At 70.8% G+C, this 56,592-nt stretch carries 51 protein-coding genes (2 of these 51 cut by a window edge); 29 read left to right on the top strand and 22 right to left on the bottom strand.

What is annotated here, in order from left to right:
• The 3 genes from lysA to argH all read right to left on the bottom strand — a co-directional run.
• Window positions 1-1,119, bottom strand: partial view of a diaminopimelate decarboxylase gene (gene lysA, locus K244_RS0116515; protein ID WP_020187394.1) — the 5' portion only. It extends 153 nt beyond the left edge of the window; the window shows 1,119 of its 1,272 coding nt (coding positions 1-1,119); its start codon is at window positions 1,117-1,119; its stop codon lies off the left edge, out of view.
• A 33-nt stretch (window positions 1,120-1,152) separates the two neighbouring features.
• Entirely contained in the window at window positions 1,153-1,350 is a 198-nt protein-coding gene (locus tag K244_RS0116510) for a lipoprotein (RefSeq protein ID WP_020187393.1), read from the bottom strand.
• A gap of 265 nt (window positions 1,351-1,615) precedes the next feature.
• Window positions 1,616-3,034, bottom strand: a complete 1,419-nt coding sequence (argH, locus tag K244_RS0116505) for an argininosuccinate lyase (protein ID WP_020187392.1) — start codon at window positions 3,032-3,034, stop codon at window positions 1,616-1,618.
• A 72-nt stretch (window positions 3,035-3,106) separates the two neighbouring features.
• Between argH and K244_RS0116500 the strand changes: the two genes are divergently transcribed.
• The gene (locus K244_RS0116500) at window positions 3,107-3,754 is read left to right on the top strand and encodes a TlpA disulfide reductase family protein (RefSeq protein WP_020187391.1); all 648 of its coding nucleotides are present in this window, start codon (window positions 3,107-3,109) and stop codon (window positions 3,752-3,754) included.
• 54 nt (window positions 3,755-3,808) lie between these two features.
• Here the strand turns inward: K244_RS0116500 and K244_RS0116495 are convergent, their stop codons facing one another.
• The 3 genes from K244_RS0116495 to K244_RS0116485 form a co-directional block, all read right to left on the bottom strand.
• Window positions 3,809-4,303, bottom strand: a complete 495-nt coding sequence (locus K244_RS0116495; protein ID WP_020187390.1) for a hypothetical protein — start codon at window positions 4,301-4,303, stop codon at window positions 3,809-3,811.
• Window positions 4,304-4,370: 67 nt separating this feature from the next.
• A complete protein-coding gene (locus K244_RS0116490; RefSeq protein ID WP_020187389.1) occupies window positions 4,371-4,994 on the bottom strand; it encodes a 2-hydroxychromene-2-carboxylate isomerase in 624 nt (207 codons plus the stop codon).
• Between the two features lie 63 nt (window positions 4,995-5,057).
• A complete protein-coding gene (locus K244_RS0116485; RefSeq protein WP_020187388.1) occupies window positions 5,058-6,959 on the bottom strand; it encodes a sigma-54-dependent Fis family transcriptional regulator in 1,902 nt (633 codons plus the stop codon).
• A 259-nt stretch (window positions 6,960-7,218) separates the two neighbouring features.
• Here K244_RS0116485 and adh point away from each other — a divergent pair, with 259 nt between their 5' ends.
• Window positions 7,219-8,739 carry an aldehyde dehydrogenase gene (adh, locus tag K244_RS0116480; protein ID WP_020187387.1) on the top strand — a complete coding sequence of 507 codons (1,521 nt, stop codon included), beginning with the start codon at window positions 7,219-7,221 and terminating at the stop codon, window positions 8,737-8,739.
• A gap of 105 nt (window positions 8,740-8,844) precedes the next feature.
• A complete protein-coding gene (locus K244_RS0116475; protein WP_020187386.1) occupies window positions 8,845-9,171 on the top strand; it encodes a hypothetical protein in 327 nt (108 codons plus the stop codon).
• Window positions 9,172-9,294: 123 nt separating this feature from the next.
• On the opposite strand, the gene K244_RS0116470 is transcribed toward K244_RS0116475, so the two are convergent.
• Window positions 9,295-10,188 carry a LysR family transcriptional regulator gene (locus K244_RS0116470; protein WP_020187385.1) on the bottom strand — a complete coding sequence of 298 codons (894 nt, stop codon included), beginning with the start codon at window positions 10,186-10,188 and terminating at the stop codon, window positions 9,295-9,297.
• A 98-nt stretch (window positions 10,189-10,286) separates the two neighbouring features.
• Here K244_RS0116470 and K244_RS0116465 point away from each other — a divergent pair, with 98 nt between their 5' ends.
• The 10 genes from K244_RS0116465 to K244_RS0116420 all read left to right on the top strand — a co-directional run bounded on the left by K244_RS0116465 (window position 10,287) and on the right by K244_RS0116420 (window position 19,255).
• Entirely contained in the window at window positions 10,287-11,279 is a 993-nt protein-coding gene (locus K244_RS0116465) for an aldo/keto reductase (RefSeq protein ID WP_020187384.1), read from the top strand.
• A 295-nt stretch (window positions 11,280-11,574) separates the two neighbouring features.
• Window positions 11,575-11,964, top strand: a complete 390-nt coding sequence (locus K244_RS0116460) for a DUF779 domain-containing protein (RefSeq protein WP_020187383.1) — start codon at window positions 11,575-11,577, stop codon at window positions 11,962-11,964.
• A gap of 92 nt (window positions 11,965-12,056) precedes the next feature.
• On the top strand, window positions 12,057-12,851 hold the full coding sequence (locus K244_RS0116455) for an SDR family oxidoreductase (protein ID WP_020187382.1): 795 nt from the start codon (window positions 12,057-12,059) through the stop codon (window positions 12,849-12,851).
• Between the two features lie 116 nt (window positions 12,852-12,967).
• Entirely contained in the window at window positions 12,968-13,570 is a 603-nt protein-coding gene (locus K244_RS0116450) for a malonic semialdehyde reductase (RefSeq protein ID WP_245259784.1), read from the top strand.
• A 13-nt stretch (window positions 13,571-13,583) separates the two neighbouring features.
• Complete coding sequence (tsaB, locus tag K244_RS0116445) at window positions 13,584-14,264, top strand: tRNA (adenosine(37)-N6)-threonylcarbamoyltransferase complex dimerization subunit type 1 TsaB (protein ID WP_020187380.1); 681 nt, start codon at window positions 13,584-13,586, stop codon at window positions 14,262-14,264.
• Between the two features lie 7 nt (window positions 14,265-14,271).
• Window positions 14,272-14,772, top strand: coding sequence for a GNAT family N-acetyltransferase (locus tag K244_RS0116440; RefSeq protein ID WP_020187379.1), 501 nt, complete (start codon window positions 14,272-14,274; stop codon window positions 14,770-14,772).
• Window positions 14,773-14,904: 132 nt separating this feature from the next.
• Entirely contained in the window at window positions 14,905-15,285 is a 381-nt protein-coding gene (locus K244_RS0116435) for a Fur family transcriptional regulator (protein WP_081761566.1), read from the top strand.
• A 2-nt stretch (window positions 15,286-15,287) separates the two neighbouring features.
• On the top strand, window positions 15,288-16,154 hold the full coding sequence (locus K244_RS0116430) for a lysophospholipid acyltransferase family protein (protein WP_020187377.1): 867 nt from the start codon (window positions 15,288-15,290) through the stop codon (window positions 16,152-16,154).
• A gap of 4 nt (window positions 16,155-16,158) precedes the next feature.
• Window positions 16,159-16,866: a sulfate transporter family protein gene (locus K244_RS0116425; RefSeq protein ID WP_020187376.1), complete on the top strand. Its 708-nt coding sequence runs from the start codon at window positions 16,159-16,161 to the stop codon at window positions 16,864-16,866.
• A gap of 97 nt (window positions 16,867-16,963) precedes the next feature.
• The gene (locus K244_RS0116420; RefSeq protein WP_020187375.1) at window positions 16,964-19,255 is read left to right on the top strand and encodes a PBP1A family penicillin-binding protein; all 2,292 of its coding nucleotides are present in this window, start codon (window positions 16,964-16,966) and stop codon (window positions 19,253-19,255) included.
• Window positions 19,256-19,283: 28 nt separating this feature from the next.
• On the opposite strand, the gene K244_RS0116415 is transcribed toward K244_RS0116420, so the two are convergent.
• The 7 genes from K244_RS0116415 to K244_RS0116385 form a co-directional block, all read right to left on the bottom strand.
• A complete protein-coding gene (locus K244_RS0116415) occupies window positions 19,284-19,604 on the bottom strand; it encodes a heavy metal-binding domain-containing protein (RefSeq protein ID WP_020187374.1) in 321 nt (106 codons plus the stop codon).
• A 123-nt stretch (window positions 19,605-19,727) separates the two neighbouring features.
• Complete coding sequence (locus tag K244_RS0116410; RefSeq protein ID WP_020187373.1) at window positions 19,728-20,501, bottom strand: SGNH/GDSL hydrolase family protein; 774 nt, start codon at window positions 20,499-20,501, stop codon at window positions 19,728-19,730.
• Window positions 20,502-20,658: 157 nt separating this feature from the next.
• Window positions 20,659-22,245, bottom strand: a complete 1,587-nt coding sequence (purH, locus tag K244_RS0116405) for a bifunctional phosphoribosylaminoimidazolecarboxamide formyltransferase/IMP cyclohydrolase (RefSeq protein WP_020187372.1) — start codon at window positions 22,243-22,245, stop codon at window positions 20,659-20,661.
• Between the two features lie 98 nt (window positions 22,246-22,343).
• The gene (locus K244_RS0116400; RefSeq protein WP_020187371.1) at window positions 22,344-23,495 is read right to left on the bottom strand and encodes a hypothetical protein; all 1,152 of its coding nucleotides are present in this window, start codon (window positions 23,493-23,495) and stop codon (window positions 22,344-22,346) included.
• 5 nt (window positions 23,496-23,500) lie between these two features.
• On the bottom strand, window positions 23,501-24,895 hold the full coding sequence (locus tag K244_RS0116395; RefSeq protein WP_020187370.1) for an aminotransferase class I/II-fold pyridoxal phosphate-dependent enzyme: 1,395 nt from the start codon (window positions 24,893-24,895) through the stop codon (window positions 23,501-23,503).
• The gene (locus K244_RS0116390; protein ID WP_024816558.1) at window positions 24,892-32,439 is read right to left on the bottom strand and encodes a type I polyketide synthase; all 7,548 of its coding nucleotides are present in this window, start codon (window positions 32,437-32,439) and stop codon (window positions 24,892-24,894) included. The genes K244_RS0116395 and K244_RS0116390 overlap by 4 nt, the downstream gene beginning before the upstream one ends.
• A gap of 504 nt (window positions 32,440-32,943) precedes the next feature.
• On the bottom strand, window positions 32,944-33,297 hold the full coding sequence (locus K244_RS0116385) for a hypothetical protein (RefSeq protein ID WP_036306937.1): 354 nt from the start codon (window positions 33,295-33,297) through the stop codon (window positions 32,944-32,946).
• A 226-nt stretch (window positions 33,298-33,523) separates the two neighbouring features.
• On the opposite strand from K244_RS0116385, the gene K244_RS0116380 reads away from it, so the two are divergent.
• A complete protein-coding gene (locus tag K244_RS0116380) occupies window positions 33,524-34,483 on the top strand; it encodes a DMT family transporter (RefSeq protein ID WP_020187367.1) in 960 nt (319 codons plus the stop codon).
• 73 nt (window positions 34,484-34,556) lie between these two features.
• Here K244_RS0116380 and K244_RS0116375 read toward each other — a convergent pair whose 3' ends face one another.
• The 3 genes from K244_RS0116375 to K244_RS0116365 form a co-directional block, all read right to left on the bottom strand.
• Entirely contained in the window at window positions 34,557-36,230 is a 1,674-nt protein-coding gene (locus K244_RS0116375; protein ID WP_020187366.1) for a formate--tetrahydrofolate ligase, read from the bottom strand.
• A 146-nt stretch (window positions 36,231-36,376) separates the two neighbouring features.
• Entirely contained in the window at window positions 36,377-36,571 is a 195-nt protein-coding gene (locus tag K244_RS23675; RefSeq protein WP_155931782.1) for a hypothetical protein, read from the bottom strand.
• Window positions 36,572-36,663: 92 nt separating this feature from the next.
• Window positions 36,664-37,128, bottom strand: coding sequence for a pilus assembly protein N-terminal domain-containing protein (locus tag K244_RS0116365; protein WP_020187364.1), 465 nt, complete (start codon window positions 37,126-37,128; stop codon window positions 36,664-36,666).
• Window positions 37,129-37,532: 404 nt separating this feature from the next.
• Between K244_RS0116365 and K244_RS0116360 the strand changes: the two genes are divergently transcribed.
• The 11 genes from K244_RS0116360 to K244_RS0116310 all read left to right on the top strand — a co-directional run bounded on the left by K244_RS0116360 (window position 37,533) and on the right by K244_RS0116310 (window position 48,497).
• On the top strand, window positions 37,533-37,700 hold the full coding sequence (locus K244_RS0116360; protein ID WP_081761565.1) for a Flp family type IVb pilin: 168 nt from the start codon (window positions 37,533-37,535) through the stop codon (window positions 37,698-37,700).
• Window positions 37,701-38,058: 358 nt separating this feature from the next.
• Complete coding sequence (locus K244_RS0116355) at window positions 38,059-38,559, top strand: prepilin peptidase (RefSeq protein WP_020187362.1); 501 nt, start codon at window positions 38,059-38,061, stop codon at window positions 38,557-38,559.
• A gap of 142 nt (window positions 38,560-38,701) precedes the next feature.
• The gene (gene cpaB, locus K244_RS0116350) at window positions 38,702-39,493 is read left to right on the top strand and encodes a Flp pilus assembly protein CpaB (protein WP_024816556.1); all 792 of its coding nucleotides are present in this window, start codon (window positions 38,702-38,704) and stop codon (window positions 39,491-39,493) included.
• A gap of 92 nt (window positions 39,494-39,585) precedes the next feature.
• Window positions 39,586-41,034 (top strand): type II and III secretion system protein family protein, encoded by a 1,449-nt coding sequence (locus tag K244_RS0116345; RefSeq protein ID WP_020187360.1) that lies wholly within the window; start codon window positions 39,586-39,588, stop codon window positions 41,032-41,034.
• Window positions 41,035-41,062: 28 nt separating this feature from the next.
• Window positions 41,063-41,800, top strand: coding sequence for a CpaD family pilus assembly protein (locus tag K244_RS0116340; protein WP_020187359.1), 738 nt, complete (start codon window positions 41,063-41,065; stop codon window positions 41,798-41,800).
• Window positions 41,800-43,077 carry a CpaE family protein gene (locus tag K244_RS0116335; RefSeq protein ID WP_051460150.1) on the top strand — a complete coding sequence of 426 codons (1,278 nt, stop codon included), beginning with the start codon at window positions 41,800-41,802 and terminating at the stop codon, window positions 43,075-43,077. The genes K244_RS0116340 and K244_RS0116335 overlap by 1 nt, the downstream gene beginning before the upstream one ends.
• Before the next feature lie 31 nt (window positions 43,078-43,108).
• Complete coding sequence (locus K244_RS0116330) at window positions 43,109-44,584, top strand: CpaF family protein (RefSeq protein ID WP_020187357.1); 1,476 nt, start codon at window positions 43,109-43,111, stop codon at window positions 44,582-44,584.
• 25 nt (window positions 44,585-44,609) lie between these two features.
• Window positions 44,610-45,590, top strand: coding sequence for a type II secretion system F family protein (locus tag K244_RS0116325; RefSeq protein ID WP_036306932.1), 981 nt, complete (start codon window positions 44,610-44,612; stop codon window positions 45,588-45,590).
• Window positions 45,591-45,647: 57 nt separating this feature from the next.
• Window positions 45,648-46,580, top strand: coding sequence for a type II secretion system F family protein (locus tag K244_RS0116320; protein WP_051460149.1), 933 nt, complete (start codon window positions 45,648-45,650; stop codon window positions 46,578-46,580).
• A gap of 98 nt (window positions 46,581-46,678) precedes the next feature.
• On the top strand, window positions 46,679-47,845 hold the full coding sequence (locus tag K244_RS0116315) for a homoserine O-acetyltransferase (RefSeq protein ID WP_020187354.1): 1,167 nt from the start codon (window positions 46,679-46,681) through the stop codon (window positions 47,843-47,845).
• Between the two features lie 64 nt (window positions 47,846-47,909).
• The gene (locus tag K244_RS0116310; RefSeq protein WP_020187353.1) at window positions 47,910-48,497 is read left to right on the top strand and encodes a septation protein A; all 588 of its coding nucleotides are present in this window, start codon (window positions 47,910-47,912) and stop codon (window positions 48,495-48,497) included.
• Between the two features lie 47 nt (window positions 48,498-48,544).
• Here the strand turns inward: K244_RS0116310 and mdoH are convergent, their stop codons facing one another.
• The gene (mdoH, locus tag K244_RS0116305) at window positions 48,545-50,473 is read right to left on the bottom strand and encodes a glucans biosynthesis glucosyltransferase MdoH (RefSeq protein WP_024816555.1); all 1,929 of its coding nucleotides are present in this window, start codon (window positions 50,471-50,473) and stop codon (window positions 48,545-48,547) included.
• A 244-nt stretch (window positions 50,474-50,717) separates the two neighbouring features.
• Here mdoH and K244_RS0116300 point away from each other — a divergent pair, with 244 nt between their 5' ends.
• The 4 genes from K244_RS0116300 to K244_RS0116285 are packed head-to-tail and all read left to right on the top strand — an operon-like array spanning window position 50,718 to window position 53,904.
• Complete coding sequence (locus K244_RS0116300; protein WP_346430352.1) at window positions 50,718-51,599, top strand: zinc-binding alcohol dehydrogenase; 882 nt, start codon at window positions 50,718-50,720, stop codon at window positions 51,597-51,599.
• 22 nt (window positions 51,600-51,621) lie between these two features.
• Complete coding sequence (locus K244_RS0116295; RefSeq protein WP_020187349.1) at window positions 51,622-52,023, top strand: 6-carboxytetrahydropterin synthase; 402 nt, start codon at window positions 51,622-51,624, stop codon at window positions 52,021-52,023.
• Window positions 52,016-53,062, top strand: a complete 1,047-nt coding sequence (locus K244_RS0116290; protein ID WP_020187348.1) for a glycosyltransferase family 4 protein — start codon at window positions 52,016-52,018, stop codon at window positions 53,060-53,062. Before K244_RS0116295 ends, K244_RS0116290 begins: the two co-directional genes overlap by 8 nt.
• Window positions 53,059-53,904 carry a class I SAM-dependent methyltransferase gene (locus tag K244_RS0116285; RefSeq protein WP_020187347.1) on the top strand — a complete coding sequence of 282 codons (846 nt, stop codon included), beginning with the start codon at window positions 53,059-53,061 and terminating at the stop codon, window positions 53,902-53,904. Before K244_RS0116290 ends, K244_RS0116285 begins: the two co-directional genes overlap by 4 nt.
• A gap of 174 nt (window positions 53,905-54,078) precedes the next feature.
• Here the strand turns inward: K244_RS0116285 and K244_RS0116280 are convergent, their stop codons facing one another.
• The 4 genes from K244_RS0116280 to K244_RS0116265 all read right to left on the bottom strand — a co-directional run.
• Entirely contained in the window at window positions 54,079-54,681 is a 603-nt protein-coding gene (locus K244_RS0116280) for a LemA family protein (protein WP_020187346.1), read from the bottom strand.
• A gap of 113 nt (window positions 54,682-54,794) precedes the next feature.
• Window positions 54,795-54,989: a hypothetical protein gene (locus tag K244_RS0116275; protein ID WP_020187345.1), complete on the bottom strand. Its 195-nt coding sequence runs from the start codon at window positions 54,987-54,989 to the stop codon at window positions 54,795-54,797.
• An 81-nt stretch (window positions 54,990-55,070) separates the two neighbouring features.
• On the bottom strand, window positions 55,071-55,952 hold the full coding sequence (locus tag K244_RS0116270) for a 3-hydroxybutyryl-CoA dehydrogenase (protein ID WP_020187344.1): 882 nt from the start codon (window positions 55,950-55,952) through the stop codon (window positions 55,071-55,073).
• Window positions 55,953-56,100: 148 nt separating this feature from the next.
• A protein-coding gene (locus K244_RS0116265; protein ID WP_020187343.1) for an FAD-binding protein crosses the window boundary here: on the bottom strand, window positions 56,101-56,592 show its 3' portion. The gene runs 450 nt beyond the window's last position; 492 of the gene's 942 nt are visible here — the last part of the coding sequence; its start codon lies beyond the right edge, outside the window; the stop codon is at window positions 56,101-56,103.

The following is a 56,592-nucleotide window of genomic DNA, read 5'->3' as shown; positions in this document are numbered from 1 at the left end:
CCCGGCGGACATGATCGCCAGCAGGTCGCCGGCCGCAGGCCGCGCCATGTCGCGGCCGAGCGCCATGTAGTCGCCGGTCTCGCAGACCGGCCCCACGACGTCGGCCTTCACCCGGGGCGCGTCCGGATCGGGGCGGACGACCGGCCAGATCTCGTGATGAGCGTCGTAGAGCGTCGGGCGGATCAGGTCGTTCATGCCGGCGTCGACGATCACGAAGGGCTTCGCGGCCCCTTCCTTCACATAGATCACGCGGGTCAGCAGCACGCCGGCGTTGCCGACGATCAGCCGGCCCGGCTCGAAGATCAGCTTGGCCTCGAGGCCCTCGGTCAGGCGCTTCACCACGCCGGCGTAGGCGTCGGGGTGCGGCGGCGGCTCGTTGTCGTCACGGTAGGGAATGCCGAGCCCGCCGCCAAGGTCGACGTGGTCGATGCTGTGGCCGTCGGCGCGCAGCTCGCCGACGAAGGCCACAAGCCGCGAGATCGCGCTGTCGAAGGGGTCGAGCGCGGTGATCTGGCTGCCGATGTGCATGTCGACGCCCGCGACCGCGATCCCCGGGAGCCGCGCGGCCTCGGCGTAGACCCGCCGGGCCTCGGCGATCGGCACGCCGAACTTGGTTTCGGAGGAGCCGGTCGAGATCTTGGCGTGGCTCTTAGCGTCCACGTCGGGGTTCACCCGCAGCGCGATATGGGCGGTCGCGCCCTTCTGCACGGCGACCTGCGACAGCAGGCGCAGTTCCGGCTCGCTCTCCACGTTGAAGGCGAGGATCTTCGCGTCCAGCGCCGCCGACAGCTCCTCAGCGGTCTTTCCGACGCCCGAGAAGGTGATGCGCTCGCCGGGCACGCCGGCCGCGAGCGCGCGGGCGAGCTCGCCGCCCGAGACCACGTCCATCCCCACGCCGAGGCGGGCGAGCGTCGCCAGAACCGCCTGGTTCGAGTTCGCCTTGAGCGCGTAGCAGACGAGATGGTCGACGCCCTCGAACGCGGCCGAGAACACCCGGACGTGCCGCGTCAGCGTGGCCGTCGAATAGACGTAGACCGGCGTTCCGACCTCCGCGGCGATGCGGGCGAGCGGCACGTCCTCCGCATGGAGGGCGTCCTCGGCGTAAGCGAAATGATGCATTGGATCCGTCCGGCGCCGTTCAGGCCGCGCGTGTCAGTTCAGCAGGCCGTCGAGCACGAAGGGCCGAGACGGCTTGACGATCTTCTGCTCGGTCGTGCCGTCCGGTTTGGTGACCGTGGTCTTCGGCGCGTCCGGCGGCGGCTCGAGCGGACCCTTGCGCCCGCAGCCGCCGAGCGCGACGGCGGCGACGAGCAGGGCCAGGGCGGCGGCGGAGCGGATCGGGCTCGTCACGGGGCGGCTTCCTCGAAAGCGGCGATCGGGAGGAAAACCCTTAGAGACGGTTTGCCGCCCGCGCGCAACTGGCGCCGAGGTCCCGACGGCCGCTCCTGCCTTCACCTCTCCCCGGCCGTGGAGAGGTCGCGAGGCGAAGCCGAGCGGGTGAGGGGCTGGCGGTCTTCGGAGAGGTCTCACCCCCTCACCCGGCCCTGCGGGCCGACCTCTCCCCGCTGGGGAGAGGTAAGGCGCGCACCTCGTCGGAATGTTGAGCTCGATCCGCTCAGATCTCCTCGGCCGCGGTCTCCAGCTTGGCGATCTCCTTGCGGAGGATGCGGCGCCAGCGGCCGGCCTGCTCGCGCACGTTGTCGGGGGCCGCGCCGCCGTAGCTGGTGCGGCTCTTCACCGAGTTCCGCACGCCGAGGACCTCGAACACCTCCTCGGTGATGCGCGGCTCGACCGCCTGCATCTCCTCGATCGCGAGCTTCTCGAGCGGCGTGTCCGTCTCGGAGGCCTTGGCGACGATGCGTCCGGTGACGTGATGGGCCTCGCGGAACGGCATGCCGACGACGCGGACGAGCCAGTCCGCCAGATCGGTCGCGGTGGAGTAGCCCGAGCCCGCGGCGCGGCGCATCGTGGCCGGGTCCGGCGTCATGTCGACGACCATGCCGGCCGTCGCGGCGACGCAGAGGTCCAGCGTGTCGAGCGCGTCGAACAGCCCCTCCTTGTCCTCCTGCATGTCCTTGGAATAGGCGAGCGGCAGGCCCTTCATCACGGTCAGCATCGCAACCAGGGCGCCGGTCACCCGGCCCGACTTGCCGCGGACCAGCTCGGCCGCGTCGGGATTGCGCTTCTGCGGCATGATCGACGAGCCGGTCGAGAACCGGTCCGAGAGCTTGATGAAGCCGAATTGCGGCGTCGACCACAGCACGATCTCCTCCGCGAAGCGCGAGAGGTGGCCGGCGCAGATCGCCGCGATCGAGAGCGTCTCGAGCACGAAGTCGCGGTCGGAGACGGAGTCGATCGAATTCGCGGTCGGCCGGTCGAACCCGAGTCCGCGCGCCGTCATGGTGCGGTCGATCGGGAACGAGGTGCCGGCTAGCGCCGCCGCGCCGAGCGGGCACTCGTTCATGCGCTTGCGGGCGTCGGCGACGCGGCTGCGGTCGCGGCCGATCATCTCGACATAGGCCAGCAGGTGGTGGCCGAAGGTGACGGGCTGCGCGCTCTGGAGATGGGTGAAGCCCGGCATCACCGTCGCCGAGTGCTCGATCGCCTTGTCGACCAGCGCGGTCTGCAGCTGGGCGAGGCTGAGGTCGAGCGCGTCCAGCGCGTCGCGGACGAACAGCCGGAAGTCGGTCGCCACCTGGTCGTTGCGGGAGCGCGCAGTGTGCAGCCGCCCGGCGGCGGGACCGACGATCTCCGCCAAACGGCTCTCGATGTTCATGTGGATGTCTTCGAGCGCTCGCGAGAAGGTGAAGTCGCCCTTCTCGATCTCGGCCTGGACCTCGGTCAGACCCTTGAAGATCGCGGCCGCGTCCTCGCGCGCCACGATGCCGGTCGCGGCGAGCATCGCCACATGGACCTTGGAGGCGCGGATGTCCTGGGCGTAGAAGCGGCGGTCGAAATCGATCGAGGCGTTGATGGCCTCGAGAACCGCGTCCGGCGCGTCGGCAAACCGCCCGCCCCACATCGAGTTGCTCATCGCGATCAGGTCCCTTGCCGCCGCTCTTCGACATCATGCGGAGACGGCGCGCCGAAACGAAGGCGAGACGCCATGTCCGACCCCGCGGGCCGCCCGCGCTTTTCCGCTGTCCGCCTCGTGGCGCTCGCGCTGGTCGCCGGCGCCGCTCTAGGCGCGCTCGCCCTATACGGGATCGCCGCGCAGGACAAGGCCGAAGCCGCCTGCGCCGCCTCCCCTGCGACGCTCAAGGCCATGAAGGCGGCGGCCGTCGGAGAAGTGGCGGCGGTCGTCACGCCCGACGCGCCCCGCCCGCTGCCGCCGCTCGTGTTCCAGAACGAGGTGGGCGCCAACGGCGGGCTCGACCAGTATCGGGGCAAGGTCGTGGTGCTGAACCTCTGGGCGACCTGGTGCGCGCCCTGCCGCAAGGAGATGCCGGCGCTCGCGGAACTGGCCCGCGCGCGCGGCCGCGCCGACTTCGCGGTCGTGCCCGTCGCGCTCGACTTCGGCGGCGTTGAGAAGCCCAAGGCCTTCCTGAAGGAGATCGGCGTCACCGACCTGCCGTTCCACGCCGACCCGTCGAACAAGATGTTCCGCGACCTCCGCGCGGTCGGCCGCGGGGCCGGGCTGCCGACGACGCTGATCCTCGACAAGGCGGGCTGCGAGATCGGCTACCTGCCGGGCCCCGCCGAATGGGCGAGCCCCGACGCGCTCAAGCTGATCGACGCCGCGCTGGGACGCTGACGGCGACCGTCGGACCGAGGGCGTGCTGGAAGAGGGGCCTCGCTCGCTTGAAGCTCAGAGCCGCTGCTGATCCGGCTCCGGGGCGGGGTCGCGCGCGAGACTCTCCGCGAAGCGCTGCATCCGCTTCATGGCGCGTTCGAAGAAGCCGGCGATCTTGTCGATCTCCTCGTCGGTCGGCAGCCGCAGGGCTTGGTCGTCGCGGGTCAGCGGGCCGTCCTTGGCGGAGGGCTGGGGCGGCAGACCGTCCTCGAGCCGCTTCACCTTGGCCTCGAGCTCAGCCACGCGCGCCTCGAGCCGGGTCTCATGTCCGCCGGACCCGAGCGCCCTCTCTTCCTTGGTCGGTCGGCAGGCGTAGCCGTCGGCGGCGGTCGCGCAGAAGGCGGTCGCGCCGGTCTCGCGGTCGAGCCTGAGGAAGCCGCCGTCCGCGGGGGTCAAGGCGTAGCGGTCGACGCGGGGCGTGTCGGCTCCAGCGGGGCCGCCGCCCAGACCGGCGGCGACGCACAGCGCCGCGACGAGGGTCGCGGCGGCGATGGCGGACAGAGTGCGCATGGGTCGAGCCTCCTCGTCGCGTCTCGACGTCATTTGGGGCGCGGAGCGTGGCGGAACCGAGGCCATTTCAGAAGTCCGGCGCGTAAGCAACGCGGCCGCGCGTCAGCGCGTCGTCGAGCATGTCGAGCCGGTCCTGGCCCCAGAACACTTCGCCGTCGAGCACATAGGCAGGCGACCCGAACACGCCCGCGTCGGTCGCCTTCGCGCGGTTGACGGCGTAGGCCGCCGCGGTCTCCGGGCGGGCGGCCTCCGCCATCACGGCGTCGGCGTCGAAGCCCTGCTCGGCGAGCACGTCCGCGACCGTCTCGCGGGAGGCGAGGTCGCGCTCCTCCTCCCAGACGCCGCGCATGGCGGCGCCGAGATAGCCGGCGGGATCCTCGCCCCTGGCGATCAGCGCGAGCGCGGCGGCGTCGGCGAGCGTCGCGTCGAACGGCCAGTGCTTCGGACGCAGGACGATCGGCCGGCCGCGCGCCTCCGCCCAGCGCTGCAGCTCGACGAAGCGGTAGCGCTGGCGCTGGATGGCGCGCTGGGCGAGCGGGAGGCCGCCGGTCTCGGAGAACAGCCCCGGCAGGTGCACCGGGCGCCAAAGCGGGGCGAGCCCATGCCGCGCAGCGATCTCGAGGAACGGCGCGTGCCCCAGATGCGCCCAGGGCGACAGCACGGACAGATAGACGTCGATTGAGCGGGGCATGGTGAACTCCAGGGTACAAGAAGGTTACGCGGACGCGACACGCCGCGCGCCGGACGCCGCAGCTCAGCCGTCGAGCCGGCGGCGGCGCGGGCCGCCCGGCACGGCGCGACGGTAGAGCGTGCTGCGGCTGACCCCAAGCCGGCGCGCGGCCTCGGCGACATTGCCGTCCGCGGCCTCGATGGCCGCCCGCATGGCGGCGCGCGCAAGGCCCTCGAGCCCCTCTGGGGGGACAGGCGCCGCAGGCGCGGGCGTCACGTCGCGGATCGCCGCGGGCAGCAGCTCGGGGCCGATCCGCTCGCCCGGCTCCGACAGCGCCGCCATCGCCCGCATCGCGCCAACCGCCTCGCGGTGGTTGCCCGGCCAGTCGTAGGCGGCGAGGCGCGCGAGCGTCGCCGGCGCGAGCGTCCGCCCGTCCTGCGCGACGTTCTCCCACAGCGCGGCGAGAGCGCCGGCCCGGTCGGCCAGGGCGCGGAAGGCCGGCAGGGCGAAGCCGTACTGGGCGATGCGGTAGTAGAGATCGGGCCGGAACTCGCCGGCCTCGGTCATGGTCTTGAGGTCGCGGTGGGTGGCGGAGACGAGGCGCACGTCGATCGGGTGCGGCTTCCCGCCGCCGAGCGGCGTCACAGTGCGCTCCTGCACCGCCCTGAGCAGCCGGGCCTGCAGGGCAAGCGGCATGTCGCCGATCTCGTCCAGGAACAGCACGCCGCCGTCCGCCTCGCGCATCAGGCCCTTGGAGCCCGCGCGCCGGGCGCCGGTGAAGGCGCCCTCCTCGTAGCCGAACAGCTCCGCCTCGATCAGGCCCTCGGGCAGCGCCGCGCAGTTCACCGCCACGAACGGCCTGTCGGCGCGGCGGCTGAGCCGGTGGACCTCGCGGGCGAACACCTCCTTGCCCGAGCCGGTCTCGCCCTGGATCAGCACCGGCACGTCGCCGTCGACGAGACGGGCGGCGCGGGCGAGGTCGCGCTCGGTCTGCGCGTCGAACACCGGTCCCGACGCCCGGCGCGGCTGCGGCGCGGAGACGGGATACGGCGCAGGCGCGGGCGGAGCCTTCGGCCCGCCGCCGGGCGTCGCCGCCGGGGCGCGGCGCAGCCGGGCGTGGAAATCGCGGCCGTCGCGGCTGCGGAGCAGGCTGAGCTCGCCCTCTCCTTTGGGGCCGCCGTCGAACAGGTCGCCGAAGGAGCGGGCGCCGAGCGCGTTCCAGTCCAGCCCCATCAGCTTCAGGCCGTGGCGGTTGGCGGCGACGAGGCGCGAACCCTCGAACACCAGCACGCCCTCCTGCGCGACGCCGAGCCGCTCGGGGTCGGAGTGCAGGCGGATCACCTCGGCCTTCGGGAAGGCCTCGGCGAACATGCGGTGCTCGATCTGGTCGACGCAGGAGCGCACCAGCGTCAGCGCGCGGTCGTGCGGCAGCGCCGCCTGGCCGGTGAGGTCGAGCGCGCCGACCAGCGCGCCGTAGGGGTCGAGGATCGGCGCCGCGGCGCAGCTCAGGATGCGGTGCGGCTCGAAGTAATGCTCCGGCCCGCGCACCTGGACGGCGCGACGCTCCACCAGCGCCGCCCCGATCGCATTGGTGCCGGCGGTCGCCTCGCTCCAGGGCACGCCGGGGCGCAGCGCAACGTTCGCGGCCTTTCCGGCGAAGGCCGGGTCGCCCAGCGCGTCCAGCACGAAGCCCGCGCCGTCGGTGAGGATCACGATGCCGCCGCTCGCCGCCGCCTCGCGGGTCAGGCTTTCGAGTTCGGGACGCGACAGCCGGATCAGCCGCTCGTTGCGCTCCTTCAGCTCGCGCAGCTCGCTTGCGAGGCCGGGCTCCAGCCGCGGGCGCTCGTGGCTGTCGAAGCCGCGGGCCGCGCAGCGCTGCCACGAGCGCAGGATCGCGCCGGGAACGAGGCCCGTCGGCGCGGCGCCGAGGTCGAAGAAATCATGGCGCGCCTGGATCACGTCGGCGCGCGGCGGGTCTTGCCGCATGGCGTCCGTCCCTGTGCTGGCGTCGCACGCTGCGACAGCTGTCGCACCGGCGGCGCTTCTTTTGGCGACACTGTTTCACGGCGATCGGCGGTCCGTCCACCTCGTCGAAGGTCGGCGCCGCCGCCTTGAGGCTCATTCGCCCTGAAACCACAGCGCCCTCCGCGGCGCTGGCGGTCGTCAGAGCACCCGCACAACGGCGCTTGGCACGGCTGATGCCATGGGGGCGGCAGGCACAACGATGTCTCGGGAGGACATAACGATGAACAAGCCGGAACGCATGGAAGCCTTCACCAAGGCTCCGTTCAAGGAACGCTACGACAACTTCATCGGCGGCCGCTTCGTGGCCCCGGTCGGCGGCCGTTACTTCGAGAACACCAGCCCGATCAACGGCCAGAAGATCTGCGAGATCGCCCGCTCGCAGAAGGAAGACGTGGAGCTGGCGCTCGACGCCGCCCACAAGGCCAAGGACGCCTGGGGCCGCACCTCGGTCGCCGAACGCGCCGCGATGCTGCTCAAGATCGCCGACGTGATGGAGGACAACCTCGAGCTGATCGCGACCGCCGAGACCTGGGACAACGGCAAGCCGATCCGCGAGACCATGGCGGCGGACATTCCGCTGGCGATCGACCACTGGCGCTACTTCGCCGGCTGCGTCCGCGCGCAGGAAGGCGCGCTGTCCGAGATCGACCACGACACGGTCGCCTACCACTTCCACGAGCCGCTCGGCGTCGTCGGCCAGATCATCCCGTGGAACTTCCCCATCCTCATGGCGGTGTGGAAGCTCGCGCCCGCGCTCGCCGCCGGCAACTGCGTCGTGCTGAAGCCGGCCGAGCAGACGCCGGCCTCGATCATGGTGCTGATGGAGCTGATCGGCGACATCCTGCCCGAGGGCGTGCTGAACGTCGTCAACGGCTTCGGCCTCGAAGCCGGCAAGCCGCTGGCCTCCTCGAACCGGATCGCCAAGATCGCCTTCACCGGCGAGACCACGACCGGCCGCCTGATCATGCAGTACGCCAGCCAGAACCTGATCCCGGTGACGCTGGAGCTCGGCGGCAAGTCGCCGAACGTGTTCTTCGCCGACGTGGTGGCCGAGGACGACGACTTCTTCGACAAGGCGATCGAAGGCTTCGTGATGTTCGCGCTGAACCAGGGCGAGGTCTGCACCTGCCCGAGCCGCGCGCTCATCCAGGAGTCGATCTACGACCGCTTCATGGAGAAGGCGCTAAAACGGGTCGAGGCCATCAAGCTCGGCTCGCCGCTCGATCCCTCCACCATGGTCGGCGCCCAGGCCTCCTCGGAACAGCTCGAGAAGATCCTGAGCTACATCGACATCGGCAAGCAGGAAGGCGCGGAAGTGCTCGCCGGCGGCGGCCGCAACGAGCTCGAGGGCGAGTTCGGCGGCGGCTACTACGTCAAGCCGACGGTGTTCAAGGGCCACAACAAGATGCGGATCTTCCAGGAGGAGATCTTCGGCCCCGTGCTCTCGGTCGCGACCTTCAAGGACGACGAGGACGCGCTGTCCCAGGCCAACGACACGCTCTACGGCCTCGGCGCCGGCGTGTGGACCCGCGACGGCACCCGCGCCTACCGCTTCGGCCGCGGCATCCAGGCCGGCCGCGTCTGGACCAACTGCTACCACGCCTATCCCGCGCACGCGGCCTTCGGCGGCTACAAGCAGTCCGGCATCGGGCGCGAGACCCACAAGATGATGCTCGACCACTACCAGCAGACCAAGAACATGCTGGTCAGCTACTCCGCCAAGAAGCTCGGGTTCTTCTGAGCCTTAACGCGCGACGCGCATGCGAAGGGCGGCCTCCGGGCCGCCCTTTCTTTTTTACTCGCTCCGCAATCTTATAGGTCAACGAATGGATTTCCGGAGCGAACGATGCGCTCGCAGCTCACCAAGGGTCTCTCTCGGCGGGTGATGTACATTGAGAACAAGGATGGTCACATCGAGGGTGTGGCCGCCCGAATTGGGTGGGTCAGCTTCTCGAAGACCGGCCAGACGGTCTATTACCGTGACCGCGTCCTGCAGAAGTCTAAGGGAGGAGGCGTGCGCGGAAATTTCTTCGACGTCGAATCCGGAGAAGAATTCTGGGTCTCAGGCGTCAAGCAACGCGGCTCAAACGTCCACGTATCCGAAAACGGTGTGACAGTCGAAGTCGATGAGGACGCCGTCGACGAGTACCGGATCATTCGGCAGGACCTATAAAGTACTACGCGCGACCCGGAGCTTAGGGCTCGGCTCCGCACCAACATCGCGCCGGCGAGGCGCGCAGCGTGGAGCCTCCGGCTCCTGATCAAGACCCTCGCCGCCGACGAGAGGGAGAGAGGCCTAGCTGGCCTTCACGAAATCCACGAACGCCCTGAGCGGGGCCGGCATGTGGCGCCGGCTCTGGTAGTAGAGCATGGGGCCGGAGAACTCCTGCCACCAGTCCTCGAGCACCGGGACCAGTGCGCCGCTCGCGAGATCGGCCGCCAGCGCCTCGCCGAAATGCCCGATGATCCCGAGCCCGGCGACCGCCGCCGCGATCTGCATCTCGAAGGTCGAGGCGGTCAGCGGCCCTTCCGGCGGCACTCGGATGATCTCCCCGTCACGCTCGAACTCCCAGATGGCGAGCGCCTTGCTGCCGAGGAAGCGGTGGCCGATCCGCGCGTGCCGCAGCAGATCGTGCGGATGCGCCGGGGCGCCGCGCTCCGCGATGTAGGACGGCGCGGCCGCGAGCACGAAGCGCTGCCGGCGCGGCCCGATCGGCGTCGCGATCATGTCGAGCGCCAGACGCTCCTCGTAGCGGATGCCGGCGTCGCAGCCCTCGGCCAGCACGTCGATGAAGCTGTCCTGCGCCGTCACGTCCATCCGCACGCCGGGATGACGCTTCAGGAACGCCGTGGCGATCGGCGGCAGCACATGCCGCGCCACGAAGGTCGGCACGTTGAGGCGCAGCGTGCCCGTCGGCCGATCGGAGTCGGACGACACGGCGTCGAGCGCGGCTGCGAGTTCGGCGAGCGCCGGACGCGCCCGGTCGATCAGCCGCGCGCCGGCTTCGGTCAGCGCGACGCTGCGCGTGGTTCGGTTGAGCAGCCGGGCGCCGAGCGCCTCCTCGAGCCGCCGCACGGCCTCGCTCAGGCCGGAGGCGGAATCGGTGCGGCGCTGGGCGGCCGCGCGGAAGCCGCCGGCCTCCGCCACGGTGACCAGGCGGGCGACGTCGTTGAGGTCGATCTGGCCCATTGTCCGCCTTTCCGCACGGTCCGTCCCACGACCACGGGATTATCGCACAGCCTGATCTGGTCCACATCGTCCTCGAGCGACCAACCCAGGAGGTTTCGATGACCACTCGCAAGCTTGGACGCACCGGACCGGAGACCTCGGTTCTCGGCCTCGGCTGCATGGGCATGTCCGGCGCCTACGGACCGTCCGATCGGGCGGAAGGCGTCGCCACGATCCACGCCGCGCTCGACGCCGGCGTGACGCTGCTCGACACCGGCGACTTCTACGGAATGGGCCACAACGAGCTGCTGATCGCCGAGGCGCTGAAGGGCCGGCCGCGCGACAGCTACCAGCTGAGCGTCAAGTTCGGCGCCTTGCGTGGTCCCGACGGGAGCTGGCTCGGCTTCGACGGCCGGCCCGAAGCGGTGAAGACCTTCCTCGCCTACTCCCTGCAACGGCTCGGCGTGGACCACATCGACGTCTACCGCCCGGCCCGCCTCGACCCCAAGGTTCCGATCGAGGACACGGTGGGCGCGATCGCCGACATGGTGAAGGCCGGCTACATCAGCCACATCGGGCTTTCCGAGATCGGCGCCGAGACCTTGCGGCGGGCCGCGGCGACCCATCCGATCGTCGACCTGCAGATCGAGTATTCGCTGATCTCGCGCGGCCCGGAGGACAAGGTGCTGCCCGCCGCCCGCGAGCTCGGCGTCGCGATCACGGCCTACGGCGTGCTGTCGCGCGGGCTCATCGGCGGGCGTTACGACCCGTCGAAGGTCGCGGCCGGCGATTTCCGCGCGATGAGCCCGCGTTTCCAGGCCGGCGCCGTCGAGACCAACCTGAAACTCGTGGAGGCGCTTCGCGCGATCGCCGAAGCGAAGGGCGTGAGCGTCGCGCAGATCGCGATCGCCTGGGTCCTGGCGCAGGGCGCGGACATCGTGCCGGTGATCGGCGCGCGCAGCCCGCGTCGGCTGGCCGAAGCGCTCGGCGCGATCGAAGTCGCGCTGACGCCCGACGACCTGGCCGCGATCGAGCGCGCCGTCCCGAAGGGCGCGGCGGCCGGCGAGCGCTACGCCGCCGCGCAGATGGCGCATCTCGACAGCGAGCGCTAGAGCCGTCGCGGGCCGGCGCGCTCTCCCCTCCCCCTTGCGGGGAGGGCTCGGGGGTGGGGGTGGTTCCGGATGGGACTCTCGGGTGAAATGGCGTCCGGGGCGCTCCGCATGTCCCGGCCGCCGCGCTTCGTTCTGCGCCACCCCACCCCTAACCCCTCCCCGCAAGGGGGAAGGGGACAAGGGCCGGCGCGCGATCAGGCTCTCGGTTCCGGGCCGACAGCCGAACGGAGCATCCGGCCGGGTCTTCGCCGCGGTGGGGACCCGGCCTATGTTGTTCCGCGGAGGAGTTCGACCCATGACACAGAACGTTCCGACCCGCGTCGTCGCCACCGAGCGGGCGCTCGATCTCATCCGGACGCTGCGGGCCGAGCACGGCGACGTGCTGTTCCACCAGTCCGGCGGCTGCTGCGACGGCTCCTCGCCCATGTGCTACGGCGTCGGCGACTACATCCTGTCCGACGATGACGTGAAGCTCGGCGAGGTCGGCGGCGCGGGGTTCTACATGAGCCCGTCGCAGTTCGAGTACTGGCGGCACACGGCGCTGACGCTCGACGTGGTGCCCGGACGCGGCGGCATGTTCAGCCTCGAGAACGGCCGCGAGGTCCGCTTCCACATCCGCTCGCGCATCTTCTCCGACGCCGAGGTGAAGGCGCTGGAGGAGGCCGAGGCGAAGGCCGCGGCCTGAGCGGACATGACGAGCGGAGCGCAACGCCCGCTGTTCGCGGCGCGCCCGCTCCCTAGCTGTCCCCGCAAACCCGCACCGCGAGGACGCCTCCCATGAAGATCGATCTCACGTCGAAGACCGCCGTCGTCACCGGCTCCACCGCCGGCATCGGCCACGCCATCGCCAAGGGCCTCGCCGAGGCCGGCGCGGCCGTGGTCGTCAACGGCCGCAAGGCGGCGGCGGTCGATAAGGCCGTCAAGGCCATCCGCGATGCGGTTCCGGGCTCCGAGGTCCGCGGCGTGGCCGCCGATCTCGGGACGGCGGAGGGCGCGAAGGCGCTGGTCGCGGCGGTCCCGTCGCCGGACATCCTCGTCAACAACGTCGGGATTTTCGGCCCGCAGGACTTCTTCGAGATCCCGGACGAGGAGTGGACCCGCTTCTTCGAGGTCAACGTCATGTCGGGCGTGAGGCTCTCCCGCGCCTACGCGCAGGGCATGGCGGAGCGCGGCTGGGGGCGGATCGTGTTCCTGTCGTCGGAGTCCGCCCTCAACATCCCGGCCGACATGATCCACTACGGCTTCACCAAGACCGCGGCGCTCTCGATCTCCCGCGGCCTCGCGAAGCGCCTCGCCGGCACGGGCGTCACGGTCAACGCCGTGCTGCCCGGCCCGACGCTGTCGGAGGGCGTCGCCGAGATGCTGAAGGACGAGGTCGCGAAGACCGGCCGCACGCTGGAGGAGGTGGGGGCGGCCTTCGTGAAGGCCAACCGGCCGACCTCGATCATCCAGCGCGCCGCCAGCGTCGAGGAGGTCGCGAACATGGTGGTCTACGTCTGCTCGGTCCAAGCCTCCGCCACCACCGGCGCCGCGCTGCGCGTGGACGGCGGCGTGGTCGACACCATCGCCTGACGGTTGCGGCGGGGCGATCCCGCTTCGGCGGATCGCTGGCGCGGCGGCGCGCGGCTGCTAAAAGGGCGGATCGGAACGGCGCTTCGCCGTTCATGCTCGCTCAGGAGACCGCGCACGTGACAGGACCGCACCGCGCCCCCATCGACGACGCCGCGCTCGACGCGCTGTTCCGCGCCGCGCGGACGCACAATTCGTTCAAGCCCGAGCCGGTCTCGGAGACGACCCTGCGCGCGCTGTTCGAACTCGTGAAGATGGGGCCGACCAGCGCCAACGGCCTCCCCGGACGCTTCGTGTTTGTCACCTCCCCCGAGGCCAAGGCGAAGCTGCTGCCGACCCTGTCGGCCAGCAACCGCGACAAGACCGCCGCCGCGCCGGTGACGGCGATCGTCGCCTACGACCTGCGCTGGATCGACAACCTGCTGCGCTTCTTCCCGCACGCCGACGCGAAGTCGTGGTTCGAAGGCAACGACGCCGCCATTGAAAGCGGCGCGCAGCTCAACGGCTCGCTGATGGGCGGCTACCTGATCCTCGCCGCCCGCGCGCTCGGCCTCGACACGGGGGCCATGGCGGGGTTCGACCGCAAGGCCGTCGACGAGGCCTTCTTCGCCGGCACCACCTTGCGCTCGAACTTCCTCGTGAACCTCGGCTACGGCGACGGCCAGAACATGTTCGACCGCCTGCCGCGGCCGGACTTCGACGAGTTCTGCAAGATCGTCTGACCGGCCTCCTCCCATGCGCGTGCTCGCCATTGACACGGCCCTCGGCGCCGCCTCCGTCGCGATCGTCGAGACCGACGACGACGCGGCGCCGGCGCACGTCGTCTCCGTCGCGATGGCGCGCGGCCACGCCGAGGCGCTGATGCCCCAGGTCCGCGATGCGCTCGCAGCCGCAGGCGGGCTTTCGACGGTGGCGCGCATCGCCGTCACCGTCGGTCCCGGCAGCTTCACGGGACTGCGCGTGGGGCTCGCCGCGGCCCGCGCCCTTGCGCTTGCGAGCGGCGTCCCGATCGTCGGCGTCACGACGCTGGCGGCGCTCGCCGCGCCCCAACTCGCGGCCGGCGACGGCCTGCCCGTGGCGGCCGCCGTCGACGCGCGGCACGGGCGCGTGTTCTTCCAGGCGTTCGATCCCGACGCCGCGCCGCTGGCGCCGGCGGGCCTTCTGTCGGCGGCGGACGCCGCGCTCGTCCTTGGCGAAGGCCCGGCGCTGGTGGTCGGCTCCGGCGCGGATCTCGTGATCGGCGCCTCGGTGCGCGGCCTGCTGCGAAAGGGGGAGGGTCCGCATGACGCGCCGGACCCGATCTGGCTCGCGCGGCTCGGCGGCGCGTGCGATCCTCAGTCCTCTCCGCCCCGGCCGCTGTACCTGAAGGCCGCCGACGCCCACCCGCAGGAGGGCGGCCGCATTCCGCGCCGCTGACGTCTCGATGTACTGGCTGTGGTTCTGGAACGCCTGGGCCTCGGGTCTGAGACGCTGGGCGATCGAACCGGCGGACGCCGGACACGCGGACGATCTCGCTGAAATCCACGCCTCCTGCTTCGCGCGCGGCTGGAGCATCGACGAGATGGACCAGCTGCTGCGCGACCGGTCGGTCCGGGCCTGCGCGCTCTATCGCGAAGGCCGGTCGCGGCCGGTGGGCTTCGCGGCCTCGCGCGTCGCGGTCGACGAAGCGGAGGTCCTGTCGATCGCCGTGCTCGAGCGCAGCCGCGGCGGCGGCGGCGGCCATGCGCTGCTCGCCCGCCATCTGGGCCGGCTCGCGGGCGAAGGCGTGCGGCGGGTGGTGCTCGAAGTGGACGAGGACAACGCGGCCGCGCTCACGCTCTACGCCCGCTTCGGCTTCGCCGAGGTGGGACGGCGGAAGGCCTATTACCGCCGCGCCGACGGGACGCGGGGCGCCGCAAGGATCCTCGCGCTCGACATGACGTGACGTCGGCGTCGTTTACGGCGGGCCGCGCGACTTTTATAAGCCTCTCGACGAGTCGCGCTGTTTCATGAGGAGCGCTGAGATTTGAGCGTCCTCAAGCCAGACACCATCGAGAGCCTCTGCGCCGCCAAGGGCATGCGCATGACCGAGCAGCGCCGCACGATCGCGCGCGTCGTGGCGGAGGCCGACGACCACCCCGACGTGGAGGAGCTGTACCGCCGCGCCTCGGGCGTCGACCCCCGCATTTCGATCTCGACCGTCTACCGCACGGTGAAGCTGTTCGAGGACGCGGGCATCATCGCCAAGGTCGATTTCCGCGACGGCCGCTCGCGCTACGAGCCGATTCCGGACGAGCACCACGACCATCTCATCGACCTGCGCTCCGGCAAGGTGATCGAATTCCGCGACGAGGAGATCGAGCGCCTGCAGGCGGAGATCGCCAAGCGGCTCGGCTACAAGCTCGTCGACCACAGGCTGGAGCTCTACGCCGTTCCGCTCGACGACCGGGAGGATTGAGCTTGGGGCTGGACGCGAAGGCCCTCCGAGCCGCCGCGACGGTGGCGGCGCTCGCGCCCGTGATCGCGATCGGCATTCCGCTGCAGACGCTCATCCTGAAGTTCCGACTCGGCGATCCGGCGCGCATTCCCGTGCTGTTCCACCGCTACGCCCTGCGCGCGATCGGCGTCACCACCCATGTCGTGGGCGCGCCGGCGAAGGCGCGGCCGTTGTTGATGACGTCGAACCACAGCTCGTGGCTCGACATCCTGGTTCTCGGGGCGATCACGCCGGTCTCCTTCGTGGCGAAGTCCGAGATCGCGTCCTGGCCGGTCTTCGGCTCGCTGGCGCGGCTCCAGCGCTCGATCTTCGTCGACCGCGCCCGCCGCACCGCGACCTCCGCCGTCAGCCGGGAGATGGCGCAGCGCATGCAGGCCGGCGACGCCGTCGTGCTGTTCGCCGAAGGCACCTCCAGCGACGGCAACCGGGTGCTGCCGTTCCGCTCCGCGCTGCTCGGCGCGGCCCAGCAGGCGATCGGCGGCGAGGGAGCGGGCGCGGTCTATGTGCAGCCGGTGTCGATCGCCTACGTCAAGCGCAACGGGCTGCCGCTCGGCCTCAGGACGCGCTCCGAGATCGCGTGGTACGGCGACATCGACTTCGTGCCGCACCTCTGGGCGGTGCTGAGGAACGGCGCCATCGACGTCACGGTCGCCTTCGGGACGCCCGTCCGGGTCGACGCCGCGGCCAACCGCAAGACGCTGACGCGCGAGCTCGAGCAGCAGGTCCGCCGCATGACGGCGACCGCCCTGCGCGGCGGGGCCCGCCCGGTCGCGATTTCTCCGGACGCGGCCGGGGGCGTGCCGGCGCCCGCGCCGGCGCTCGAGGGCTGACGCGATGATCGAGGCGGCGCTGCTCTCCGCGCGGCAGATGTTCACGCCGCCGTTCCGCGCCGTGCTGCTGAAGTCGCTCGGCCTCACCGCGCTGCTGCTGGTCGTCGGCTGGATCGGCCTTCAGGCGCTCGCCGACCATCTGATCACGCTCGAAAACCAGACGCTGACCCTGGTCGCGCGCGTGATCGCCGGGCTCGGCACGGCCTTCGGCATGCTGTTCCTGGTGGTCCCGGTCACGGCGCTGGTGGCCGGCCTGTTCCTGGACGACGTCGCCGAGGTGGTCGAGCGCGCGCACTACCCAAACGATCCGCCCGGCGTCGCCGTCCCGGTGGCGCGCGGGCTGTGGCTGTCGGCGCGTTTCGGCCTGCTCGTGCTCGGCCTCAACCTCGCGCTGCTGCTTCTCCTGCTGCTGCCGGGCGTCAACGTGCTGGCCTGGCTCGGGGTCAACGCCTATCTGCTCAGCCGCGAATACTTCTCGCTCGCCGCCATGCGGTTCCGCAGCGAGGGGGAGGCGACCGCGTTGCGCAGGCGCCACAGGCTGAGAGTGTTCTCAGGCGGCCTCGTGGTGGCGGCGCTGGCGCTGGTGCCCTTCGCGAACCTGCTGACCCCACTGTTTGCAACGTCCTTTTTCGTCCACCTGCACAAACGGGTCGCCGCGCGGGACGCAAAACGCTTGGGAACCGAGGAGTCGCGGCCGCGTTTGGGGCCCTAACGGTCCCTAAACCCGCCGCATTCAAAGTCCACCCCGGTGGACATGGGACGGCGCGTGACGGCGCCGCGGCGTGGATTCGTGACGAGGTGGGGCAGGCATGGCGTTCGGACGGCGCTCGGACAAGGACGAACGGCGGGAACCGCGGTTCGACGGGCGCGGCGCCGGCGGAGCCTTCGACCTCAGGCTGACGCCCGACGACCGGCCGACCGGCGACGGGCGGGGCGACCCGTTCAAGGAGCCGCGCCTGGACGAGCCGCGCGGCGACGGCCGGCGGGAGCCCCGGTTCGACGCGGGCGCGTCGGAGCCGGAACGCCCGGAGCGGGAAAAACTGTCTTACTGGGCCTGGGTCATGGGGCGTAAGGCGCCGAAGCGTCGCCGCGAGGGCGGCGGAGGTCGCGGCGGGCGTCCGCGGCGGAGCTGGCTCGGCCGCCTGCTCTCGCTCGTGGTGGTGCTCGGCCTGTTCGGCGCCGTCGGCGTCGGCGGGGTGATCGCCTATTACGCCTCGGGCCTGCCCTCGATCGACAAGCTCGAGATCCCGAAGCGCCCGCCGAACGTCGTCATCGCCGGCGCCGACGGCAAGCCGCTCGCGAACCGGGGCGAGACCGGCGGCGCGCAGGTGCCGCTGTCCGAGATTCCGCCCTTCGTGCCGCAGGCCTTCATCGCGATCGAGGACCGGAGGTTCTACGACCACTGGGGCGTCGACTTCATCGGCCTGGCGCGCGCCATGAAGACCAATCTCGAGCACGGCACCATGGTGCAGGGCGGCTCGACGCTGACGCAGCAGCTCGCCAAGAACCTGTTCCTGACGCCCGAGCGCTCGCTGGAGCGCAAGGTGCAGGAGGCGGTGCTGGCCTTCTGGCTCGAACGCAAGTTCGGCAAGAAGAAGATCCTCGAGATGTACCTCAACCGCGTCTACTTCGGCGCCGGCGCCTATGGCGTCGAGGCCGCGGCGCAGCGCTACTTCGGCAAGTCGATCCGCGCCGTGAACATCTCCGAGGCCTCGATCCTGGCGGGTCTCGTCAAGGCGCCGTCGCGGCTCGCGCCGACCCGCGACCCGGAGGGCGCCCGCGCCCGCGCCGACCTCGTGCTCGCCTCCATGGCGGACGAGGGCTACATCTCCCGCGATCTCGCCAACCGCGCCTTCCGCGTCTCCCCGCCCTCCCCCGCGCCCAAGCCCGAAGGCGCGATCGGCTATGTCGCGGACTGGGTGATGGACCAGCTCGACGGCCTCGTCGGCGTCTACGACGAGGACCTGACGGTCCAGACCACCATCGACCCCAAGCTCGAAGCCGAGGCGGAGAAGGACCTCGCGGAGGCGATCGCCAAGAAGGGGCCGGCGCTGAAGGTGAGCCAGGGCGCGCTCGTCGCGCTCGCGCCCGACGGCGCGGTCAAGGCGCTGGTGGGCGGCAAGTCCTACGCCGACAGCCAGTTCAACCGCGCAGTCGCGGCCAAGCGCCAGCCCGGCTCGTCGTTCAAGCCCTTCGTCTATCTCACCGGCCTGGAGCTCGGCCTGACCCCGGACGCCGTGCGGGTGGACGAACCGATCCGGCTGAAAGGCTGGAACCCGGAGAACTACTCGCGGCGCTACAACGGACCGATGACGCTGACGACCGCGCTGTCGCACTCGATCAACACCGTCGCGGTGCGGCTCGGCGTCGAGGTGGGCCCCGAGAACGTGGTGCTCACCGCCCAGCGGCTCGGCATCAGCTCCGAACTCGCCGCGAACCCCTCGGTCGCGCTTGGCACCTCTGAGGTCACGCCGATCGAGCTCGCCGGCGCCTACGCGCCCTTCGCCAACGGCGGCATGCTGGCGAGGCCCTATGTCGTCACCCGCGTCACCACCTCCGAGGGCGAGGTGCTGTACAACCGCCGGGCGGAGCCTCCGAAGGAGGTCGTCGACATCGATCGCGTCGGCATGATGAACGCCATGCTGACCGAGACGATCCGCTCCGGCACCGCGCGCGGCGCCTCGTTCCGCGCCTGGCCGGCGGCGGGCAAGACCGGCACCAGCCAGGATTTCCGAGACGCCTGGTTCGTGGGCTACACCTCCCACCTCGTCACCGCCGTCTGGCTCGGCAACGACGACAACTCCGTCACCAAGAAGGCCTCGGGCGGCGGACTGCCGGTCGAGATCTGGAGCCGCTTCATGGCGCGCGCCCATGACGGCGTCGCGGTCGCGGCGCTGCCGGGCGACTGGAACGCTCATGTGGCCGGCTACCAGGAGCCGGGCGACGTCTACCAGACCGGTCCCGGCGGCGGCGACGGCGGCGACATGCCCGACGGCCAGTGGGTCGACGAGACCCCGCGGCAGCGCCCGCGCGGGGGCGGCGACGGCGGGCCGCTGCGCGAGCCTCTCGGCTTCCTGAAACGGCTGTTCGGGGGCGGATGACGCCGGGCTGCGGCGCCGGCCGCGCGCGCTACGCCAGAGTGACGGCGGTGCCGGTCGCCGACACCATCAGCATCGAGCCCTTGTCGCCCACGGTCTCGTAGTCGAGGTCGACGCCGATCACGGCGTTGCCGCCGCGGGCGTGGGCTTCCGCCGTCATCTCCTCCAGCGCGATGTCGCGGGCGCGCTTGAGCTCCTTCTCATAGGCGCCGGAGCGGCCGCCGACGATGTCGCGCACCGCCGCGAACAGGTCGCGGAAGATGTTCGCGCCGAGGATGGCCTCGCCGGTGACGAGGCCGTGATAGGCCACGATGCGACGGCCTTCGACGGTCGGGGTGGTGGTGACGAGCATGGGACGCGGTCTCCTCGGGCGGACGCCGCGGGAGACATGGGGGCGGGCGGCCCCCAAGGAAAGACGCCGGCCGCTGAAGACGGCCGCCTTCGCGGCCGTTCGGCTTCAGGTCCGCTTTCGCCTTCAGGTCCGCTTGGCGACGTCGGCGACGGCGGGCGACGGCGCGAGCTTGCGGCCGAGCGTCTCGGCCAGGAAGGCGCCGACGCAGGCGTGGCCGATGTCGTTCATGTGCAGCCGGTCGGCCGAGAGCATGTCCGCCGCGCCCGACTTCGCAAGCGCGCGCATCGCGGCGTAGCGGTGGGCGACGGGCGCGCCGGTCTTGGCGGCCAGCGCCTCGAGCGCGCCGAGATAGGGCGCGTAGGCCGCCTCGTCCTGGGGCACGTACTGCGGGTCGAGCAGCGCGACGTCCACGCCGGCCTTGGCGATGCGGGCGAGCCCGCGCTCGGTGACCTGCTGGAAGGTCGCGAGATCGATCCGCCGCGCCGCGTCGTTGGTGCCGATCTGCCAGACGACGAGGTCGGGCTTCGCCGCCGCGATCTCCCTGTCGAGCCGCGCCTCGGCGCCCAGCGCCGTCTCGCCGCCGACGCCGCGCGCCACAACGTCCACGTCGACCCCGGGCAGCCGCTCCTCCAGCTCGGTTTCGAGCCGCTTCGTATAGGCCTTCTCCGGCGCCGTCGCGCCGACGCCCGCGGTCGAGGACGAGCCCACCACCAGCACCTTCAGCTCGTCGTCCTGCCGGACGTTCGCGGTGGCGCGGTCAAGCTTGCCGGACAGGCCGAGGTAGGCGTCGGCGATGCGGCAGGGACCGCGAAGGGCCTCGGCGTGGGCCGAAGCGGAGACCAGAGCGAGGACGCCGGCAAGCGCAGCGGAGCGGACGACGGGACGGAACGACGTCATGCGGTCAGGCCTCATGGGGCGGAGACGAAACGGTCGGACGAAGCGGAGGGGGTACCCTGTTGCTGCAACCGGCCATAGCACGCGTGTCGCGCCCGAGTCAGCTCCGGACAATCACGGATGGCTGAACTCGGCGTGAACCCCGCGCCATCGTCCGGCGTCAGTGGCGGAAGTGTCGCACGCCGGTGAACACCATGGCGAGTCCGGCCTCGTCCGCCCGGGCGATCACCTCGGCGTCGCGCATCGAGCCGCCCGGCTGGATGACGGCGGTCGCGCCCGCCTCGATCGCGGCGTCGAGACCGTCCGCGAAGGGGAAGAAGGCGTCGGAGGCCACCACCGCGCCGCGGGTCAGCGGCTCGCTCGCGCCCGCCGCCTCGGCCGCGTCCACGGCCTTGCGGGCGGCGATGCGGGCGCTGTCGACGCGGCTCATCTGGCCGGCCCCGACGCCGACCGTTGCGCCCCCGCGGGCGTAGACGATGGCGTTCGACTTCACATGCTTCGCCACGCGGAAGGCGAAGCGCAGGTCGGCGAGCTCGGCCTCGGTCGGCGCCCGCTTGGTCACCACCTTGAGTTCGAGATCGTCCACCACCGCGCTGTCGCGGTCCTGCGCCAGGAAGCCGCCGGCGATGGTCTTCACGCTGAGGCCCTTCGCCCGCGGGTCCGGCAGGGTTCCGGCGACGAGCAGGCGCAGGTTCTTCTTGCCCGCGACGATGGCCTTCGCCTCGTCGGTGGCGTCGGGGGCGATGATGACTTCGGTGAAGATCTTGACGATCTCGGCAGCGGCTTCGGCGTCGAGCGTGCGGTTCAGCGCCACGATGCCGCCGAAGGCCGAGACCGGGTCGCAGGCGAGCGCCGCGAGGTAGGCGTCCTTCAGGCTCGCGCCCTCCGCCACGCCGCAGGGGTTGGCGTGCTTGACGATGACGCAGGCGGCCGTCCGCGCCGGGTCGAACTCGCCCGCGAGCTCATAGGCGGCGTCGGTGTCGTTGAGGTTGTTGTAGCTGAGCTCCTTGCCCTGGAGCTGGACCGCCGTCGCGACGCCGGGACGGCTCTCGGCCGTCCGGTAGAACGCCGCCTGCTGGTGCGGGTTCTCGCCGTAGCGCAACCCCTGCGCCAGCGTGCCGCCGAGCGCCCGGAAGGCCGGCGTGGTCTCGCCGGCTTGGTCGGAAAGCCAGGTCCCGATCGCCGCGTCATAGGCTGCGGTGCGCGAAAACGCCTTGGCGGCCAGGCGCTTGCGCAGGGCGAGCGAGGTCGCGCCGCCGTTCGCCGCCATGTCGTCCAGCACCGCGCCGTAGTCCGCGACGTCGACCACGACCGCCACATGGGCGTGGTTCTTGGAGGCGCCGCGGATCATCGCCGGCCCGCCGACGTCGATGTTCTCGACCATGTCGTCGTAGTCCGCCTGCCGCGCGAGCGCCGCCTCGAACGGGTACAGGTTCACCACCAGCAGGTCGATCGGGAGAATGGCGTGCTCCGCCATCGAGGCCTCGTGGCCGGCGTCGCCGCGGATGGCGAGCAGGCCGCCGTGCACCTTGGGGTGCAAGGTCTTCACCCGGCCGTCCATCATCTCCGGAAAGCCGGTGAGATCGGACACGTCCTGCACGGGGAGCCCCGCCTCCGCGATCGCCTTCGCGGTCCCGCCCGTGGAGACCAGCGTGACGCCCTGCTGGACGAGCGCGCGGGCGAAGTCGAGCAGGCCGGTCTTGTCGGAAACCGACAGCAACGCGCGAGCGACGGGACGTTCGGACATGGGATCTTGGCCTTGGACGGTGCGGACGTCCGGGCGGGTAGCACTTTTCAGGCCGCGCGAGAACCGCGGCGCGCCGTGGTCCGCATTGCGGCGATGGCCTACAGGTCCTTCCCGTAGAGCCGCCAGGTCTTGGTATGCTTGGCGGGAAGGCTGGCGACGAGGTTTATGACCGAGCGGTTCTCCTCGAGCATCCAGCTCACCTCCATGCGCTGCACCTTGGCCGCCTGCGCCTTCTCCACGGCGTCGGCGAGCAGCGAGGCGGCGGCCATCGCGCCGACGCGGGTGCCGCGCCAGGCCCGGCGCACGCCGATGACGGGGACGCGCACGCGCTTGGTGCCGGCCACCTTCAGCCGCCACAGCATGCGGGCCCAGCCGAAGGGGAACAGCTTGCCCCCGAGCCCGTGGATCGCCTCGTTCACGTCCGGGGCCATGGCGAGCACGCCGATCGGCTCGTCCTTCCAGGTCACGATCGTCGTCCAGTCGCGCGGCAGCAGCGGCTGCGCCAGTTCGGCGAGAAAGCTCGCCTCGGCGTCGGAGACCGGCACGGCGCCCCAGTTGCCGGACCAGCCGTCGTTGTAGATGGCGTTTAGGGTGGCGACCGCCTCGCGGCCGATGGCGCTGCGAATGACGAGGTCCTTGGAGCCGGCCCAGCGCGCGCGGGCGCGCTTGACGCGCCCCGGCAGGGGGCTGCCGGCGACCGGGCCCTCGTAGCCGATAAGGTCCTTCAGCCCCGAGAAGCCGAGGCGCTCCAGCTGCCGGGCGTAGTAGCGCGGCGCGTAGTTGGTGTGGGTGGACGACGGCGTGTCGTGACCCGCCACCAGCAAGCCGCACTCGTGGTTGATCGAGGCGCTGAACGGGCCCGTCATCCGCGTCAGCCCGCGCTCGCGCAGGAAGGCGGCGGCGGTCGCGAACAGCGCGTCCCAGACAGCGTCGTCGTCGATCGCCTCCAGGAAGCCGAAATGCCCTGCGCCGTCCTTGTGGATCGCCAGATGGGCGTGGTCCTTGACCGCGTAGATCCGCCCGACCGGTCGCCCGTCGCGAAAGGCGGTCCAGGCGCGACCGTCGTTGTCGCGGGCGAACGGCGTGTTGCCCGGCGTAATGGTGAGGTTGAGCTCGTGCAGCAGCGGCGGCGTGAAGGCCGGATCGCGGCCTTGCGCGACGAGGCCCGCCCGCCAGAACGGCGGGACGTCGCGGCGCGTCTCGACCGGGCGGATTTCGATCGAGGGGCGATGGTCCGGGGCGTGGGTCACGACGATCAGGCCGGTCGCGTCGCCTTGGCGAGCGCCGCCGCCATCTTGATGCCGAAGCCGGCCTCCGCGAGCTTGGCGTGCTCGTCGGCGGTCACGGCGACGGCCTCGTCGATGTGGGCGGGCTCATGCTCGCTGGTGAAGAAGAAGCGAAGCCGGGCGGAACGCTCGGGCACGGCGGGATGGATGATCGGCAGCGCGTTCACGCCGCGCTCCAGCAGGCGGTTCGCCAGATGCACCGCGCGCAGGCTGTCGCCCACCATGACTGGCGAGATCGCGAAGCCGGCGCTGGCGCCGACGTCGAGGCCCGCGGCCTTTGCCTTCTCCACGAAGCGCTGGCCGATCGCGCGCAGCTTCGCCACCCGCTCGGGCTCGCGCTCCAGCACGTCGAGCGACGCGATGGCGGCGCCGGCGACCGGCGGCGGCATGCCGACCGAATAGACGAAGCCGGGCGCGGAGAACTTGAGATAGTCGCAGAGCGCGGCGGAGCCGGCGATGTAGCCGCCGCAGCCCGAGAGCGTCTTGGACAGGGTGCCCATCCAGATGTCGATCTCGTTGGGATCGACGCCGGCCTCTTCCGCGATGCCGCGGCCGGTCTTGCCCAGCACGCCGAGCGAATGGGCCTCGTCCACCATCAGCCAGAAGCCGAAGCGTTCGCGCAGGGCGACGAGGCGCTTCAGGTCCGGAAAGTCGCCGTCCATGCTGTAGAGACCCTCGACGACGACGAGCACCCGCGCGTGGCCATGGGCGTGGGCGATCAGCATTTCCTCGAGCGCGTCGAGATCGTTGTGGGGGAACAGCCGCCGGGTCGCGCCCGAGAGCGTCGCGCCGACCACGATCGAGTTGTGCGCGAGGCTGTCGTAGAGCACCAAGTCGCCCTGGCGCATGAGGTGACCGATCGCCGAGACGTTGGTGGCGTGGCCGCTGACGAAGCACACCGCCGCCTCGACGCCGATGAAGCGCGCGATGCGGCCTTCGAGCTCCTGGTGGATGGGCCGTTCGCCGGCGACGAGCCGGCTCGCGGAGACCGACGTGCCGTAGCGGTCGATCGCGGCCTTGGCGGCGGCGCTGACCTCGGGATGGCCGTTCAGGCCGAGGTAGTTGTAGGAGGCGAAGTTCAGGATGGTGCGGCCGTCGATGTGGGTGGTCGCGCCCGCCCGGTCGTCGTGCACGCGGAAGAACGGCGTGCCGACGCCGATCAGCTCCGCCACCGCCTGCTGGGTGCGGATGTCCTTCAGCTCCGGCAGGTCCTGGAACCGAAGCTGCGCCTTCCGCGCCCGTTTCGCCCGCGGCGCCGGAGCCTCCGCGGAGCCGTCCTTCTTCGGGGCGGACTGCCTCAGCGCGCTGAGCAGTCCGTCCTTCGCCGAGCGCGACAGCGCGCCCACGCCACGCCGCTCGCTCATCCGGTCACCCGGCCGATCGCCGACCGGCGCTCCTCCACAGCCGCGCCGAAGGCCGCGAGGTCTTCGACCGCGACGTCGTCGGAGAGGTGGCGGTTGACGAGGTCCGCGTTCACCGCCGCGTTTTCGGCGCCGCCGTCCGGCTCGTGGATGCGCGAGACGATCGACTGGGCGATCGTCGTCAGGGTCGTCGAGTCGCCGATCGCGACGAGCGGCAGTTCGATGTCGAAGCGTCGCTCGACGCTCATGCGCAGCTCGAGGCCCATCAGCGAGTCCATTCCAAGCTCGGCCAGCGGGCGCTGGGCCGAGATTTCCTTCGCCGGCAGCTTCAGGATGCGGGCCACCTCGCCGGCGAGGATCTCCGACACGACGTCGCGCGCCTCGCGGGCGTCCTTGCCGCGCACGAGCGCCGCAAGATCGATCTGCTCCACCGTGTCCTGCGGCCCAAGCTCGGCGCCAGCCAGCACTTCGGCGAAGGTCGGCGCCGCGAGGAAGGCGAGGTCGCGCCGCGCCGCCGCCCAGTCGATCGGGGCGATGGCGACGACCGCCGTCTCCGGACGCGGGTCGTTGCGCGCCAGCACGGTCCCGAGCCCTTCGAGCGCCTCCGCGCCGGAGAGCGTGGCGTGGCCGAGCCGCCGCTGGATCTTCTCCTTCACCTCGCCGGTGCGGGCGAGGTAGCCGACGTCGCCGAGCGCGCCCCAGGCGATCGCGAGCCCGGGCCTGCCCGCCGCCCGGCGCCGGCGCACCAGCGCCTCGAGCCAGGCGTTGGCCGCGACGTAGTTGGCCTGACCGGGATTGCCGATCACGGTGGTGGCGGAGGAGTAGACCACGAACTGGCCGAGCGGATCGTTCGCCGTCAGCCGGTCGAGCGCCGCGGCGCCGTCGATCTTGGGCCGTAGCACGGCCTCGAAGCGCGTGGCGTCGAGGTTCGCGAGCAGCGAATCCTCCAGCACCATGGCGACGTGCCAGGCGCCGCCGATGGGCCCGAGCGCCGCGCGGGTTTCGTCGAGCGCCGTCGCGAGGGCCGCCTCGTCGGCCGCGTCGCAGGCGAACACCTTCACCTCCGCGCCCGCCGCCTTCAGCCGCGCGACGCCGGCCTTGGCGTGCTCACCCCTAGCGCCGGACCGGCCGATCAGCGCGAGCTTGGTCGCGCCCTTGGCCACCAGCCACTCCGCGGTGGCGAGACCGAAGCCGCCGAGGCCGCCCACCAGCACATGCGCGCCCTCGGCCGCCTGGAACGACGCGGTCTCCGGGACGCTCAGCGCCTCGGGCACCTGCGGCCGCACCACGATCTTCCCGATGTGCCCGGACTGCTGCATCAGCCGGAACGCGTCGCGCACCTCCGTCGCCCCGAAGGCGCGGTAGGGCAGCGGCGAGAACACGCCCTTCGCGAACAGCTTCAGCACGTCGCGGAACAGTTTCTGGCCGAGATCCTTGCGGTGGACCAGCAGCTGGTCGGCGTCGATGCCGAAGTAGGCGATGTTGCGCCGGAACGGACGCAGGCCGACGCGGCTGTTGGCGTAGTAGTCGCGCTTGCCGAGCTCGAGGAAGCGGCCGAAGGGCTTCAGCGTCTGGAGGCTGCGCTCCATCGCCTCGCCGAACAGCGAGTTCAGCACCACGTCGACGCCCTCGCCGCCGGTGAGGCGCCGGGCCTCGTCGACGAAGTCGAGGTTGCGGCTGGACAGCACATGGCGGGCGCCGAGCGCGCGCAGCAGGTCGCGCTTCTCGTCGGAGCCGGCGGTCGCGATGACCTTGGCCCCGCGCCAGAGCGCGATCTGGAGAGCGGCGAGGCCGACGCCGCCGGCGCCGCCGTGGATCAGCACCCACTCGCCGCGCTTGATGCGGGCGAGTTCGACCAGTGCGTAGTAGGCGGTGAGGAAGCAGACCGGGATGGTCGCGCCTTCCTCGAAGGCCAGCCCCTCGGGCAGCGGCGCGACCGCGATCTCGGGCACGGTAACATGGCTCGCGAAGGCGCCGGAGGCGAAGGTGACCACGCGGTCGCCGGCCGCGAAGGCGGTGACGCCCGCGCCGACGGAGGTGACGACGCCCGAGCACTCGATGCCGAGGCCGGGGCCGGCGAAGCCGTCCTCGAGCGCCTCTTCGGGCAGCAGGCCGAGCGCCCACATCACGTCGCGGAAGTTCAGGCCGACCGCGGCGACGTCGATCGCGACCTCGCCGGCCTGGGGCGCCATGACGGGCGCGGGGCGCCACGCGACGTCGTCCAGGCCGCCTTCGCGGCCGGTGTCGAGCTGCGCGCGGACGGACGTCGCGCTCGCAGCCCTGACGGGCGCGGGCGGAAGGCCGTGGCGCAGCCGGGGCGCGCGCACGCCGCCCGCCGAGATCTCGATCTCGACGTCGGCGCGGGGGGCGGCGATCTCGGCGGCGACGGCGCGCGCCGCGGTTTCGTCGCCAAGCGCCGGATCGACGTCGATCAGCCGGATGTCCTGTCCCCGGAACTCGTTGCGCACGACGCGCAGGAAGCCGGCGAGCGCCGCCTGATCCGTACGGCCGCCGCTGTCCAGCGTCCAGCCGAGCGCGCCCGGCGCGACGATCCACAGCCGCGCTTCGGCTGCGGCCGCGGCGCGGACGAGACCGAGCAGGCGGCCGGAGCGCGTCGTCGCGGTCGCGGAGTCGTCCGGGCCGGCGGCGTCGAACACGGCGACGAGGTCGGGCTTCGGCGCTGACTTGGGCGCCTTGCCGAGGCCGAGGTCGAGGGCGTCGCCCCAGTCGGCGCCAGGCTCGCCCGCGATCCGCGCGACCTTGCGGCCGGCGCCCGCGAGCGCCTCCGACAGGCCCGCGGCCAAAGCGCCGTCGGCGGTCTCGGCGAACAGGACGACCGGGCCGGCGGCGACGGTCTCGTCCGCCTCCGCGGCGCGGGGCGCGCGGGTGGCGACGGCGAGCGTGGTGGGCGCGCGGGCGCCGGCGACGGGCGCGAAGGCATGGTCGGTCAGCCGGGCGTCCGCGAAGTCCGCCGCCCAGTCCTCCGGCGCGCGGGCCGCGCCCACCGGGAAGGCGTCGGCGGCCGACCGGTCGAACCACGAGGGGTCGAGGCCGAGCGTGACGTCGAGGAACGGAGCCGGTTCGACCGCCGCCAGCAGCAGGCGTCCGCCGTCGGCCAGCGCCGCCGCGAGGCGGCGGACCGCGTCGTGGTCATGCAGCGCGGTTCCCCAGCCGACAGCGCCGACGACGAGGTCGAACCGGCCCGGGGCTTCCGCGTCGGAACCGGGATCGAAGGCGGCGACGGTGACGCCGGGCGCGCCGGCGAAGGCGAAGCGCAGGCGCTCCGCGGCGGTGGCGTCGGGATCGGTCACGGCGAGGGTCACGCGCGGGTCGCCGCCGAGCGGCAGCAGGCGGCGGGTCAGCGCGCCGGCGCCGGCGCCGAGCTCGAGGATGCGGAGCGGCCGGTCGGCCGGCCAGCCCGCGAGCGTGTCGGCTGCAAGCGCCGCGACAGCCTCGACGCCCGCCGCGACGAGCGGCGCGCCGCCGGCGAGATGCGCGAGGGTGGAGGCGCCGAACGGCGCGCCGGCGCCCGGGCCCTGCTTCAGCGTCTTCGGCAGCAGGGAGAGCGCGCGGGTGGCGAGCGTCACCTCCGCGCTGCGGTCGGGATGATCGGCCAGCACCGTGCGGGCGATGTCGACTGCCGAGGGCAGGCCGGTGGCGGCGGCGAGCGTCCAGGTCTCGCCGTCGAGCGAGGCGTGGCCGCGCTCCTCAAGGATCGCGAGCAGACGGTTGGCGAGGCGGACCGACCCCGCGGCCAATCGCTTGCGCGCGACCAGCGCGGCGACGGCGCCGCTGCGGGCGCGGCCGAAGAGCGTGACCAGAGCCTCGTGGGCGAGCGCCACGGCGAAGGCTTCCAGCAGCAGGTCGTCGTCCGCCCGGTCGTCCGCGTCGCCGGCGAGGCCGAGCGCCTTGGCGCGGGCGACGATGGCCGCGGCCTCGGGCGCCGGCGGCGTCTCCCCGTCGAGCGGCGCGCCGATCAGCGCCGGGGCCGGATGGTACGACAGCCGCTCGAGAGGCGTGCGCCGCGCGAGCGTGACAGCCCGGAAGCGGGCGTCGGTCAGTGTCGCGACGATCTCGCCGTCGACGCCGAACACGGTGAAAGTCGCGTCGATCGAACGCGGGCTGAAGCGGCGGATGCGAATCTCAGCGGCGCCGATCGCGGCGCCCGGCTTCATCAGCCGCAGCGCGCCGAAGCGCATCGGCAGGTAGGTCACGTCCGGCCGGTCGCCGTGCTCGCCGAACAGAGTCAGCAGCCCGTGGAAGCAGGCGTCGAAGTCAGCCGGGTGCAGGCCGTAGCGGTCGTCCCGCGCGCCGGCCCGCTCGGCCTCCGGCTTCAGCGTGACGCGGATCGCATGCGGCGCGGGCCGGTCGACCCGCTCGACCGCGCGGAAAGCCGGGCCGAAGCCGAGGCCGTGGATCTCGGAGCGGGCGTAGATCTCGGCCGAGGTGAAGCTCGGACCGTCGCCGGAGACGGGCTCCGGGGTCGGGATCACCTTGGTCGGCGTCGGCGCGACGCGCCCGCTGGCGTGCAGGATCCAGTCGTCGGAGCGCAGGCGCGGACGGCTGAGGATCTCGACGGTGCGGCTCTCCGGCGAAATGCGGGTCCGCACCTCCGTCAACGAGTCGGAATCGAGCGTCAGCGCATGCGGAATCTCGAAATCCGAAAGCTCCACGGTCGGCGTCTTCAGCCAGGCGCGGCCGGCGGCGAGCGCCATCTCGGCGAGCGCTGCGGCCGGCACCACCACGCGGCCGCCGACCTTGTGGTCGGCGAGCAGCGGCGCGACCAGCGGGTCGAGGTGGGTGGTCCACTGGTCGCTGTCGACCTTAAGCCGCGCGCCGATCAGCGGATGCTGGTCGTAGCCGTGGTAGATGCCCTGCCCTTCGCCGGTGACGGAGACCGCGAAGCGCGCGTTCTGCCAGGGGTAGGTCGGCAGCTTCGCGGCGGGGCCGCCGAGCCGTCCGAAGGCGAGGTCGCGGTCGACGCGGCCGCCCTTGGCGATCACGCGCGAGAGCGTGCGGCGCACCGGGTCGTGATCGCCGGGGCCATGGTCGTCGCAGGACAGCGCGCCGCCCTGGACCTCTTCCGCCGCGAGCACGTCGGAGATGTAGGTCTGCAACACCGGCCGGGGGCCGATCTCGACGAAGATCCGGGCGCCGAGCGCCGCGGCGGCCGTGACGGCGTCGGAAAACAGCACTGGCTGGCGGACGTTGTCCCACCAATAGTCGGCGACGAGGGCCGAGCCCTCGACCGCCGCGCCGGTCACGCTCGACACGAAGGCGCGCCGCGTCGCGCGCGGCTTCAGACCCTTGAGGTCGGCCAGCAGCGGCGCGCGCACGCCCTCGATCAGGCCGGTATGGAAGGGGTAGTCGATGTCCAACACGCGCACCGCGATGCGCTTGCCCTTGGCGAAGCGCTGCAGCTCGCGGATCTCGGCCTCCGGGCCGGAGACGGTGATCGAGCGGGCGCTGTTGACGGCGGCGATCTCGACGCCCTCGAAGCCGCCCTCGTCGAGCAGCGCCTGGACCTCGTCGGCAGGCGACAGCACGGCCGCCATGGCGCCGGCCTTCCAGGCGATCTCCTGGTGCAGGCTGCGCGAATGCACGACCTCCGCCGCCTGCTCCAGCGTCAGAGCGCCGGACGCGTAGGCCGCGGCGACCTCGCCGACGGAATGACCGAGCACCACGTCGGGCGTCACGCCGACGGCGCCCAGCGCCGCGGTGGTCGCCACCTGCACGGCGAACAGCAGCGGCTGGGCGAACTCGGCCCGGCGCAGCTTGTCCGCGAGATCCTCGGCGAACAGCGCCTCGCGCAGCGACCAGCCGGCGACCTTGCCGAACGCCGCGTCGACCTCGGCGAGGCTGGTGCGGAAGGCGCGATCCTGGGCGTGGAGCTTCCGCCCCATGCCGGCCCATTGCGAGCCGTTGCCCGAGAAGGCGAAGGCGACGGGCGCCTCGCGGCCGACCGCCTGGTCCGCCGCGGCGCCTGCGACCTCGCCGGTCTCGGCGAAGGCGGCGAGCGTCGCGGCCCAGCTCTGGGCGTCGTCGCTTTCGAGCACGAGGCGGCGGGGCAGAAGATCGCGCGTCGCCGCCACGCTGGTGGCGATGCGCCGGGCTTCGGCAGCGTCCGCGCCGTCGAGCGACTTGGCGTAGGCGCCGGCGAGCGCCGACAGCGCCTCCCGCGACCGGGCGGAGAGCGCCAGCACCGGCGCGGTCGCCGAGGTCTGCGCGGGCCGCGGCCCGGCGTGGCCGAGACGGTCCTCGGGCGTCGGGTCGTAGACCACGACGTGCGCGTTGGTGCCGCCGAAGCCGAAGGAGTTCACGCCGGAGTACCGCGCCAGGGCGCCGCGCGGCAGCGGCGTCAGCTCGGTCGCGACCGTGAGGTTGAGCTCGTCGAACGGGATGTCGGGGTTCAGCTCCTCGAGGTGGAGCGAGGCCGGGAGCAGGTCGTTCTCGAGCGCGAGATCGACCTTAAGCAGCCCGACGAGGCCCGAGGCCGGCTCGAGATGGCCGACGTTGGTCTTGACCGAGCCGATCGGCAACGGCCCGACGGTGCGGCCCTTGAAGGCGCGGCCGACGGCGCTCGCCTCGGCCGGGTCGCCGACGCGGGTGCCGGTGCCGTGCGCCTCGATGAAGGCGAGGCGGTCGGGGTGAACGCCGGCGTCGGAGTACAGCCGCTCGAGCAGCGCCACCTGGGCGTCGGACGACGGCAGCGACATGCCGACGGTGCGGCCGTCGGAGTTCACGCCGGAGGCCGCGATCATCAGGCGCATCGGGCGATGAGCGGCGCGGGCGACGTCGGCGCGCTCGATCACCAGAGCGACGCCGCCTTCGGCCCGCACGTAGCCGTCCGCGCCGGCGTCGAAGGCGCGGCAGCGGCCGCGCGGCGACAGCATGGTCGCCTGGGCGAAGGAGATGAACGGGAACGGGCTGCCGAGAATGCTGACGCCGAGCACCACCGCCCGCTCGATCCGGCCGGAGCGCAGGGCGACGATCGCTTCGTTCAGCGCGACCAGCGACGACGAGCAGGCCGTGTCGATGGTGAAGCTCGGCCCATGCAGGTCATAGACGTAGGAAATGCGGTTCGAGACGATCGACAGCGTGTTGCCGGTCGCGAAATAGGGGTCGGCCGAGGCGGTGTCGAAAATGACGCGGTTGCCGTAGTCGAGCGCGGAGGCGCCGACGAACACGCCGGTCTCGCTGCCGGCGATGCTCGAGGGCGGAATCCCGGCGTCCTCGAGCGCCTCCCAGACCAGCTGCAGGCCGATGCGCTGCTGCGGGTCCATCTGCTCGGCCTCGCGTGGCGAGATGCCGAAGGCGGCCGGATCGAAGCCGAACACGTCGTCCAGCACGCCGGCCGCGAAGGTGTAGCTCTTGCCCGGCTCGCCCTTGCGGGGATGCAGATAGCGCGCGTGGCTCCAGCGATCCTCGCCGATCTCCGTGACGGCGCAACGACCTTCGGCCAGAAGATTCCAGAACGACGGAACGTCGTTGGCGCCCGGAAGACGACACGACCGTCCGACGACGGCGAGCGACAAGGGAGCTTTCATGACAGGGCCTGCGCGCGAGCGTCACGAAAACGCCGTCGAGGGACGCTCGGCCGTGACGAAACCGTCACAGGGCCGTGCGGACGGCGCGTCGTGGAATGGGGCGGAAGCATGGAAACGGCGCGGGCGATGTGAAGCAAATCAGGTCCGATATGAGCGGTGAACGTGGCTGCAAGGGTCATGACGCGGTGCAACATAACCCTTAGCGAGACGATCGCCCAACCCTTGTTCCAGCGCCGCGTGGCCGTCTTGGCCGCATCGGTGGTCCTGAATGCGTGTTGCGCAGGCGTTCCCCGCCCCATGCGTCCTCTCGCGGTGTCGCGCCGTCGTTCACGGTGTCGTGCCGAAGCGGACCCTACACGACTTTCGACGCGTTCGCCTATGGCCTCGTCGCGGATCGCGACGGCATTGCGGTCAGGCGTCCTGTCTATGCCCATTGGTGTATCGTGGCCTTTGCCGCCATGCGGGCCTGGAGGCCACGGACCGCCGAGGCCTCGTGCGGCGCTGTCAGAGGCCCTTGCGCGAAAGCCGCCGGGCGTTGGCGCGCACCATGCGTGACGCCGGCCGCATCGCCGCCTCGCTGGCCGCGACCATCAGGCCGGCCGCGGCGATCGGATCCTGCGCGCCGGCCATCGCGGTCATGACCTTCGTCGCCGCCAGGCCGCCTTCGAAGGCGGCGGACAGCTTCTCGGCGACCATGCGCTGCGCCTCGGCCAAACCGGCCGCGGAAGGCGATCCCGCCTCCTGCACCATCTGCGTTACCCTGTGGGCCATCACGACGCCGGCGAAGGGGCCCATGGCGGCGAAGCCGCCAGCGAGCGCCGCCTGCCTGCGCCACAACTCGAAAAGCTTGGAGGTCATGAACTGCACCGGGTCACGCGAGCGCCGGGAGCGGCCAGGGGTTGGCCGGCTCGTCGCTGAGGGTAAGAACATTAGTATGCGTTCCGAACAGGTCCATGCGTCTTTCGGTTCCATGCCTTGGCGGGGGTCTGCCTCCACCCTCGCGCGCGCCGCGGCGCATTGACCGTCCGGCGAGCGCGGGCGATACGCGAAGCCCCTGAGAAACAATGGCGCGGAGGCGCGAGACGTGAGCGCTTCCGGACCGACGGGTCTCCGGCCGTTCGACCGGCCCTATCTGCTGCTGTCGCTGGCGTCGCTGTTCTGGGCCGGGAACATCGTCCTCGGGCGATTCATCGCAGACCAGATTCCACCTGTGGCGCTGACCTGGACGCGGTGGGTCGGCGCCTTCGTCCTGCTCGCGCTGATAGCGCGCCGCGATCTCGCACGGGACCTGCCGGCGCTGCGCAGCCGTTGGCGCCAGCTGGTCGGGCTGTCGGCGCTCGGCGTCGCCGGCTACACCGTGCTCGCGTACTGGGCGCTGCATTACACCCAGGCGCTGAACGCGCTTCTGGCCCAGTCCGTCACGCCGCTGGTGATCGCGGTCTGGAGCTTCGCGCTGTACCGCGACGCGCTGACGCCGCGGCAAGCCGTCGGCGTCGTCGTCTCGCTCGCGGGCGTCGCGACGATCGTGACGCGCGGCGACCTTGGGGCGCTGGCGCGGATCGACGTCAACCTCGGCGACCTGATCTTCATGGTCGCGATCGCGCTCTACGCTCTCTATTCGACGCTTCTGCGCGACAAGCCCAAGGTCGCCCAGACCTCGCTCCTCACCGCCCTGATGGGTCTCGCCGCCATCCTGCTGACGCCGGCGTTCCTGTGGGAGATCGCGCAGGGGCGGACGATGTCGTTCGACGCGCTTTCCGCGGCCTCGCTGGCCTACGTCATCGTCTTCCCCTCGACGCTCGGCTACCTCTTCTACAACCGCGGCGTGGAGCTGATCGGCGCGAATCGGGCCGGTCCGTTCTTCCACCTCATCCCGCTGTTCGGGGCCGCGCTCGCCATCCTGCTGCTGGGCGAACGCCCGCAGGCCTATCATGCGATCGGCTTCGCGCTGGTGCTCGCCGGCGTGTGGGCGGCGGCGCGGAGCACGGCCGCCGCCCGTCAAGCTGAGGACGCCAGACCCTTCAGGGGGCGGCCGCGCAAATGAAAAAACCCCGGCGATCGCGCTCGATCGCCGGGGTTTTTGCTGGTCCGGGTGGCGCCCGACCCGCGGCCGAGCGTCAGGCGATGCCGTCGATCACGCCGTCGTCGAGCAGGCGCATGTTGACCGAGGCCGGGACCTTCGGCAGGCCCGGCATGGTCATGAGCTCGCCGCAGATCACCACGATGAAGCCGGCGCCTGCGGACAGCCGCACCTCGCGGATCGGCAGCGTGTGGCCGGTCGGCGCGCCGATCGCGGTCGGATCGGACGAGAACGAGCTCTGGGTCTTCGCCATGCAGACCGGGAAGGAGCCGTAGCCGGCGGTCTCCCACTCCTTGAGCTGCTTCTTGATGGCCGCGCTCGCGGTCACCTTGTCGGCCCGGTAGAGCTTCTTGGCGATGGTCTCGACCTTCTCCAGCAGCGGCAGCTCGTCGCCGTAGAGGAACTCGAAGTTCGCCTTCTCGCGCTCGACCAGATCAACCAGCGTGCGCGCGAGCTCCTCGGCGCCCGCGCCGCCCTCCGCCCAGTGCTTGCAGAGCACGGCGTCGACGCCGAAGTCCGCCTTCACGCGACGCTTCAGCGTCTCGACCTCGGCCTCGGTGTCGGAGACGAAGTGGTTGATCGCCACCACGACCGGCAGGCCGAAGCCCTTCATGTTCTCGATGTGGCGGCCGAGGTTGGCGAGGCCGGCCTCGAGCGCCGGGACGTTCTCGGAGGTGAGCTCCGCCTTCGCCACGCCGCCGTGCATCTTGAGCGCGCGGATGGTGGCGACGATCACCACCGCGTCCGGCGAGACGCCGGACTTGCGGCATTTGATGTCGAGGAACTTCTCGGCGCCCAGGTCCGCGCCGAAGCCGGCCTCCGTCACCGTCCAGTCGGCGAGCGCAAGGCCCGTGGTGGTGGCGATGACCGAGTTGCAGCCGTGGGCGATGTTGGCGAAGGGGCCGCCGTGGATGAAGGCGGGCGTGCCCTCGATCGACTGCACCAGATTCGGCCGCAGCGCGTCGCGCAGCAGCACGCAGATCGCGCCTTCGGCGGCGACGTCCTTGGCGGTGATCGGCTTCTTGTCCGGCGTGTAGGCCACGACGATCCGGCCGATCCGCTCCTCGAGGTCCTTCAGGTCGTTCGCCAGGCAGAAGATCGCCATGATCTCGGAGGCGACCGTGATGTCGAAGCCGGCCTCGCGGGTGTAGCCGTTGGTCGGCGCCCCGACGCCGGAGATGATGCTGCGCAGCGTGCGGTCGTTCATGTCGAGCACGCGGCGGAAGACGATGCGGCGCGGGTCGATGTTGAGCGGGTTGCCCCAGTAGAGCGAGTTGTCGACCAGTGCGGCGAGCAGGTTGTTCGCCGAGGTGATGGCGTGGAAGTCGCCGGTGAAGTGCAGGTTGATCTGCTCCATCGGCAGCACCTGGGCCCAGCCGCCGCCGGCGGCGCCGCCCTTCACGCCGAACACCGGGCCGAGCGAGGGCTCGCGCAGGCACACCACGGCCTTCTGGCCGATGCGGTTCAGCGCGTCGCCGAGGCCGACGGTGGTCGTGGTCTTGCCTTCGCCCGCAGGCGTCGGGTTGATCGCGGTGACCAGCACCAACTTGGCGCCGGGCTTCTTCGGCAGGCCCGCGATGAAGCGATCGTCGATCTTGGCGATCGTCTTGCCGTGCAGATGCAGGGCGTCTTCCGGAATGCCGACCTTGGCCGCGATCTCGACGATCGGCTTGAGTTCGACGGAACGGGCGATCTCGATGTCGGTCGGCATAGCGGCTCCGGCTGACGTGGCAGGAAGGAGACCGGCCGCCAAGCCGAGCCCCTTGAGGATGGGGCGCTTTTGTCACCTTTCGGGGCGTGGTTCGCAACCGTGTCGGAGAACCGCAGACGAAGGTCTTATGCAGGCTTGACGACAGGTCAGCCGCCGCCGACGAGCCGCGCCAAGCCGCCGGCCACGGCGACGAAGGCGCTCTCCAGCATTGCGAGCGTCAAGGCGAGCAGGGGCAGCGCCAAATCGGGCGTCTTTGCGCGCCGGAAATGGCGCAACGCGCGTTCCGTCCCGCGACCACGGCCGTGAGTTCTAGCGGCGTCCGCGGGCAGGATCGCGGTCATCCCGAGAGGATCGCGCCGCGTTCCGGCCGCAAGCCGTCCATCGAGGCGCGGTAAGCTTCGCCAGAGCTTGACCGGACCGCCCAAAGACGTGGTCAATCCGCCTTTTCGCCGACCGACAGACCGGAGCGCTGACCGATCTGCTTCGCCGTCGTAGAAAAGTTGTCGGGGTCATCGCCAACCGCAAGCACAGGCTCGCAGCGCGGGGTGCAGGCGAGGCTTTCGCGCTTGCCGCCGCGCTGGACCACGATCGTGCCATCGGACGCGCGCCCGACGTGCACCAGCGTCTCGCTCAGCAACGTTCCCGCGCCATCAAGAAGCATGATGTTGGTCGTCCCGAAGCTCTTGCCGGTGATGACCAGCACACCGTTCCGCTGGCTGGTGGCGTCGGCGATCAGCGGGTTGCCGACGATCACGGTGGCGGTGCCTTCCGGCGACCGGATCACGCTGGCGCGGTCAACGGTGACGTTTATCGAGTCGGTCGCGGCGCCCGCCGGCGCGGCGACGAGCATAAGACCGCAGACAGCGGCGATGCGGCGGGCGGCCATCCGGGCGCTCATGACGTCGTTTCCCCAACCTTTGGTGGCGTCAGGAAAGCGGAATTGGGTGAACGAAGTCCTAACCTGCTCCCAGGCGACGCCGTTTGCCGCCGCATGTCAGCCGCCTCAATATCTAATCTTATCCGTTTCGCACGGCGCTGCTGTCCTCCCGCCGCGCGGGAAGGCCCGCCCAACCGTCGGCGGCAAGGTTATCTTTTGATTTTCATCTGGCGTTAATTACGATCTTTCATGCAACGATGCTTTAACCGTGAGTGAGTTCAATTTGATTCACCTCGAAGTTGCTTTCGCGATTAACTCAATCGCAACTCACGGGTGGTTTTATGAGGATGTTCCAGCGGGCCGGCGACGACACGAGGACGCGGGACAGGAACAGTCGCAACCTCCGTAGACCAGGAGTCTTCGCCATGAACATCTTCAAGCGTTTCGCCAAGGACGAGTCCGGCGCCACCGCCATTGAGTACGGTCTGATCGCGGTGGGGATCGCGGTAGCGATCATCACGATGGCAAACTTGGTTGGCACCAATCTTTCTAACACGTTTAGCAATATTGCTGGCAAGTTGGTGACCAACTAAGATTGGCTAAGTGGCCGTCTCGGCCATCGTAGAAACCGCCGCCCGCATTAAGCCGGGTGGCGGGTTCGTCGTTTGGGAGACCGGGATCGGCTCTAGTGGATCACGCGTCATACCAGGCGTCGCTGGATCGTTCGCAAAACCGGGGGCGGTCCTCAGCCCTCGTCATTCCCCGGTTCGTCCGGGGAATCCAGGCCGGGTCGTCGAGCGCGAGCCGTGAAATGCCTGGATTCCCCCGGACGAACCGGGGAATCCAGGCGCGCTTTTTTTACCGGGTCGGAACTCCAGACGGGCTCTTCCGAAGCCATGCGGATTTCGCCATCGGCCTCCAGCCACCGCTTCCCTAAGGGACCTCCCCCCGATGCTCGAGACGATGGTGATCGTGGTCCTGCCGGCGCTAATCGCCGTCGCGGCGGTGTCCGACCTCATGACGCTGACCATCCCGAACCGGCTCGTGATGGCGCTGGTCGCGGCCTTCGCCGTGGCGGCGCCGCTCGGCCACCTCGGCCTGCAGGACGTCGGTCTGCATCTCGCCGCGGGCGCGCTGACGCTCGCGATCGGGATGGCGCTGTTCATTCCCGGCTGGATCGGCGGCGGCGACGCCAAGCTCGCGGCGGCGGTCGCGCTCTGGCTCGGCTTCGATCCGCTGCTGTCGTGGTTCGTCTCGTTCGCGCTGTTCGGCGGGGCGCTGACCATGGCCCTGCTGGCCTACCGCCGCGCGCCGATGCCTCTCGCGTTCGAACGGGTCGGCTTTCTCAACCGCCTGCACTCGCCCCTCGAAGGCGCGCCCTACGGGATCGCGCTGGCGGCGGGCGCGCTCACCCTGCTTCCGAGCACGGCGTGGTTCGCCGCCCTCGGCTGAGCGTCAAATGCGGCGATATTAACCTGGCTCAGCAGGCTGGAGACCCTTCGTTAACCACGAATTGACGAATGGCTGGTTGAATCCCCGAGAACGACGCTCGCCCCGCGATCAGCGGCATCGGGCCGCTCATGGGGATCGCCTGATGAAAGCCGCTCGCCTTGTGGTGCTTGGCATCGCGCTCGTCGCCGGGCTCGGAGCCGCGATGCTCGCCGGCGGCGGCGGGGACGCGCCTCAGGCGCCGGTCGCAGACACCCCGCCGATGAACACCGTGGACGTCCTGGTCGCGGCGGCCGACATCCCGCTCGGGTCCGTCGTGAAGGCGGAAGACGTGCGCTGGCAGGCCTGGCCCCAGGACGCGGCCAACGCGCAGTTCCTGCAGAAGCCGGCGACGCCGCAGGCGATCGAGACCACGGCGGGCTCGATCGCGCGCTCGCCCTTCGTCGCCGGCGAGCCGATCCGCGCCGACAAGCTGATCAAGGGCAACGGCTCCGGCTACATGGCCGCGATCCTGCCGGCCGGCATGCGCGCGATCTCCATCGAGATTTCGCCCGAGACCGGCGCCGGCGGCTTCATCCTCCCGAACGACCGAGTCGACGTGATCCTCACCCGCCGCCAGCAGGGCGCGAACGGCCGGGACGAGACCTATTCCGAGACGATCGGCGCCAACGTCCGCGTCCTGGCGATCGACCAGGCCGTGGAGGACAAGGACGGCCAGCGCGTGGTGGTCGGCAAGACCGCGACGCTCGAGCTCAGCCCTGTCCAGACCGAACAGCTCGCGCTCAGCCGCCAGCTCGGCACGCTCTCGCTCGCCCTGCGCTCGCTCGCCGACTCCGGCCCGAGCCCCAGCGACGGCGCCGCCTCCGAGCTCAACAAGCGCGGCGGCGGCCTGACGATTGTCCGCTTCGGCGTCGCGAGCCAAGGCGGCGCCCGGTGATCGACCGTCGCCCGCCGCAGCGTCCGCTGCTCTTGAGCCTTCCGTCGCGCGTAGGCGACGCCACCCCTCCCAGCGCCAGGATTCGACGCGCCATGACCGCCAGCGTGCTGAGCGTCCTTCTCTCGACCACGGTTCGGCTTCGCCGGGGTCTTCGCGCTACGCTCGTCGCGACCGCGGCCCTCTCCCTCGCCACGGGTCCGGCAGCCCTCGCCGCCGATCCCGGCTACTACGCCGAGGCCCAGCCGGGCGGTCAGGGCGACCGCGTCGATCTCGGCATCGGCAAGTCCTACGTCGTCACCCTGCCGCGCGACGCCAAGGAGGTGTTCGTGGCCGACCCCTCGGTCGCGAACGCCGTCGTCCGTTCGGCCCGCAAGGCCTACCTGATCGGGGCCGGCCCCGGGCAGACCGACGTGATGTTCCTCGACGCCGAAGGCCGCGAGATCGCGGCGTACGAGGTCTCGGTGTCGCGCGACGTCGGGTCCATCCGCTCCTCGATCGGCCGCTCGCTCGGCGGCGCGGGGAACATCCGGGTCGAAGGCGTCGGCGACGGCGTCGTGGTGACGGGTTCGGTGAAGTCCGCGCAGGAGGCGCAGACCGCCGTCGACATCGCCGCCGGCTACATGGCGGATCCGAAGAAGGTCGTGAACGCGCTCAAGATCGAGGGACAGGACCAGGTCCTGCTCAAGGTCAAGATCGTCGAGATGCAACGCGAGGTGCTGAAGCAGCTCGGCGTGGACTACTCTTTGAATAATTTTTCGGTCGGAGGCGTCGTCCTGGACGCCGCGACGAGCTTTCCGTTCTCCGCAAGCAGCACCTCGCCGGCGTCGTCTGCGGCCATCGCCGGCACCGTCACTAAAGGGTCAGGGTCGGCGACCGCACAGTTGCAGGCGCTGGAGCGCAACGGCGTCTCCCGCACGCTGGCCGAACCGAACCTGACCGCGATCTCGGGCGAAAGCGCCAAGTTCCTCGTGGGCGGCGAGTTCCCGATCATCACGGGCGTCGACGCAGATACGCGCACCGCGACCGTCGCCTTCAAGGAGTTCGGCGTCGGACTGAACTTCACGCCGGTGGTGCTGTCCGCTGGCCGCATCAGCCTCAAGATCAGCACCGAGGTCAGCGAGATCGACAACAGCAACGCGGTCATCCTCAGCGGGACGACCATCCCTGGCCTGAAAACCCGGCGCGCGGACTCCACGGTCGAGATCCCTTCCGGCGGGTCGCTGGTCATGGCGGGCCTCATCCAGCAGCAGACCAAGCGCGCCGTGAACGGCCTTCCGGGCCTCATGAAACTGCCCGTGCTCGGCCAGCTGTTCCGGTCCAACGACTTCCAGAAGAACGAGACGGAGCTGGCGATCTTCGTGACGCCCTACATCGCCAAACCCACTTCGGCGGCGAAGCTCGCCGCGCCCGACGACGGGTTCGCCGAACCGACCGACCAGTCCAACCTCCTCCTCGGCCGGCTGAACCGCCTTTACGGGATTCCCGGCAGGATCGACCCCTCCACTGTGGGCCACCGCCGCAGCGGCTTCATCATCGATTGAGCGTGAGTCGCGCAACGGAGCGCAGCAGATGACCTTTTCCCACGCTTTCCTGTTCCGCGCCGCGAGGCTCGCCTGCCTCGGCGCCGCGGCCGCGGCGCTCGCCGGCTGCCATGCCGACCGGATCGTCGGCGACGACTACCCTCAGAGCTACCAGCAGCGGCATCCCATCGTGCTCGCGGAGGGCGAGGCCAAGCTCGACCTGCCGGTCGGCGCCACGCGGGAGGGCCTGACCCAGCGCCAGAAGGAGGACATTCGCGCCTTCGCCGCGGACTGGCGCAGGAACGGACGCGGCCCGATCGCGATCCTTTCGCCGCGCGGCGGAGCGAGCGACGCGGCCGCGGCCTATGCTCTTCCCGCCGTGCGCACCACCCTGGCGTCGGCCGGCGTGCCGGCGACGGCCGTGCTCAGCCAGCGCTACACCGCCGAGGCGCCGGATCACTTCGCGCCGCTCAGGCTGGGCTACGTGAAGCTGAAGGCGGAGGTGCCGCACCCCTGCGGCTTGTGGCCTGAAGATCTTGGACATGGCGGCGGCGACGTCTACGGCGCGACCCAAAACCGCGACTATTGGAACTTCGGCTGCGCCACGCAGCAGAACCTCGCCGCGCAGGTCGCCGATCCTGAAGATCTGGCGCGTCCGCGCGCCGAGACTCCCGTCTATGCGGCGCGTCGCCAGACCGTGATCCAGAAGCATCGCGCCGGCGAGGACACAACGACGACCTACAAGCAGGAAGAGGCGGACATCAGCGACGTTGGAGGCTCGAAATGATGACCAAGTTCGCCTCGCATCCTGGTTCCCTGGTCGACGAACCCTCAGCGGCGACCGTCGACATCATCGCGCCGCTTCCGCGCGTCTCGATCCAGGCGTTCTGCGAAACGCCCGAGATCGCGCGCCTCGTCGAGCACGCCGCGACCGACCGGCGGATGGAGAAGGCGCACGTCAAGGTGCAGATGGGCGGCGGCCTCGCCGCGGCCGAAGCCTACAAGAACGCGCCCACGCCCAACGTCATCGTCATCGAGGGCGACGCCCACCGCGAACGCCTGCTCGACATCCTCCACCGCCTGTCCGACGTGTGCGACCCCGGCACCAAGGTGGTCGTGATCGGGCAGGTCAACGACGTGCTGCTCTACCGCGAGCTCATGCGGCAGGGCGTCAGCGACTATCTCGTGCCGCCGTTCGACGTGGTCGACCTCGTGCGCTCGCTGTCGGAAATCTTCCGCGCGCCGGGCGCCGACCCGGTCGGCCGCACCGTGGCCTTCGTGGGGGCGAAGGGCGGCGTCGGCTCCTCGACCATCGCGCACAACGTGTCCTGGGCGATCGCGCGCCAGATCAAGCTCGACAGCGTCGTGGTCGATCTCGACCTGGCCTTCGGCACCGCGGGACTGAACTTCAATCAGGACCCGCCCCAGGGCGTCGCCGAGGTGGTGTTCGCCCCGGACCGGCTCGACGCGGCGCTGGTCGACCGCCTGCTGTCGAAATGCACCGAGCAGCTGTCGCTGCTCGCGGCGCCGGCGACGCTCGACCGGGTCTATGACTTCCACGAGGACGTGTTCGACCCGCTGCTCGACATTCTCAGGGCCAACGTGCCCTGCGCCGTGCTCGACGTGCCGCATGTCTGGACCGCCTGGTCGAAGCGCGCCCTGATCGCGGCCGACGAAGTGGCGATCGTGGCGACGCCGGACCTCGCGAACCTGCGCAACGCGAAGAACCTGATCGATCTGCTGAAGGCCGCGAGGCCGAACGACGGTCCGCCGCGGCTGATCCTCAACCAAGTGGGGGTTCCGAAGCGCGCGGAGATCAAGCCGCAGGACTTCGCGAAGGCGCTCGACCTCGAGCCGGCGGCGATCGTGCCCTTCGATCCGCAGCTGTTCGGCACGGCCGCGAACAACGGCCAGATGCTCGCCGAGACCGCGGCGGGCCACAAGACCAACGAGATGTTCGTCGAGCTCGCGAAGCGCCTGACGGGCCGGACGGAGGCCCGAAAGGCCAACCGGTCGCTGCTGGAGCCGTTGATGGCCCGGATCAATCGGAAGAAAGCCGGCTGAGCCGGGGGATCGGACGAGGAGAAGCGCCACGATGTTCGGAAAACGCGGAACGCCGGCCACGCCGGCCACGACGGCCGGCTTCACGCGCCAGTCCTCCGCCGCGAGCGAGTTCGGCGCGCCGCTGATCGCCGTGGCGCCGATCGGCGCTCCGGCCTCGGCGCCGCAGTCCGACCCTCGTCCGGTCGCGCCGCCCCCGATCGACACCCGCCGCAACGACGAGTACTTCCAGACCAAGAGCCGGATCTTCGGCGCCCTGATCGAGGCGATCGACCTCGCGCAGCTCGCCCGCCTCGACACCGAGAGCGCGCGCGAGGAAATCCGCGACATCGTCAACGAGATCATCGCGATCCGGAACGTCGTGATGTCGATCGCCGAGCAGGAGGAGCTGCTCGACGACATCTGCAACGACGTCCTCGGCTACGGTCCGCTCGAACCGCTGCTGGCGCGGGACGACATCGCCGACATCATGGTCAACGGCGCCGAGCGGACCTACATCGAGGTCGCCGGCAAGGTGCAGCAGACCCCGATCCGCTTCCGGGACAACGCACAGCTTCTCAACATCTGCCAGCGCATCGTCAGCCAGGTCGGCCGCCGCGTCGACGAGAGCTCGCCGATCTGCGACGCGCGCCTTCCCGACGGCTCGCGCGTCAACGTCATCGTCGCGCCGCTGGCGCTCGACGGCCCGACGCTGACCATCCGCAAGTTCAAGAAGGACAAGCTGACTCTCGACCAGCTGGTCAAATTCGGTTCGATCAGCCCCGAGGGCGCCGAGATCCTCAAGATCATCGGCCGCGTCCGCTGCAACGTGCTGATCTCCGGCGGCACGGGCTCCGGCAAGACGACGCTGCTCAACTGCCTCACGCGCTACATCGACGAGGACGAGCGCATCATCACCTGCGAGGACGCGGCCGAACTGCAGCTGCAGCAGCCGCACGTCGTGCGCCTCGAGACGCGTCCGCCGAACCTCGAAGGCGAGGGCACGGTGACCATGCGCGACCTGGTCAAGAACTGCCTGCGCATGCGCCCCGAGCGGATCATCGTCGGCGAGGTCCGCGGACCAGAGGCCTTCGACCTGCTCCAGGCGATGAACACCGGCCACGACGGCTCGATGGGCACGCTGCACGCGAACTCGCCGCGCGAGGCCCTGTCCCGTCTGGAGTCGATGATCACGATGGGCGGCTTCACCCTGCCGTCGAAGACCATCAAGGAGATGGTCTGCACCTCGGTCGACGTCATCGTGCAGGCGTCGCGCCTGCGCGACGGCTCCCGCCGCATCACGCACATCACCGAGGTGATGGGGATGGAGGGCGACGTCGTCATCACGCAGGACATCTTCCTCTACGACATCCTCGGGGAGGACGCGAACAAGCGCCTGATCGGACGCCACCGCTCGACGGGCATCGGCCGCCCCCGCTTCTGGGAGCGGGCCCGCTACTTCGGCGAGGAGAACCGGCTCGCGGCCGCGCTCGACGCCGCGGAGAGCAACAACGAAAGCCGCGTCGCGTGACCCCGGCGAGCGGAGACCGCGCATGATCGACATGGACCGGCTCCCCGTCATCCTGCTCGCGACCGTCGCGGCCGGCGGCGCGGCCTACGCGCTGCTTTACCCGCTGCTCTCGGGCGAAATGCGCGCGGAGGAGCGGAAGAAGCTCGCCGGCGTCGGCCTCGATCGCCGGCGCGTGGTCGCCCAGGCGGCGCAGGAGACCCTGAGGCGCGGGCATGTCGCCGACAGCCTGAAGGCGCTCGACGAGCGGCAGAAGCGCATCAATCGCCCGTCGCTCAGCATGCGGATCGAGCAGGCCGGGCTGAGCTGGTCAAAGGAGCGCTTCTACGCCATCAGCGCCGCCGTCGCGGCCGCCCTCGGCTTCGCCGCGCTCGTCCTGAGCGGCGACATGCGGATCGGCCTGCTCGCCGCGTTCGTCGGCGGGCTCGGCCTGCCGCGCTGGGCGCTCGCCTTCCTGCGGAAGCGCCGCATCGCCCGGTTCCTCAACGAGCTTCCGAACGCGGTGGAGGTCATCCTGCGCGGCCTCAAGGCCGGTCTTCCGCTCGGCGATTGCATCCGCATCGTCGCCAACGAGACCCAGGAGCCGGTGAAGTCGGAGTTCCGCACGATCGTCGAGGAGCAGACCGTCGGCATTCCGCTCTCCGAAGCCGTCGCCAAGCTCTACGAGCGGATGCCGGTGACGGAAGCGAACTTCCTCGGCATCGTCATCGCCATCCAGTCCAAGGCCGGCGGCAGCCTGTCCGACGCCCTCGGCAACCTCGCCCGGGTGCTGCGCGACCGCAAGAAAATGAAGGCGAAGATCCAGGCGATGAGCATGGAGGCCAAGGCGTCGGCCGCCATCATCGGCTCCCTTCCGATCATCACGATCGGGATCATCTCGGTGACGAGCCCCGATTACATGTCGCTGATGTGGACCACGGACTTAGGCCGCGTCCTCCTCTTCGGCGGCGGGTGCCTGATGCTGACGGGCGTGCTGGTCATGAAGAAGATGATCAGCTTCGACTTCTAAAGACGGGAACGTCGCGTGATCGACCAGATCTTTCGGACCATCAACGATCCGCACGCCATGGCGATGCTGCTCGCCGCGATCGCGGCCGTCGCGACCGTCGTGACCTTCGCCATGCCGCTGCTGGCGGGCGATCAGCTCGAGAAACGCATGAAGTCGGTCGCGATCGAGCGGTCGCGGATCCGCGCCCGAGAGCGCGAGCGGCTCGCGCGCAGCGATCGAAGAGGCCTGAAGCGCGAGCCCAGGGCCTACATGCAGAACATCGTCAGCCAGTTCAATCTGGCCAAGCATTTCGGCACCGCCGACGCCAAGGAGCGCCTGCTGCAGGCGGGCTACCGCGGCCCGGGCGCCATGACGGCGTTTCTGTTCTTTCGACTCGTCGCGCCGCTCGCCTTCATGGCGGTGTCGCTCGGCTATCTCTTTCTGATCAACGATCTCGGCAAGCCGCCGCTGATGCGGCTCGCCGCCGTGGTGTTCGCCACCTACCTCGGCATCAAGGCGCCGGAGCTGTTCCTCCGAAACCAGACGCAGAAGCGCCAGCTCTCGATGAAGCGCGCGTTTCCCGACGCGCTCGATCTGATGCTGATCTGCGTCGAGGCCGGCATGTCGGTCGAGGCCGCCTTCCGCAAGGTGGCGGACGAGATCGGCGCCCAGTCCATCCCGCTCGCCGAGGAGCTGACGCTCACGATGGCGGAGATGTCCTACCTGCAGGATCGCCGCCTGGCCTACGAGAACTTCGGCATGCGCACCGGGCTGGAATCGGTGAGGTCGGTGGCGACCGCGCTGATTCAGGCGGACAAGTACGGCACGCCCGTAAGCCAGGCGCTGCGGGTGCTCGGGCAAGAAAGCCGCGACATGCGGATGGCGGACGCGGAGAAGAAGGCCGCGGCCCTGCCCCCGAAGCTGACGGTGCCGATGATCGTGTTCTTCCTGCCGGTGATCTTCATCGTGATCCTCGGCCCGGCCATCATCCAGGTGATGGCCGTCAAATAGCGTTCGGCGACGCGCCCATTGACATGAGGCGGCGTCGGCGCTTCACCTCGCCGCCGGACAAAAAGCCTACGCCTCGAGAGGATTGCTTGGGCGGAACCATGGAGCGGACGACGAACGAGGCGGCGCGGTCGGAAGCCGACGCGCCCCACAGCCTCGTCGCGCGCATCGCGCCGCCGCTGACGCTCGAGTCCGGCAAGGCGCTGGCGCCGCTCAACATCGCCTACCAGACCTACGGCGAACTGAACGCCGACCGGTCCAACGCCGTGCTCGTCTGCCACGCGCTGACAGGCGACCAGCACGTCGCCAACGTCCATCCCGTGACAGGCAAGCCCGGCTGGTGGTCGACCATGGTCGGTCCCGGGCGGCCGGTCGACACTGACCGCTTCTTCGTCATCTGCTCGAACGTCGTGGGCGGTTGCCTCGGCACCACCGGCCCCGCGTCCACCAATCCGGCGACCGGCGAGCCCTACGGCCTCGACCTTCCGCTCGTCACCATCCGCGACATGGTGGCCGCCCAGGCCATGCTGATCGACCACCTCGGGATCCCTGACCTGTTCGCGGTGGTCGGCGGCTCCATGGGGGGCATGCAGGTGCTGGAATGGGCCGCGAGCTATCCCGACCGGGTGTTCGCCGCGCTGCCGATCGCGACCGCGGCCAAGCATTCGGCCCAGAACATCGCCTTCCACGAGGTCGGCCGGCAGGCCATCACCGCCGACCCCGACTGGCGGAACGGGCGCTACCTGATGGAGGGCGCGGTGCCTCGCAAGGGATTGGCGGTGGCGCGCATGGCCGCGCACATCACCTATCTGTCGGAGCCGGCGCTCCAGACCAAGTTCGGCCGCAACCTGCAGGACCGCGACGCGCGGACCTTCGGCTTCGACGCCGACTTCCAGATCGAGAGCTACCTCCGCCACCAGGGCGCGAGCTTCGTCGAGCGCTTCGACGCCAACAGCTACCTCTATGTAACGCGCGCGATGGACTATTTCGACCTGGCGGCGGACCACGGCGGCGTGCTGGCGAAGGCGTTCCAGGGCACCAGGACCCGGTTCTGCGTGGCGTCCTTCACGTCGGACTGGCTGTTCCCGACCGAGGGGGCGCGCCAGATCGTGCATGCGCTGAACGCCGCGGCGGCGAACGTCAGCTTCGTCGAGATCGCGACCGACAAGGGCCACGACGCCTTCCTGCTCGACGTGCCGGAATTGTTCGCCACCACGCGGGGCTTCATCGACGCCGCCGCGAAGGTGCGTGGGCTGCCGTCTCCTTAAAATGCAACCGGAAGGCGTTTCTTCCGCCTTGATCCCGCCGCGGGGCGGAGGCAGAGCTTAAGCCATGACGTCGCAACCGCCGAAATCGGCCCCCAAGGCCGTCAATCCCTTCCTCAAGCTCGGGCTCGAGCTCGGGCCGCTCGTGGTGTTCTTCATCGCGAACAACCGGACCGACCTGTTCACCGCCACCGCCGCCTTCATGGTCGCGACGGTCGTATCGCTGGTCCTGTCCTGGACGCTGATGCGCCGGCTGCCGATCATGCCGCTGGTGTCGGGCGCCGTGGTGCTGATCTTCGGCGGCCTCACGCTGTTCCTCCAGGACGAGCTGTTCATCAAGCTGAAGCCGACGATCGTGAACCTGCTGTTCGCGGGCGCGCTGTTCGCAGGTCTCGCCATGGGCAAGCCGCTGCTCGCCATCGTGTTCGATCAGGCCTTCCGCCTGACGCACGAGGGCTGGACCAAGCTGACCTGGCGCTGGGCGTTCTTCTTCGTGGTCCTCGCGGTGATCAACGAGGTGGTGTGGCGGACCCAGACGACGGATTTCTGGGTCGCCTTCAAGGTCTGGGGCGTCATGCCGCTGACCATGGTCTTCGCGGTCGCCCAGACGCCGCTGCTACAGCGCTACGCCACGACCGACGCGCCAGCGGAATAAAAAAGGGCGCCACAAACGGCGCCCTCTTTCGTCTGCTGCGACAGCCGTCAGCCCGCCGCCTTCTCCGCAGCCCTGAGCGCGGCCGCCTCGCCGCCGTCCAGGCGGAAGGGCGACATCGGGGGAGCGTAGCGCGCGGCGACGAGGTCGTCGCTGACGGCGCGCACCTCCAGCGGCGGGCGCACCTCCTCCGGCGTCGCGCCGAGGCCCGCGCGGGCGGTGAGCGCGCCGAGCGTCTCCGTCGAGGTCAGCACCGTGAAGGGAATGGCCAGCAGGAAGCTCGCGAGAACCGGCGCCGCCCAGAACAGCACGTAAGGGGCGGAGACGGCGAAGGCGACGGTGAGCCCCGCGCCGAACAGGGTGGCCGGCCACAGCTTGCGCGTCGCCTCGCCCCAGCCGATGCGGTGGGCGTCGCGGTCCTGCGCCTCCCAGCCGACCGACTTGCCGAAGACGAACAGCACGAACAGGAAGGTCGTCACCGAGAAGCTGATGAGCGGCGCCAGCAGGAAGCCGAACAGCACTTCGGCCAGCGCGCCGAGGGTGAACAGTTGCGGCCCGCCGTAGCGGTCCATCTCGTTCCGCTGCAGAGCGACGTCGAGGTAGCCCATCAGCTTTGGCGTGAAGGTGATGGTCAGCATCGTCATGAGCAGGCCGATGGAGAGCCCGACGGGAAAGGAGCCGGGCGGGTCGAGCTCGCCGATGACGGACGGCGGCATGAAGGCCTGCGCCGCGCCCGCGATCATGAAGCCGATCCAGGCGGGAGCGCCGACGTACATCAGGATCGCAAGCAGCAGTTGCACCCGGCTGATGAGCTTGACGCCGGGCATGCCAAGCAGCTTCACGTACTGCATGTTGCCCTGGCACCAGCGCAGGTTACGCCGCATGAACTCCGGCAGCGACGGCGGGTTGTCCTCCCACGAGCCGCCTTCTTCCGGCAGCACGCAGACTTCGTAACCGGCGCGGCGCACGAGCACGGCCTCGACTTGGTCGTGGCTGAGGATGACCCCGCCGAGCGGGGGCTTGCCAGACAGCGTCGGCAGTTCGGCGTGGTCGCGGAAGGGCGCCACGCGGATCGCGGCGTTGTGGCCCCAGTAGGGCCCGCAGTCGCCGCTCCACCAGGCTGCGCCCATGGTGTAGCTGCGCATGCCGGCGCGCATGCCGAACTGGAAGATGCGCGCGAAGGCGGTGCGGGCGGGAAGCCCGACCACGAGGCTCTGCAGGATGCCCAGCTTCGGGTTCGCCTGCATGATGCGGACGAGGCGCAGGATGGTCTCGCCGGACATCACGCTGTCGGCGTCGAGCGTAATCATCAGCTCGTAGTCGTCGCCGCGCTCCATCAGGAACTCGCGGATGTTTCCCGCCTTGAAGCCGGCGTTGACGGCGCGGCGGCGGTAGACGACGCGGTCCGGGTCCGCGAGGCGCGCGCGCCAGGTCTCGATCGTCGCGCGCTCCTCGGCCGCCAGGTCGTCCTGCGTCGAGTCGCTCAGGATGAAGAGGTCGAACGCCCGGCCCTCGCGGGTTGCGTCGACGCTGCGCAGGACGGCGTCGAGGCGGCGCACGACGCGCTCGGGGTTTTCATGGCGGATGCACATGACGATCGCGGTCCGGACGACGATCGGGTCGGCGGCGCCGGCGTAGGCCGCGCAGGGAACCACAATGTCGAGCGGATCGCGCGCGACCCGCAGCAGCAGCAGGCCGATCACCCCGTTCCAGAAACCGATCACGATCCAGGGCAGCGAGACGACGAAGCAGAGGTACATGACCATCTCGGGGATCGACCACCCGTCGACCGCCATCACCGTCCAGAAAGCCCAGCTCAGGCCCACCATCGTGCCCAGCACGAGACCCGCCATCGTCATCCTTCGGGCGGCGAGCGCCGCGGTCGACTGTGCGCCGGTCGGCGTGGTCCCCCGGAACAGGCCCCGCAGCCAGGAGGGACGGGAGGCGGCGACCGGGGAGCTGTCGATCGTGGAACTCATGTGACGCTTTCGATGACGGGGACGCGGCGGCGGGCTGGTCGTCCGCGCGCAGCCGGATATAACTTCCGTCGCGGGCGAACGTCCGCATCCTCTGGAACGAACTGGCGGGCAATTAGGGTCGATGCGGCGAGCCGACAACTCCCCCGCCGCGGACCGGCCGAGAGCGCTGTGGTATCTCGGCGACGGCCGGATCGAGATTCGCGAGGCCGCGGCGCCGCCTCCCCCGCCTAGCGGAGAGGCGCTGGTGCGCGCAAGCTTCTCCGGCGTCAGCCGCGGCACGGAGCGACTGGTTTTCCAAGGCCGCGTGCCCGAAAGCGAATGGGAGAGGATGCGCGCGCCGCGGCAGGAGGGCGCCTTTCCCGGTCCGGTGAAGTACGGCTACTGCGCGGTCGGAATGGTGGCGGACGGCCCCGAGGACCTGATCGGCCGCGCGGTGTTTTGCCTGAACCCCCACGAAAGTCTGTTCCTTGCGCCGGTCGGGATGCTCACGCTCCTGCCCGCCGCCCTGCCGCCGAAACGTGCGACCCTGGCGGCCAACATGGAGACGGCGCTGAACGCCATCTGGGATTCCGGCGCGGGCCCCTGCGACCGGATCGTGGTTGTCGGCGCCGGCGTCGTCGGCCTGCTGGTCGCCGCCCTCGCCGCGCGGCTGCCGGGGGCGGAGGTCACGGCGGTGGACATTGACCCCAGGCGCCGTCTCGTCGCGGAAGCGCTCGGAGCCCGATTCGCGACGCCGAATGACGCGCCGGGCGAGGCCGACGTGGTGCTGCACGCCAGCGCGACGGCCGACGGCCTCAACCTCGCGCTGTCGCTCGCCGGCGACGAGGCGACGGTGGTGGAGATGAGCTGGCACGGCGCGGGCGAGACGCCGGTCGCGCTCGGCGGCGCATTCCATGCGCGGCGGCTGAAGCTGGTCTCCTCGCAGGTGGGCCGGGTCTCGCCGGAGCGGCGGCCGCGCTGGAGCCACGCGCGCCGGCTGGCTGCGGCGCTGGAGCTGCTTGCGAACGACGAGCGGTTCGATCTCCTGATCGACCGCGAGATCGCCTTCGAGGACGCGCCCCGGCTGCTGCCGTACATCTTCGCGCCCGGCGCGGACGCCCTCGGCGTCGCGCTGGCTTACGCCTGACCCCGCTTCTGGAGCGCCCCGCATGTACGCCGTCGAAGTCCGCGACCACATCATGATCGCCCACAGCCTGAAGGGCGAGACCTTCGGGCCGGCCCAGGCGCTGCACGGGGCGACCTTCGTGGTCGACGTCGCCTTCTTCCGCGAGGAATTGGACGCCGACGACATCGTGGTCGACATCGGCCGGGCGACGGAGACGCTGAAGGCCGCACTCGCGCCGATCAACTACGCCAACCTCGACGAGGCGCTTCCGGGCAAGCGCACCACCACCGAATTTCTCGCGAAGCACATCTTCGACGCCATGGCGGAGGCCGCGCGCACCGGCGCGCTCGGACCGAACGCCGCCGGCCTCACGAAGATCCGCGTCACACTGAACGAGAGCCATGTGGCCCGTGCCTGGTACGAAGGCGCGCTCGGCCATGGCTGACATCGTCCTCGCGGTTCCGGGCGACCTGCAGATCCGCACCGGCGGCTACGTCTACGACTCACACGTGCTCGCGGAGCTCGCCGGCCGCCGCCGGGGCGCCGTCGCGCTCGGTCTTCCGGCGGCGCTGCCCTTCGGCTCCGACGCCGACCTCACGGAGGCCCTGCGGCGCCTGGCGGCCGTGCCGAAGGACTCGGCGCTGTTCGTGGACGGGCTCGCCTACGCCGTGCTGCCGCCGGAGCGCATCCGTTCGCTTGAGCGGCCGGTGATCGCGCTCTGTCACCACCCGCTGGCGCTCGAGGGCAATCTGGCGGACGACGTCGCGGCCCGGCTTGAAGCCTCCGAGCGCGCCGCGCTGACCGCCGTGGCCCACGTCGTGGCGACCAGCGAGACCACCGCCGCCACCCTGCGCGACCGCTTCGGCGTCTCGGCCGAACGGCTCTCGGTCGCCGAGCCCGGCGTCGCCCCCGCGGAGCGCGCGCGCGGAGCGGAGAACAGCCCGCCGACCCTGCTCACCGTCGCGACCGTCACCCCCCGCAAGAACCACATCGCCGTCGCCCGCGCGCTCGCGCGCATGACCGATCTCGACTGGCGTTGGCGGATCGCCGGAAGCGTCGCGCGGGACGTCGCGACGGTGGAGGCGCTGACGGCCGAGATCGCGGCGTCCGGGATCGGCGACCGCGTCGAGCTGCTGGGCGAGCTGTCGCATGAGGCGATCGATCGAGAGTACGCCGGCGCGGACGTCTTCGTGCTGGCCTCGCGCTACGAGGGCTATGGCATGGCCTACACCGAGGCGCTCGCGCGCGGCCTGCCGGTGATCGCCGGCCGCGGCGGGGCCTCGGAGACGACCGTGCCGGCGGACGCCGGCGCGATCGTCGATCCGGAGGACGTGGCGGGCCTCGAGGCCGCGCTCCGCCGCCTCGTCGGCGACGCCGACGCTCGACGGACCGCCGCCGACGCGACCTGGGCCCATGCCGAGCGCTTGCCGCGCTGGTCGGATACGGCGGACGTGTTCGAGCGCGTCGCGGCGCTTGTGCGGTGAGCGGCTTCGATCCCGTCTGGCTCGACCTGCGCGAGCCCGCCGATCACGCCGCCCGCTCGGCCGAGGTTCTGGCGGCCGTCGCCTTGGATTTCGCCGGCCCGGAAGAGGTCGTCATCGCCGATCTCGGCTGCGGGTCCGGCTCGACGCTGCGCGCGCTCGCGCCGCATCTGGGGCCGCGGCAGCGCTGGCGGCTGATCGATCACGACCCCGCCCTGCTGGCGCACGCCCGCGCCCGGCTGTCCGCCTGGGCGGACATGGCGACGGACGACGGCGGCCTGCTGCGTTTGGCCCGTGGGGGACAGGAGATCGCGATCGAGACCTTCGCTCTCGATCTCTCCGCCGACCCGCTGCCGGAGGCCGCGCGCGCCGCCGACCTCGTCACGGCGTCCGCCCTGTTCGATCTGGTCGGCGACGGCTGGCTTCGCGAGTTCGTCGGCGCGCTGGCTGCGACGCGCCGGCCGCTCTACGCCGCGCTGAGCTACGACGGCGCGACTCGGTTCACCCCGGCGCATCCGAGCGACCTCGCCGTCGTGGCGGCCTTCAATCGCCACCAGCAGACCGACAAGGGCTTCGGGCCTGCGCTCGGGCCCGCGGCCGCCGAGACGCTGACGCGGCTTCTGCAGGCGCGGGGGCGCGAAACCGTGGTTGAGGCGAGCCCGTGGCGGCTCGGCTGGGGCGAGACCGAGCTCACGAGCGAGCTCGTGGCGGGCATGGCCCGCGCGGTCGCGGAACTCCCCGACGCGCCCGCCGGCCTCGACGGATGGCTCGCCTTTCGGACCGAGTTCGCGGGCGTGCGCGCCGAGGTCGGACATCTCGATCTCTACGCCCGGCCGCCTCGGTGAGGGCGATCGGCGAAGTCGCCGGGCGGCCGTGTGAGGCGCTCGGACAAAAGCCTGATCGTTGAGTTGGAGCGCCTACAGTCCCGAAAGCTCACCGTCGCCGAGCCGCGCTCTCTCCCCTCCCCGCAAGGGGGAGGGGGACAAAAGCGGGCGCGTCTGTTTGAAACGATCAGCCTCTCAGAACGAGACCTTCGGGGGCGCCTGGTTTTCCGGCGTCGCGGTGAAGGTCGCCATGGGTTTGGCGTCGGGATAGAGCCAGCCGGCGATCCAGCGGCCGGGCACGGTGCGCAGCTCGGTGTTGTAGGCCTGGACGGACTCGATGTAGTCGCGCCGCGCGACCGCGATCCGGTTCTCGGTGCCTTCGAGCTGGGACTGGAGCGCCAGGAAGTTCTGGTTCGACTTGAGGTCGGGGTAGCGCTCGGACACCGCGAGCAGCCGGCCGAGCGCTCCCGAGAGTTGGGCCTGCGCATCCTGGAAGGCCTTCACGGCCGCGGGGTCGGTGAGCTTGCTGGCGTCGATCATGACCTGCGTCGCCTTGGCGCGCGCCTCGACGACGGCGGTCAGCACCTCCTGCTCCTGCCGCGCGAAGCCCTTCACGGTCTCTACGAGGTTGGGGATCAGATCGGCGCGGCGCTGGTACTGGTTCTGCACCTCGCTCCAGCTGGCCTTGGCCTTCTCCTCGAGCGTCGGCACATTGTTGACGCCGCAGCCGACAAGGGTGACGGCGAGCGCGAGAACGGCGGCGGCGCGGCCGATGGCGGCGACGAGCGTGCGGGCCATCGCGGGCTCCTTCGAACATGGGTCCTGCGAGCACGAAGTCGCGACGGCGGGCCCCGAGTCAAGCCGGCGTGCGACGGCGAACGCCGAAGAGGTGTCGAGATATGGAGCGACCGTCAGGCGGAAACGTCGAGCACCGTTCCGACGCCGGCTTCGGTCAGCGCCTTGCTGTCCGCGGCGGTCTGGGCGACGAGGTCCGCCATCGCCTGCTGCTGCTCGTTCGCGATCTTGAGCGCGGCTATGGTGAAGCCGTCGCGGGTCTGCTGCGCCTGGGTGGCCACGGCGCCCGCCGCCAGCGAACCGATGTCCATGGGCGATCTCCCCGCATGGTGCAAAAGACCACCATGGCGGAGCGACTTTAACGGACGATTAAACCGGCCGGCCGCAGGCGGTCAACGCGTGGGGACCGGGTGTTCGCCGCGGTAGTCGTAGAAGCCGCGCTGGGTCTTGCGGCCGAGCCAGCCCGCCTCGACGTACTTCACCAGCAGCGGGCAGGGGCGGTACTTCGAGTCCGCCAGCCCCTCGTAGAGCACCTGCATGATGGACAGGCAGGTGTCGAGGCCGATGAAGTCCGCGAGCTGCAGCGGCCCCATCGGGTGGTTGGCGCCGAGCTTCATGGCGGTGTCGATGGCGTCGACCGAGCCCACGCCCTCGTAGAGCGTGTAGATCGCCTCGTTGATCATCGGCAGCAGGATGCGGTTGACCATGAAGGCCGGGAAGTCCTCGGAGACCGCGACGGTCTTGCCGAGCCGGTCGATCAGCGCCTTGGAGCTCTCGAAGGTCTCGTCTTCGGTGGCGATGCCGCGGATCAGCTCCACGAGCTGCATCAGCGGGACCGGGTTCATGAAGTGGATGCCGATGAACCGCTCCGGCCGATCGGTGGAGGCGGCGAGCCGCGTGATCGAGATCGACGAGGTGTTGCTCGCCACCATCGTGCCCGGCTGCAGCTGCGGGCAGAGTTCCGAGAAGATCTTGCGCTTGACCTGTTCGTCCTCGGTCGCGGCCTCGATCACGAGATCGCAGTCGGCGAGGCCGGCGTAGCTGTCGACGGGCCGAATGCGCGACAGGCCCTCGACCCGATCGGTCTCCGCGATGGCCCCCTTGACCACCTGGCGCTGCATATTGCCGTCGATGCGGCCGATCGCGGCCGTGAGCCGGTCGGACGAGATGTCGTTGAAGGCGACGTCCAGTCCGGCGAGCGCGCAGACGTGAGCGATGCCGCTGCCCATCTGGCCTGCGCCGATCACGCCGATCTTGCGAATGTCCACCGCCATCGAACCTGCCTGGCCAGTCTGCTGCGCCGCCGTCCCGGGAAGGGACACTGTCGCGGCGGACTATAATTGGTGCGCCGCACAATGCCAGCGCGCATGCTCATTTTAAGCAGAACGGCGCGCCGGCGACCATCGCCTGCGCGCCGAAGCGTCATTTCGACTTGGCGAGCTCCGCCTGAAGCTCCGGCGCCGCGACGAACAGGTCCGCCACCAAGCCGTAGTCCGCGACCTGGAAGATCGGCGCCTCGTCGTCCTTGTTGATCGCGACGATGACCTTCGAGTCCTTCATGCCGGCGAGATGCTGGATCGCGCCGGAGATGCCGAGGGCGACGTAAAGGTCCGGCGCCACGATCTTGCCGGTCTGGCCGACCTGCTGGTCGTTCGGGGCGTAGCCGGCGTCGACCGCGGCCCGGCTCGCGCCGATCGCGGCCCCGAAGGCGTCGGCGAGCGGCTCGATCACCTGCTCGAACTTCTCGCGGGAGCCCAGCGCGCGCCCGCCGGAGACGATGACCTTGGCGGAGCCGAGCTCCGGCCGGTCGGACTGGGTGAGGTCCTCGCCGACGAAGCTCGACAGCGCGGGGTCGGCGGCCGCGGCGACGTCCTCGATCGCGGCGGAGCCGCCCTCGCCGGTCGCGGCGAAGGC

The sequence above is a fragment of the Methylopila sp. 73B genome (assembly GCF_000526315.1).
Classification (GTDB): Bacteria; Pseudomonadota; Alphaproteobacteria; order Rhizobiales; family Methylopilaceae; genus Methylopila.
This window is presented reverse-complemented; position numbering and strand designations above follow the sequence as displayed.

Excerpts from the sequence above, each read along its gene's own strand:
- K244_RS0116330 (WP_020187357.1), top strand. The coding sequence starts at position 43,109 with ATGTTCGGAAAACGCGGAACGCCGGCCACGCCGGCCACGACGGCCGGC.
- K244_RS0116355 (WP_020187362.1), top strand. The coding sequence starts at position 38,059 with ATGCTCGAGACGATGGTGATCGTGGTCCTGCCGGCGCTAATCGCCGTC.
- cpaB (WP_024816556.1), top strand. The coding sequence starts at position 38,702 with ATGAAAGCCGCTCGCCTTGTGGTGCTTGGCATCGCGCTCGTCGCCGGG.
- K244_RS0116340 (WP_020187359.1), top strand. The coding sequence starts at position 41,063 with ATGACCTTTTCCCACGCTTTCCTGTTCCGCGCCGCGAGGCTCGCCTGC.
- K244_RS0116385 (WP_036306937.1), bottom strand. The coding sequence starts at position 33,297 with ATGACCTCCAAGCTTTTCGAGTTGTGGCGCAGGCAGGCGGCGCTCGCT.
- K244_RS0116335 (WP_051460150.1), top strand. The coding sequence starts at position 41,800 with ATGACCAAGTTCGCCTCGCATCCTGGTTCCCTGGTCGACGAACCCTCA.
- K244_RS0116470 (WP_020187385.1), bottom strand. The coding sequence starts at position 10,188 with ATGGGCCAGATCGACCTCAACGACGTCGCCCGCCTGGTCACCGTGGCG.
- argH (WP_020187392.1), bottom strand. The coding sequence starts at position 3,034 with ATGAGCAACTCGATGTGGGGCGGGCGGTTTGCCGACGCGCCGGACGCG.
- K244_RS0116295 (WP_020187349.1), top strand. The coding sequence starts at position 51,622 with ATGTACGCCGTCGAAGTCCGCGACCACATCATGATCGCCCACAGCCTG.
- K244_RS0116410 (WP_020187373.1), bottom strand. The coding sequence starts at position 20,501 with ATGACGTCGTTCCGTCCCGTCGTCCGCTCCGCTGCGCTTGCCGGCGTC.
- K244_RS0116365 (WP_020187364.1), bottom strand. The coding sequence starts at position 37,128 with ATGAGCGCCCGGATGGCCGCCCGCCGCATCGCCGCTGTCTGCGGTCTT.
- K244_RS0116275 (WP_020187345.1), bottom strand. The coding sequence starts at position 54,989 with ATGGACATCGGTTCGCTGGCGGCGGGCGCCGTGGCCACCCAGGCGCAG.
- K244_RS0116390 (WP_024816558.1), bottom strand. The coding sequence starts at position 32,439 with ATGAAAGCTCCCTTGTCGCTCGCCGTCGTCGGACGGTCGTGTCGTCTT.
- K244_RS0116415 (WP_020187374.1), bottom strand. The coding sequence starts at position 19,604 with ATGCTCGTCACCACCACCCCGACCGTCGAAGGCCGTCGCATCGTGGCC.
- K244_RS0116290 (WP_020187348.1), top strand. The coding sequence starts at position 52,016 with ATGGCTGACATCGTCCTCGCGGTTCCGGGCGACCTGCAGATCCGCACC.
- K244_RS0116440 (WP_020187379.1), top strand. The coding sequence starts at position 14,272 with ATGTACTGGCTGTGGTTCTGGAACGCCTGGGCCTCGGGTCTGAGACGC.
- K244_RS0116345 (WP_020187360.1), top strand. The coding sequence starts at position 39,586 with ATGACCGCCAGCGTGCTGAGCGTCCTTCTCTCGACCACGGTTCGGCTT.
- K244_RS0116465 (WP_020187384.1), top strand. The coding sequence starts at position 10,287 with ATGACCACTCGCAAGCTTGGACGCACCGGACCGGAGACCTCGGTTCTC.
- K244_RS0116375 (WP_020187366.1), bottom strand. The coding sequence starts at position 36,230 with ATGCCGACCGACATCGAGATCGCCCGTTCCGTCGAACTCAAGCCGATC.
- K244_RS0116425 (WP_020187376.1), top strand. The coding sequence starts at position 16,159 with ATGATCGAGGCGGCGCTGCTCTCCGCGCGGCAGATGTTCACGCCGCCG.
- K244_RS0116435 (WP_081761566.1), top strand. The coding sequence starts at position 14,905 with ATGCGCATGACCGAGCAGCGCCGCACGATCGCGCGCGTCGTGGCGGAG.
- purH (WP_020187372.1), bottom strand. The coding sequence starts at position 22,245 with ATGTCCGAACGTCCCGTCGCTCGCGCGTTGCTGTCGGTTTCCGACAAG.
- mdoH (WP_024816555.1), bottom strand. The coding sequence starts at position 50,473 with ATGAGTTCCACGATCGACAGCTCCCCGGTCGCCGCCTCCCGTCCCTCC.
- K244_RS0116310 (WP_020187353.1), top strand. The coding sequence starts at position 47,910 with ATGACGTCGCAACCGCCGAAATCGGCCCCCAAGGCCGTCAATCCCTTC.
- K244_RS0116280 (WP_020187346.1), bottom strand. The coding sequence starts at position 54,681 with ATGGCCCGCACGCTCGTCGCCGCCATCGGCCGCGCCGCCGCCGTTCTC.
- K244_RS0116420 (WP_020187375.1), top strand. The coding sequence starts at position 16,964 with ATGGCGTTCGGACGGCGCTCGGACAAGGACGAACGGCGGGAACCGCGG.
- K244_RS0116495 (WP_020187390.1), bottom strand. The coding sequence starts at position 4,303 with ATGCGCACTCTGTCCGCCATCGCCGCCGCGACCCTCGTCGCGGCGCTG.
- K244_RS0116500 (WP_020187391.1), top strand. The coding sequence starts at position 3,107 with ATGTCCGACCCCGCGGGCCGCCCGCGCTTTTCCGCTGTCCGCCTCGTG.
- K244_RS23675 (WP_155931782.1), bottom strand. The coding sequence starts at position 36,571 with ATGACCGCGATCCTGCCCGCGGACGCCGCTAGAACTCACGGCCGTGGT.
- K244_RS0116360 (WP_081761565.1), top strand. The coding sequence starts at position 37,533 with ATGAACATCTTCAAGCGTTTCGCCAAGGACGAGTCCGGCGCCACCGCC.
- K244_RS0116475 (WP_020187386.1), top strand. The coding sequence starts at position 8,845 with ATGCGCTCGCAGCTCACCAAGGGTCTCTCTCGGCGGGTGATGTACATT.
- K244_RS0116485 (WP_020187388.1), bottom strand. The coding sequence starts at position 6,959 with ATGCGGCAAGACCCGCCGCGCGCCGACGTGATCCAGGCGCGCCATGAT.
- K244_RS0116315 (WP_020187354.1), top strand. The coding sequence starts at position 46,679 with ATGGAGCGGACGACGAACGAGGCGGCGCGGTCGGAAGCCGACGCGCCC.
- adh (WP_020187387.1), top strand. The coding sequence starts at position 7,219 with ATGAACAAGCCGGAACGCATGGAAGCCTTCACCAAGGCTCCGTTCAAG.
- tsaB (WP_020187380.1), top strand. The coding sequence starts at position 13,584 with ATGCGCGTGCTCGCCATTGACACGGCCCTCGGCGCCGCCTCCGTCGCG.
- K244_RS0116460 (WP_020187383.1), top strand. The coding sequence starts at position 11,575 with ATGACACAGAACGTTCCGACCCGCGTCGTCGCCACCGAGCGGGCGCTC.
- K244_RS0116455 (WP_020187382.1), top strand. The coding sequence starts at position 12,057 with ATGAAGATCGATCTCACGTCGAAGACCGCCGTCGTCACCGGCTCCACC.
- K244_RS0116270 (WP_020187344.1), bottom strand. The coding sequence starts at position 55,952 with ATGGCGGTGGACATTCGCAAGATCGGCGTGATCGGCGCAGGCCAGATG.
- K244_RS0116395 (WP_020187370.1), bottom strand. The coding sequence starts at position 24,895 with ATGAGCGAGCGGCGTGGCGTGGGCGCGCTGTCGCGCTCGGCGAAGGAC.
- K244_RS0116320 (WP_051460149.1), top strand. The coding sequence starts at position 45,648 with ATGGCGATGCTGCTCGCCGCGATCGCGGCCGTCGCGACCGTCGTGACC.
- K244_RS0116490 (WP_020187389.1), bottom strand. The coding sequence starts at position 4,994 with ATGCCCCGCTCAATCGACGTCTATCTGTCCGTGCTGTCGCCCTGGGCG.